The following is a 57,671-nucleotide window of genomic DNA, read 5'->3' as shown; positions in this document are numbered from 1 at the left end:
CAGCATTTCCTTCATTGAAAAGATAAACGTATTTCTTAGCATTCATACAAACATCTCCCTTATAAAGTTTTTAACATTTTTGTATATTAACAGGATTTACCTGAATAATCGGTTTATTTACTTTCTCCTATCTTTACAAAAAGTCTTGTTATGTTGGTTTTGGATACTTTTCCTATAATTTTAAATGTTTCGTTTTTAGATTTATCATAAGATTTTTCTACTACTGGAAGACTATCTACTTCATGCTCCATTATTTTTTGAGCTGCTAAATATGCAGGATCATCCTTCTGCACACATACTATATTGGGCATTCTTGTCATTATTACACCTACAGGTATTTTGTGCATATCTGTACTGCCCATAGCTATTTTTATAAAATCTTTTCTAGAAACAGCTCCTATTAAAACACCATTGTTTTCTATAAATAAAGTTCCTACATCATTTAAAAACAAGTATAGTATTGCATCATACACAGTAGTATTTTCATCTACCATTACTGGTTTTGACATTATATCTTTTACTTTTATCTCCATTATATAATCATATAATAAACTGTAAGAAGGTTTTTGAGAATATATATATCCAACCTTTGGTTTTGCCTCTAATATGCCTGTCATTGTAAGTATAGCTAAATCAGGTCTTAAAGCTGCCCTTGTGACATTCAACTTAGACGCAAGCTGTTCACTTGTTATTGGTGCATGTTCTTTTACTAATTCTATTATTTTTTCTTGCCTTGGTGATAATTTTATGATGTCCACCCTCTCTCTTCATAGTAAACCAATTAATTGTAAAAATATTTACTAAGAGGAATTTACAGTCCATAACTGTATTCTTAAAGCTATTATACCACATATATACAAATTAATAATATACTCTTCTTTGTTTTATTCAAAATTGTCAATATATTTTAAATTGTATATGAGTTGAACACAAAATATCTTTTAAATACAACTTAATAATAAAATTTATTGTTTATCATTACTTTTTTCCTCATTTTCTCCATATCCTTTTTCATCCTCATCAATGTCATCAAATTTTACAGTATACTTGTATGTGTTTTTATCTTCATCCTCGTTTTTATTAGTAAATTTATCTTTTACAGAAGATGCTGCATTAAAAACTTTATCTTTTACATCATCTACAGTGCTCTTTACTCCACTTTTTATTATTTTATCTACTACTTCTACACTTCCATCATCTTTTATTATTTCTATGCTGAGTTTTGTAAACACAGCAGTCAATATTCCTATAGCTATAAGTGGAGGCCATACAAGTGCTGTTAATGTAGCTGCAATACCTGCATTTACTGGAATATCAAGTACAGTTCTATCCTCTCTTCTTATTTTTATCCTAGTTACATTTCCCTTTCTAACCAAATCTTTTAACCAATCAAGAAATTCGTCTTTTGTAGTATACATACTATCTTTATTTGATTTTTCAGTTTCTTCTATATATATAAGTGCATCAACTACATTTCCTTCACAATTTTCTAAAGCTTCCTTTGCTTCGGCGTAAGTTACCCCAGTTCTCTCTCTTATAATATCAATTTTTTCTAATGTTATTTCACTCATAATTTTCTCTCCTTTTCAATTTTTATTTTTTTCAAAACTTTGAAGGCAATTCAAAACGTCTAAACTTTTAGGTTTTCTAAAATAGTTTTGAGAAATAATTAATGTTAAAATTTTATATAGTTCCTTTTTTACATCTTCTGATAATACAACCTTATATACATTTTCTAAAGGAATTTTAGACAAATATTTGAGGGCACTCGAAGTAGCATATTTTATAGGTATACCATTTATTTTTTCACATTCACTGCAGACACCGCCCAAATACTGAAGATTTAAATAATCAAAAGATGCAATTTTCTTCCTACATAGAGCACAATAGTCAAAATTAAGACCATATCCTGTAATCTGTAAAATTTTTAGTTCAAATGCTCTGGCTAAAGTTTCTACATCAACTCCATGACTTCTTACAAGATAAAAAGAAGTAACCAGATATCTAAATAATTCACTGCTAGTTTCACCGTCATTCATTGCTATATCCGTAAGTTCACAAAAATAAGAAGCATAAGTTAAATCATTTAAATCATTTAATAAATCTTGAAATGAATCTATTAAACTACTTTCATTTATTACATACAAGTTCTTACCTTTATAGACTACGTAATCTCCATAACAAAACTGAAGTGTAGTAGAAAATAGAGAGTTTTTACTACTTTTTGATCCTCTAGCTATAGTTGCTATTTTGCCTAATTTTTCAGTAAAAAGCCATACCAGTTTATCTGACTCTTTTATATCTTGAGTTTTAATTATGACAGCTCTAGTTTTGAATATGTTCAGAAAATCATCCCCCACTACAGTTCTAATTATATTATGTCCTTATTTTAAAATAAATTCCCATACTATTTATATCCTAATTCTTTTAACAATCTATCACTATCTCTCCATTCTTTCTTAACTTTAACCCATACCTTTAAATAGACCCTAGTATCTAAAAATTTTTCAATATCTTTCCTCGCATAAGTTGAAATTTTCTTCAACATAGCACCATTTTTACCTATAATTATACCCTTATGGGAATCTTTTTCACAGAGTAATGTAGCTTCTATATTGTAAATTTCCTTTGAGTCTTTTTTCATTGAGTCTATCTCTACTGCTATTCCATGTGGAACTTCTTTTGAAAGAAGCCTAAGTGCCTTTTCCCTAATTATCTCAGACACTATAAACTTTTCCTGTTTATCCGTAATCATATCATCCGGATAATATTTAGGTCCTTCAGGCATATACTTTACCATAAGTTCTATTAATTCTTCCACATTCTTTTTCTTCAATGCAGATATAGGTATTACCTCGGCAAAATCAAATATAGCTGAATAATTTTTTAAAGTTTCTGCCACTCTCTGTTCTGGATTTTCATCTATTTTATTTAAAACTAAAAACACAGGTACGTTACATTTTTTAAGTTCTTCTAAAATATACAAATCCCCTTTGCCTGTCTCTAATTCAGGAGTAGTTAAAAAAAGCACCAAATCTACATCTTTGATGGAATCTTCAGCAGCTTTAACCATATAGTCCCCAAGCTTATGTTTGGGCTTATGTATACCTGGTGTGTCTACAAAAACCAACTGAAAATCATCCTCTGTTAGAATAGTCTGTATACTGTTTCTAGTAGTCTGAGGTCTACAAGATACAATAGACAACTTTTCCCCCATTATATTATTCAAAAGCGTTGATTTTCCCACATTAGGTCTTCCTATTATTGTAATAAATCCTGATTTAAACATAAATTTTCTCCTTATTTTCTAAATCTTTTTTGTAAAAGTTTCTACTAAAATTTTTTCTATATTTCTATAATGCAAATTTTCATATTTCTTAAATAGTATACTTTCCATATTTCTAATGAAAATTCTAAAATTACTTGTCTACATAATTCATATTATTCCCCTAAAAAACATATAAATATAATATTTAAATTCTCATTTTAACCAAATACTCTAAAAAGAAATACAGTTATTAAAACACCAAATGCTCCTCCACAAACTACTTCTATAACTGAATGAGTATCTGAATCCACCCTGCTTTGCGCCACTATAAATGCCAAAAGATAACTTAATATTACCACGGCTAATTGCTCTGATATAAGTGCTATAGTAGTAGCTATAGAAAAAGCTATGGTACTATGACCACTTGGCATTCCTCCTTTTAATGGAGTTCCTTCGCCAAAAATTGCCTTTATAATTATTGTAGTTATAAATACAATTACGAGTATTATAAATATTACATAAGGATTTGTGCTTTTTACCTTTCTCATGACTATAAAATTAATATACTTTAGTTTATCCCAAAATATTATATATCCTACCACAACAGCATTTGCAGCAGCCATTAGTACTCCACCAGCAGCCACATTTTTAGCAATTTTAGCAAGTGGATGATAGTAGTTTATAGTAGCATCTATAGCAGATTCTACAGCTGTATTAAAAAGTTCCGTAATAATAACAATACTTATAGTTATTATTACGGCTAATATCTCCATTTTGCTTAAATCATAAATAAAGCATATAACTAATACTAAAAGAGCTGCTATCATATGTATTTTCATATTTCTCTGAGTTCTTACAGAATATATTATACCTTCAATAGCATAGTTAAAACTATCCAATAGCTTTTTAACCTTCATTTCTATTCCCCATTTTATATAATTTTAACTTATATAGATTATTACAGTTTAACTCCGCTTAAAATTTTCTCTTCCCTCTGCCTCATAATCTTTTTATCATTTTCTTCCATATGATCATATCCTAAAAGGTGAAGTACTGAATGTACTGTTAAATAACAAGCTTCCCTTAAAAATGAATGCCCAAATTCCTGAGCCTGTTCTTCTGCTTTTTCAAGAGAAAGTGCTATATCACCTAATACTAAATTTCCATCATCCATATCGCTTTCTTCAAATTCATAATTTTCATATACTTGTTTAAATACGCTGCCTTCTGGATACTCTAACATTGGAAAAGATAATACATCAGTTACCTTATCTATGTTTCTATTCTCCCTATTTATATTTTTTATCTCTTCATTATCTATAAAAATAACACTTATTTCACAAGGAATATTTACATTCTCTTCTTTTAAAGCACATTGTATTACACCTTTTATATTTTCTTCTAACTCCTGTGTTACTTCTATTTTATTTTGTCTATTATCTATAAAAATCATTTATGTTCCTCCAAATTTAGTATGCAAAAGTTCTACTTTAAGTAGAACTTTTTAATTGATTGATAGATTTTTGAGAAAATTTATCCTCAGGATATTCTATTCTATGGTGATATATTCCCTTTAACGCTTTTATAAATGCAACTTCTATTTTTCCTATATCTTTTAAAGTAAGCTCACAATTATTAAGCTGTCCTTCATCTAATCTGTCTTTAATTATGTTATCTACCATTTTCTCAATTTTATCCTCAGTTGGATCATTTATTGATCTTACAGCGGCTTCTACACCATCTGCTAACATTATTATACCTGATTCTTTAGTCTCAGGTATTGGCCCTGGGTATCTAAAATCATCCTCTTTCACGTTCTCTGGTTTTTCACTTGAATTTTTCATAGTAACATAAAAATATTTTACAAGTGATGTGCCGTGATGCTGCTGTATCGCATCTATTATTATTTTAGGAAGCTTATACTCCCCAGCCATTTCAATTCCGTCTTTAACATGAGATATTATTATTAAAGCACTTAAGCTAGGAGTTAACTTGTTATGAGGATTATCTTTTCCCAGTTGGTTTTCTTTGAAAAAATAAGGTCTTCTTATTTTACCTATATCATGATAATAAGCCGCTACTCTGGCTAAAAGTGGATTTCCACCTACTTCTTCTGCTGCTACTTCTGCTAAATTTCCAACTAGTAGACTATGATGATAACTTCCCGGTGCCTCCATGAGCAACCTCTTTAGAAGTGGATTATTAGGATTAGATAGTTCTAAAAGTTTTATAGTTGTAACTATATTAAATACTCCTTCAAAAAGAGGCAAAAAACCTATAACTAAAATTCCAGAAATTATAGTTGAAATTCCAATATATATTGCCTTTTCAACTACGTCTACCATATTATCACTAATTAAAAATCCCATTGAAAAAGTAAGTATAACATTTATAACTGTCATATATAAACATGAAAATAATATATCCATTCTCTGCTGCATCTTTTTAAGGATAATAGCTCCTACTACAGCATTTACCACAGCTAACACTGTTATATCCAGACTAAATTGTACAGCCACACTTATTAAAACACAATTAATAGTACTTATTACTAGTGAAACTTTTTTTCCAACAAGAAGTGACACTATCATAGGTACAAATGTAAGTGGTATTAAGAACGTAGAAATTATACCAATGGTTCTAGCCATCAATATAGCTAATAAACTCAATATATTAACCATTATAAGCATTTTTAAGTCATTATATATTTTAGGACAATATATGAAAAAATATGTCCATTCCAATACCAATACTAAAAGAATCAGTACACCTAATGAAATATAAATGTGCCATTGAAAATGTGAACTATTATTTAGAAGTCCTAAGTCTCTTAATACTTCTATTTGATATTTTGTTACAGGTTCGCCTTCTTTTACTATAATTTGATCCTTTTTTATTATAACTGGTGAGACTTTTTTTACAGCTTCTTTTCTAAGTTCTTCTGTTTTATCTTTATCATAAAAGAAATTTGGTGAAATTTGAGAATATCCTATTTTAGTAGCTATGTCCTTTAAATTTTTTGACAAACTATTAGAGGTACTGACTTTCAGCAATATAATTTCCTGAGCCTTTTTTATATCTTCTCTATTATCCCTTTGCGTATTGTCACTTATATTATTGTTATCATACATATCTGAGAGAGATTTTTGCAAAAAATCCTGAAGCTGTTTTAATTCATCTTTATTCAACTTTATTATATCCTGATAATCATCATCTGCTAATCCTATATTATCTGCACTTTTTAATTTTTGTATTTTATCCTTTTCTTCCAATTGTGAGCTATTTACCTGATCTATTTTAGAAAAAAAACTATTTAATTTACTGATAACTCCAGTTTTCACTTCAGGTTTTTTATTGTATTGAATTGGTACAGAATCCTCTGCCTGTCGAATGCGCGTTTCTGTGGATAATTCATCCTTAACTTCCCTTGGTGCTTTTATATCGACTTTGGCAATATCTCCTTCCTTCAAGTTATATTTTTTTGTCGTTAGTCCAGTTACAAGTAGCGAATAAATAAATATAAAACTTATCATAAAAACAATTATTTTATTAACTTTTTCTTGTAAAAAAACCTTTTTTAATGATAGTTTTTTCAATTAAGCTCACCCTTTATTCTTCATTTTATACGTAACTTCTTTATCTGATGGCTACCTACTGTAACACTCCCACGCACTCTGTGAAAGCGACTATCACCAAATCAAATGAGATATCTGCTTTTCTATCAAAGTGGGAGATAACAGTAGCTACACCCCTAGATAATTCATCTAAACTTAGTGGGAGAAACAAAAACTCTAAAGAGAAAGCGACTATCACCAAATGGAAGATTTGGGATATCTGCTTTTCCCACTAAGTAAGATTCATTGATATAATCTTTAGTTATATTTTACCCCTAATTTGTAATTGTATCTGGAATGGCTATGTTTTCTTCTGCTGTAACTTGTACTTTAACCTTGCAAGGGTCCTGACCTTCATAAGTAACTACCTTATTTACAATTTTTATAGACTTATCCAAATTGCAAGATATATTATTGTAAAGTTTTTCTCCAGTGTCTTTTACTATTTTCTGAAGATTTCCTTTTACTGTAACTTGTTTAACTTCAAAATAAGTCTCTTTTCCAAAGATGAATTTACTTTCCTCTATTTTATCATATTTATTAAATTTATTATTATCTTTTTTTAGATACTGTTTCTTTCCCATGAAATTAATATAATAATTTTCTATTTTCTTACCTGTTCTTTCATTTTTTATATTATTTACTTTTACAGTTTCAGATGCATCATAGGTAGTCGTGCATATAATATATCCTGCAGCATGAACACTGTAGGTTGATCCTTCTAATCCTTGTTCACCTTTTACAAGTAACTGTCCCTTTTTTACATCATCCCCTATTTTTACAACAACAGTTCCTTTAGTGGTATATGCCCTTACAACTTTTCCATCCCTTTTAGCTATTAAATTACAAGGAGTGTTTTCTTCAACTATATTAGGAGGTGATTTTCTCTGAACTACACTTACATTTAATTCAGAACCCTGTACCCTCACCTTCGCCCACATTATATTATCATTATCTTTTACTAAATCTTTTTCTATTTTATATACATCTATTTTATTTTTGTTAATACCTGGCTTTACTCCATAAGATTTAAGCTGCTGTCTTATTATATAAGGAGGCAATCCTTCTTCAGAATTTATTTTTACACTCCATATAAAAGTAGATAAATAATATATTGTTCCTATAAATAAAATTATTCCGGATACTAAAGTTATTTTTCTCTTAAGCTTAATTACAAAAAATATAGGGCCCCTTCTATTTATTATCTTTATTCTAGTTCCAGTTCTTCTTGCTATATTCTCTATCTTATCATAATCTCTTAAATTTATCTCCAAAGTCATAGTTGTAATACTTTTCTTTTTAATATTTTTTATGTAGATATTATTTTTCCACATAACGTTAATAAATTTTTCAGGTATAAGGGATTGTATTTCCAATAAAATTATTCCGCTTCTATAGTTTTTAAAACTAAATTTACTTGTTTCCTTCATAGACTATAGATGTAAATCTTCCTCCTATAGTTATAGTGCTTCCCCCCATAAAAAGCACTTCAAACCTACTTCCATATATGGATATCAATCCTATACCTGAATTAACTTTTATTTGACTTTCATCAAATGCTATAATACCTCTATGATTTTCAATTATTATTTCATTATCTCCTGTAATTTTGATTTGGGGCATATTTAATATTATATCTCCGGGCAAATCCAGTTTATCTGCAATATTCCGTTTTGCATTATATATCTTGTCTCCCATAGTATCACCTCTAAGAATTTATATATATTAGCTTACTCCTAATAATTTATGAGATATGTATATAATAAATTACAGAAAGTTCCTAAGTTTATTAGATATATAATTACAATCTTTGAGGCACACCGGAAGTAAAAAAAGGTTGAGATACAATCTCAACCTTTTACTCATTTAATTTAAATGTTCTTTTACTATTTGACTTACAAGTTTGCCATCTGCTCTGCCCCTAGTTTTAGGCATAACAATTGCCATAACCTTTTTCATATCTTTAATACTTTCTGCACCCACTTCATTAACTGCATTCCGAATAATTTCGGAAATTTCCTCTTTACTTAACTGCTGAGGAAGGTATTCCAACAAGATATCTATTTCAGATTTTGCTTTTTCAACTAGATCCTGCCTTTTCCCTTTTTCAAATTCAAGTATAGATTCGCGCCTCTCTTTGACTTCTTTTGCTATTATATCTATAATTTTCTCATCATCAAGTTTTTTTCCATCAGTTTTTTCTACCAACAAAACAGCCGCTTTAGCCATACTTATAGTGTTTGCTTTAAATTTGTCTCCAGATTTTAAAGCATTCTTCCAGTCTTCTTGCAATCTTTCTTTAAGAGACATTACCAGTTAATACCCTCTTTCAAAGAATTCTATTTAAATTTTCTCTTTCTTGCAGCTTCTGATTTTTTCTTTCTCTTTACACTTGGTTTTTCATAGTGTTCTCTTTTTCTAACTTCTGAAAGAACACCAGCTCTAGCACATTTTCTCTTAAATCTTCTCAATGCACTTTCTATAGTTTCATTTTCTCCAACTTTTATTTCTGACATATTATCTCCCTCCCTCCGCTAGCTCAATTCAATTTAAAAAATCAAATACAGTTAACATGGGTCAAATAGCACATAGCCATTATACAATAAACCTTTCGATACTGTCAACAATTTCATAACTCTTAAATTGTTCTAAATTTTAGCCCGGAGGCCATGCAAACGATCTACCGCCTAATAAATGAAAATGAACATGATGTACTGTCTGTCCTGCCTCTTCTCCACAGTTAGTTACAATTCTATATCCTTTTTCATCTATACCAAGTTTAGTTGCAATCTGTTTTGCAACTAAATATATATGAGCAATTATTTTAGAATCATCTTCGGTAAGATCATTTATACTTCCTATATGTTTCTTAGGTATTATAAGTACATGTACCGGTGCAGCTGGTTCTATATCTTTAAAACTTAGTACCATATCATCTTCATATATTTTTTCAGATGGAATCTCACCTTTTATTATCTTGCAAAAAATACAGTCTTCCATAAATTTCACCTCCCTTAACAGTATAATATTCAATAATTAATGATAAAATCCTGCTAAAGTCAAATAAATTTTTTTAATTTTCCTTCTATATATCCATCTTTTGTACTTTCAAGTTGTGTACATAAGATTTTTCCTTCCAAATCTAAATCTTTTTCACACTTTGTTATTACCTTTATATAATTTGGTGTATAGCCTTCATAGCATATTCCATTATTGTGAGTTTCTTGTTCATAGAGTACATCCATATTATATCCCAAAAACTCATTCATAAACTTCTTTTCTAATTTTTCATCTAGCTCCAATATCTTACTACTTCTTTCATCCTTAGTTTTACCATCTACCTGTCCAGGCATATCTGCAGCTTTAGTCCCACTTCTCCTGCTGTATTTAAATACATGCATCTTGGAAAGAGCTATTCTATTTAAAAAGTCGTAAGTTTTATTAAATTCTTCTTCTGTTTCTCCAGGGAACCCAACTATGATATCTGTAGTTATAGATGCATTTTCTATGGCACTTCTTATATCATATACTATTTTTTCATATTCTGAAGTGGTATATCTCCTGTTCATTCTCTTTAAAGTTTCATCGCACCCACTTTGAAGTGAAAGATGAAAATGAGGACATAATTTTTCTAATTTTGATATTTTCTCTATAACGCCTTCTGTAAAAAATTGAGGATCTATAGATCCAATTCTAACTCTATCGATGCCTTTTACTTTATCTATTTCCTGCAATATTCTTAAAAGATTCCAGTCTCCATCTATATCTGTACCATAAGATGCAATATGTATACCTGAAAGTATAATCTCTTTAAAATTATTATGAGATAATTTCTCTACTTCCTCAATTATTTTATCTGGAGACTTACTGCACACAGCTCCCCTGGCAAAAGGTATTGCACAATAAGAACAAAATCTATTACACCCATCTTGAATTTTTAAAAAAGCTCTCGTTCTCTTTTGGTATTCATCTATTTTTAAGTCTTCAAATGTTTTATTTTTCAATACGTCATTTACTTTGACTATTTTTTTTCCTTCATAAGAGACCCTACTTACCCAATATACTACGTCTCCTTTATTTCTAGTTCCTAGGACTACATCTACCCCTTCTATTTCCGATACTTTGTCTGGTGCAATTTGAGAATAACACCCTACTACAGCAATTACAGCATTATTATTTTTTTTCCTAGCCCTATGTATCATCTGTCTAGATTTTTTATCTCCCATATTGGTTACAGTACAAGTATTTACTACATACACATCTGCATAATCTTCAAAGTCTACAATATCATATCCCTCTTGTATAAATTTTTCAGCCATAGCTTCAGTTTCATACTGATTTACCCTACATCCTAAAGTAGACATACCTACCTTTTTATTTCTTCCATAAGCATTAAAGAATTCTTTGTTATCAAGGGTTAAATCAAATTTTTTTTCATTAATTGAATTCACCTAGTAAAGACCTCCTAAATCTCCTAATTCATACATGATAAGCGATATGCATACAAAACCTGCCGTTTCAGTTCTAAGTATTCTTGGCCCTAATGTAACTATATGAGAGTTTATATTTTTAAGTTCATCTATTTCTTGTTCTTCAAATCCACCTTCAGGTCCTATCACAATAGCTATTTTCTCTAAATTACTTTTATCTTTTATAGAATTTACTATTTTTTTTATACCTACATTACTTTCATTTTCATAGGGAACCACTATAAGATTCATACATTCCCCTTCACTTAAAAGTTCTTTGAAACTAATTGGAACATTAACCTTAGGAATTATGCTTCTCTTACACTGCTTACAAGCTTCCTTAGCAATTTTATTCCATCTATCTACCTTTTTAAATTCTCCTGAATCGTTTTTTACAACAACTCTACTTGTAACAACAGGGGTAATTTCATAAACTCCAAGTTCAACAGCCTTCTGTACTATTAAATCCATTTTACCGGACTTAGGTAACCCTTGAAAAAGATAAATTTTAATCTTACTTTCGTTATATAGAGTAAGTTCTTCTATAATATTTACCACAACTTCATCTTTATCTATTTTCTCTATAGCACCTAAAAATTCTTTTCCATTACAGTTATTTATGTTTATCTTGTCTCCACATTTAAGTCTAAGTACTTTTCGTATATGTTTTACATCTTCGCCCCTAATATAGGCTGTATTAAAATTTATATCTTCCTGAGGCACAAAAAATTTATTCATAACATACCACCTATTTCACTGATGCTACTATGCACACCCATTCTCCATCTTCATTTATTTCTTCTATTTTAAATCCTGTTTTATTTAATTTATCAACTACCTCTTCTTTTCTCTCTAATATTATACCGGAGCATATAAAAACTCCTCCTGGAAGCATAAAATTCTTAACTCCATCAGCTAAAAAAATTATAACATCTGCAATTATATTGGCAACTACGATATTCGCCTTGCCTTTAACTACATCCATAAGATCTCCGTGAAGTATGTTTACATTTTTAATATGGTTATATCCAACATTTGTTGACGCAGATTTTACAGCTACAGGATCCAAATCCACTCCTGTAACTTGTTTTGCTCCAAGTTTTGAAGAAGTTATTGCTAGTATACCTGAACCAGTTCCTATGTCAAATACAGTATATTCAGGTTTAATATATTTTTCTAATGCCTTTATGCACATTTTTGTAGTTTCATGAGTGCCAGTACCGAAAGCCATACCTGGATCAAGTTCTACTATTATATCATCTTTTTTTGCTTCATAATTCTCCCATATTGGTTTTACTACTATATTTTTTCCAACTTTATAAGGCTTATAGTACTCTTTCCACTTATTCTCCCAGTCTTCTTCATTTACTTTAGATACTGTAATTAAACCTTTTCCTTTATCTATGCCAAAACTTTCTAAGTTATTTATGCTATCTTTTATGTATTTTAAATATCCATTTAAGTTCTTATCTTGCCTATAATATCCTTTTACTACTGCTGTTCCATCTTTTATTTTGAGCAAGCTTTCATCAAAATAATCCCAATCTTCTGGATGCTTTTTTTTAAATTCTACATCCTGAGAATCTTCTATAGATACACCTTTAACTTCAGTATTGTAAAGTATTCCTGAAACCGCCTCTACTGCCTCACTGCTAGTAGTAATTGAGACTTCTATCCATTCTTTGTCCATAGGTTTCCTCCTATACAAAATTTTATCTGATGGCTACCTACTTGTAACGCTCCCACTTCTATCAAAGTGGAAGATAACAGTAGCTACGCCCCTAGATAATTCATCTAAACTTAGTGGGAGAAACAAAACTCTAAAGAGAAATCGATTCATTTTAAATCAAAGATTTAAGTTCTCTGCTTTTCCCACTAAGTAAGATTCATTGATACTATAGAGTTTCTAATTTGAAAGTTGACTTATATCACATTATATAATGACAAATTTCATCACGTTAAAGACTTTAATAAGTTTAAACTTCAATTGGAAATCCTATATAGGTTTTCTAACTTAAAAATCAACTTATACGCAGGCATATTTTTACAATAATGAAGCTCTTTTAAATATTTTGTATATAAGGCTTAGTGAAAAATTTTTGAAAAATCTAGAACTTTTCAATTGTTTGAGGCACGAGTTTTCAAAAGTTCTCAGTATTTTTCAAAATTTTTTTCTTAGCCTTATCAAAATATTTAACGAGCTGAAGGTTGTAAAAAATATCCGGAGTATAAGTTTATTTTTTGCTTAGAAGCTCTATAATTCCATGTGCTTAATTATTAATTATATTAGTGGTGATGTTTAAGTTTATCAAAGATAGATTTTTTTCCACTTTCTCCTGCAGGTACTTCTCCACTTGCTTCCATAAGCATTATAATAGCTTCTTTCTGCTTTTCATTTAAATCCTTAGGTACATCAACAATTACATTTACGTATTGATCACCTCTACCATGGCCATTAACCCTAGGGACACCCTTACCTTTAAGCCTAAACACAGTTCCTGATTGAGTTCCTGATGGTACATCATACTTTACATCCCCATCTATAGTTGCAACTTTTAAACTAGTTCCAAGGGAAGCTTTACCAAAACTTATATGTGTATCTGTATATATATCAAATCCCTTTCTCTTAAACTTAGAATGAGATGAAACCCTTATATTTACATAAAGATCTCCTGACTGTCCACCATTCTTTCCACTTTCTCCTTGTCCCCTTAATGGAATTATATTTCCATTATCTACTCCTGCTGGAACCCTCACTTTTATCTTTCTATGTTTTCTTACTGCACCTTTTCCCCTGCATTCTGGACAAGGATCTTTTATTATAGTTCCTTTTCCACCACATTTATCACAAGTACTCATACTTACAAAACTTCCAAGGGGTGTATTTCTCTGAGTTCTCATCTGCCCTGTTCCACCGCATTTATCACAAGTATGGGGCTGTGTTCCTTTTTTAGCTCCTGTTCCACCACAAGCTTCACATTTTTCGTTTCTAGCTATATTTATTTCCTTTTCTACTCCAAAAACAGCTTCTTCAAAAGCCAAATTTAGAGTATATTCAAGATCTGCTCCTTTTTGTGGCGCATTTCTTCTTCTGCTGCTAGAGCCAAATCCTCCTCCTCCACCAAAGAAAGAATCGAATATATCTCCAAAGCCTCCCATATCTGAAAAATCAAAACCTCCAAAGCCTCCAAAGCCTGCATCACCGCCGCCATTGAAGTCAGTTGTTCCAAACTGATCATACTGTGCCTTTTTCTGAGGATCTGAGAGTACTTGATAAGCTTCATTTATTTCCTTAAATTTTTCTTCAGCTTTTTTATCGTTGGGATTCCTATCTGGGTGGTATTTCAATGCTAATTTTCTAAATGATTTTTTTATATCTTCATCACTTGCACCTTTTTCAAGTCCAAGTACTTCATAATAGTCCTTCTGTGCCATTTTTTACTTTTCACCACCTAAAATATTTTCATTAAACTAAATTTTGAGTTCTAATTTGTGTAACTCCTTCTCCTTTTGGTCGAATGAGTAAGTGATTCACACCAAATCAAAGATTTGGGTTCTAATTTCCGTAACTCCTTCTCCCCTTGGTCAAATGAGTAAGTGATTCACGCCAAATCGAAGATTTGGGTTCTAAATTTGTGTAACTCCTTCTCCTTTTGGTCAAATGATTAAGTGATTCACACCAAATCAAAGATTTGGGTTCTCTACTTAAATTAAGGGAAGAGTATAAAAACTCATCCCTTAACTATTACCATTATACACACTTATTATATAATCGTGAAGAGGAAATATTATTTATCATCATCTACTTTATAATCTGCATCAACTACATTGTCATCTTTTTTTTCTGATGAGCCTTGAGAACCTGCTCCTGCTCCTGGATTTTGTCCTGCTCCCATATTGGGATCTGCTCCTGGATTTTGTCCTGCTTGAGCATTTTGACTATATATTTTAGATGTAATTCCATAGAAAGTTTGAGTTAAATCTTCAGTAGCTTTCTTTATTGCCTCTAAATCTTCTCCATCCTTTATCTTCTTTAAAGCTTCAATTTTTTCCTCTACAGTTTTCTTATCTTCAGCTGATACCTTATCTCCCAAATCCTTTAATGTCTTTTCCGTCTGATATACAGATTGATCTGCATTATTTTTTATATCTATGGATTCTTTTCTCTTTTTATCCTGTTCTTCAAACTTCTTAGCTTCATCTACTGCCTTGTTTATTTCATCATCACTTAAATTAGTTGAAGCCGTAATTGTTATATTAGCTTCTTTTCCTGTTCCTTTATCTTTAGCAGATACATTTACTATACCGTTGGCATCTATGTCAAATGTAACTTCAATTTGAGGAATTCCCCTTGGAGCTGGAGCTATTCCTGAAAGTGTAAATCTTCCAAGAGTTTTATTATCAGCAGCCATCTTTCTTTCACCTTGAACTACGTGAATTTCAACTGAAGTCTGGCCATCTGCTGCAGTTGAAAATACCTGACTCTTCTTAGTTGGTACTGTAGTATTTCTATCAATAAGTGGAGTGGCAACTCCTCCTAAAGTTTCAATTCCAAGTGTAAGAGGTGTAACATCAAGGAGTAATACATCTTTTACATCTCCAGTTAAAACTCCAGCCTGAATTGCAGCTCCTACAGCTACACATTCATCAGGGTTAACTCCCTTTGATGGATCCTTACCAGTAAAATTCTTAACTGCTTCCTGAACAGCTGGTATTCTTGTAGAACCACCAACTAATATAATCTTATTTATATCATTTATTGTAAGTCCTGCATCATTTAATGCTTTTCTCATAGGTTCAATTGTTCTTTCAACTAGATCTTGAGTCAACTCATTAAATTTTGCTCTTGTCAAATTCATATCTATATGTTTTGGACCAGTTGCATCTGCTGTAATAAATGGTAAGTTTATATTTGTTTGAGTAGATGCTGATAGTTCAATTTTTGCTTTTTCAGCTGCTTCTTTTAATCTTTGAAGTGCCATTTTATCATTTCTTAAGTCTATACCATTCTTAGCTTTGAAATCTTCTGCTATATAGTCCATAACTTTCTGGTCAAAGTCATCTCCACCTAGATGAGTATCACCATTTGTAGCTTTAACTTCAAATACTCCATCTCCAAGTTCTAGTATGGATACATCAAAAGTACCTCCACCTAAGTCATATACAAATATCTTTTGACTTGTATCAGTTTTATCAAGTCCATAAGCAAGTGATGCAGCTGTTGGTTCATTTATTATTCTACGTACATTTAATCCTGCAATCTTACCTGCATCTTTAGTTGCCTGTCTCTGACTATCGTTAAAATATGCTGGTACTGTTATAACTGCTTCAGTTACAGTTTCTCCTAAATAAGCTTCAGCATCTGCCTTTATTTTTTGAAGTATCATTGCAGATATCTCCTGTGGTGTATAATCTTTTCCATCTATATTTACTTTATGGTTTGTTCCCATTTGTCTTTTTATTGACATTATTGTCTTATCAGGATTTGTTATTGCCTGCCTTTTGGCAACTTGACCTACCAATCTTTCTCCATTTGCCTGAAATGATACTACTGATGGAGTTGTTCTTGCTCCTTCTGAATTTGCTATAACTGCAGGATCTCCACCTTCCATAACTGCAACACATGAATTAGTTGTTCCTAAATCAATACCTATTATTTTTGACATATTAACTTACCTCCTAAATTTAACTGCCTTAAAATTATCTTACATATATTTAATTCAAACAAATTTAATTTGTATGTTTTAAACTTAATTTGCTACTTTAACCATGCTGTATCTGATTATTTTGTCTTCTCTTTTATATCCTTTTTGCAATACTTCTACTATAGAATTTTTATCATATTTATCATCTTCTATATGCATAACTGCATTATGTAGATTTGGATCAAATTCTCCTTCGCAAGGAATTTCCTCTACATTTAATTTTGAAAGGGCATCATTAAATTGTTTCATTGTCATCTCTATACCTTTTTTCAAATCTTCTGCATTTCCTTCTACATTTACTGCCCTTTCCAAATTATCTAATACTGGTAAAACTTCTTTTAATATATCCTTACAAGCATCAGAATAAATATTGTCCTTCTCTTTAACAGTTCTTTTTCTAAAGTTATCATACTCTGCCATAACTCTTGCAAGTCTATCTTTAATAGAATCCAATTCATTTATGACCTTTTTATTTTCATCTTTTAATTTAGAATTTTCTTTTTTCAATTCTCCCATGAAATTTATCTCTTTATCTTCTGTTTCTTCTAATTCCTCTTCTGAATTATCCTCTGTGCTTTCATCTACACTTTCATTATCTTTATCTTTTTTTTCATTTTCTGAATCATTTTCACATTCTTCATTAAGGTCTTTTACATTATCACCTTTATCCTTTAACATTTAAATACTTCCTCCAATCTAACATTTATACCTATTTTACAAAATTTATTCTATTTTTCATCAGAATAGGCATTACTTAAAATATAATTCATTTCCTTTACTACATTTGCAAGTATCGATATGACTTTAGAATAAGGTATCCTTGTAGGTCCTATGACTCCAATTTCACCTATAGGTCTTTCATTCAAACTGTAAACAGCAGATACAACACTGCAATCTTCTGCACCTTCTGTATAATTTTCCTTACCAATTTTTACTGAAATATTTGAATTACTGTTCAGTAAGCTGCTAACTTTATCTTTATTATCCATCATAGATAAAAATTCTCTTGCCTTTTCTATATCCTTATATTCCGGATAATTAAAAATATTTGTAGCCCCCTGGGTATATATATTGGAATTATCTACACTATTTAGACTATCATACAATGCAGAAATTATATTATTGAATATGTCTTCATATCCTTGGAAATCATTTTTTAAATTATTTATAACTTCTAAATTTATCTGTTCAGCACTTAAATTCTTTAATCTGATGTTTAGCATATTACTTAATTTAACAAGAGTATCATCTGAAATAGTTTTTCCTACCTTTATCAAATTGTTCTTTATAATACCACTATCAATTATAAGTACCAATAATATATTGGTGCTTGATTCAATGTTTATTAACTGTACATGCTTTATATAACCCCTTTTAACTGAAGGTGCTCTAACTATAGAAGTAAGTTTGGTGAGCTCCGATAAAAGACAAACAGCCTGCTTTAATATTTTATCCACCTCAAATAAAGCTGCATCTATAATCTGTGATTTTATTATATACATTTCTTCTTGGCTCAAATTGGGTATCTGCATCAATTTGTCAACATACAACCTGTATCCATTATTGGAAGGTATCCTTCCTGAAGAACTGTGAAGTTGTTCTAAATAACCCATTTCCTCCAGATCCGCCATTTCATTTCTTATAGTAGCTGAACTTACACCTAAATTATATTTTTTAGCTATGGTTCTGGATCCAACAGGCTCAGCAGTATTTATATAATCATTTACTATTGCCTGAAGTATTTTTATTTTTCTTTCATCCATTTCCATAATATCACCTCTTTATTAGCACTCATTGTTGTTGAGTGCTAATTGCTATGATTAAAAAATATCACTCATAATTTTTTTTGTCAATACTATATAACTATATTTTAAAGGTAAATAATATGTTTTTTATAATTTAAAATAGAATTCATTGAGGTTTCTCAGATTTACTTAAAATATCTAGCTCACTTGAAATTATGTCAATATAAAATCACACATTACACTGTTAGATACTTCTATTCCTCTTTTGCTTAAGTACAGCATATGTCCCTCTTTTATTAAAATACCCATCTTTATGTACTTTTCAATTACATCCCCATATACAGAATAAATATTCTTGTTAAATCTCCTATAGAAATCTTCTGTAGAAATTCCATCTATTTTTCTAAGACCCATAAATACAAATTCCTCCATACTGTCACAGATAGAATTTTTATGTTTATCTAATCTTAAAAACTGGTTCAAATTTCCCTGTAAAATATATTCTTCTATATTTGGGGTATTTCTATACCTATAACCATCTACATAAGAATGGGCACCTGCCCCACAGCCTATATATTCCTCCATGTTCCAATAAATTAAATTATGTTTGCATTTTCTATCTTTCTTTGAAAAATTGGATATTTCATATTGTTCATATCCTATTTTAGACAAAAAATCAAGTGTGAAATAATACATCTGTCTTTCTTGTTCTTCTCCAGGCAAATTCAAGTTTTTTAATTGATGTGCATTGTAAAATGGAGTACCTTTTTCCACTATAAGACTATAACAAGATATATGTTCTGGATTCAACTTAACTACATTTTGCAATGATTCTTTCCAATCTTCTATTGTCTGACCTGGAAGTCCAAACATAAGATCTATGTTTATATTTGAAAATTTAAATTTTCTTGCCATGTCATATGTCTTTAAAAAATCTTCTAAAGTATGAATTCTTCCTATACATTTAAGTATAGAATTTTGCCAAGCCTGAAGACCTATACTAAGTCTATTTACTCCCAGCTTCCTTAAAACTTTGAATTTGTCTTCTGTAAATGTACCCGGATTACCTTCCACTGTAAATTCTAAATTATCCTCTGCATTTATTTTCTTTAATGCTTCATATATGTTATTCCAGGATTCTAATGATAAATAGGTGGGAGTCCCCCCACCTATAAATATAGTTCTTATTTTTCTATCTCCTATAGATTCTATATCTTTAGCTAGTGCTTTTGTATAACTTACCATAAGTTTTTCTTTCCCACTATAAGATGGGAAATCACAATAAAGGCACTTTTTTTTACAGAATGGTATGTGTATATATAGAGCCACAGCCTTTTTAACATCTACATTTTTATCTTGCATAAAACCACTTCCAAACTCCTACTTTCTTAACAAATTTCCTGTTATATGCTAATCCTCAGTTTTAAGTATTGCCATGAATGCTTCCTGAGGAATTTCTACGGAGCCAACCTGCCTCATTCTCTTCTTTCCTTCTTTTTGTTTTTCAAGAAGTTTTTTCTTTCTTGATATATCTCCTCCATAACATTTTGCAAGTACATCTTTTCTCATAGCCTTAACTGTTTCCCTTGCTATAATTTTTCCACCTACCGCTGCCTGTATTGGTATTTCAAAAAGCTGCCTTGGGATTATTTCCTTTAATCTTTCTGCTATACCTCTTCCTCTTTCATAAGCTCTCTCTTCTGGAACAATCATGGACAATGCATCTACCACTTCTCCGTTTAAAAGTATGTCAAGCTTTACTAATTCAGCAGCTTTATATCCTTTTAACTCATAGTCAAGTGAAGCATAACCCCTTGTTCTAGATTTTAATACATCAAAAAAGTCATATATTATTTCATTTAGTGGAATTTCATAATTTAAAGAAACTCTGGTAGTTTCTATATACTGCATATCTTTAAAAGTTCCCCTTCGATTTTGAGAAAGTTCCATAACTGCTCCCACATACTCAGAAGGCGTTATTATTGATGCCTTTACTATAGGTTCCTCCATATACTTTATTTCTGAAGCTTCGGGCATATTTGTTGGATTTGTAAGTTCTATTACAGTACCATCTGTTTTTCCAATCTTATATATAACAGAAGGAGCTGTAGTTATTATGTCAAGGTTAAATTCTCTTTCTACCCTCTCCTGTATAACATCCATATGCAAAAGTCCTAAAAATCCACATCTAAATCCAAACCCTAATGCTATAGAAGTTTCTGGTTCAAAGCACAATGCTGCATCATTTACCTGAAGCTTTTCCAGTGCATCTTTAAGCTCACCATACTTTGCTCCATCTACGGGATATATACCACTATATACCATCGAAACAACAGGTCTGTATCCCTTCAAGGGTTCTTTGGCTTCTCTAGAAGCTTCAGTTACTGTATCTCCCACACGTGCATCTCTTACATTTTTAATGGATGCAGTAAAGTATCCTACATCTCCTGCTTTAAGTCCGTCTCTTGGCATAAAATTAGGAACAAAAATTCCTGTTTCCGTAACTTCATACACTTTTCCTGTAACCATAAGTTTTATCTTCATTCCAGGTTTTATTACGCCTTCCATTACTCTTATATGACAAACTACTCCTCTATAGCTATCATAATTTGAATCAAATATAAGAGCTTTTAAGGGTGCATTCTCATCTCCCTCAGGAGCTGGCACTTTGCTTACTATTGCCTCTAAAACCTGTTCTATATTTAGTCCAGTTTTTGCAGAAACTGTTGGTGCATCAGATGCTTCTATTCCTATAACATCTTCTATCTCATTTTTTACCTCTTCAGGCCTTGCACTTGGCAAATCTATTTTATTTATTACAGGAACAATCTCTAAATCATGATCCAGTGCCAAATAACAATTTGCAAGGGTTTGTGCTTGTATGCCCTGAGTTGCATCCACAACTAAAATAGCCCCTTCACAGGCTGCCAAGCTTCTTGAAACCTCATAGTTAAAATCTACATGTCCTGGTGTATCTATAAGATTTAGTATATACTCTTCTCCTGAAGGCCTTTTATATATAAGTCTAACAGCCTGAGACTTTATAGTTATTCCTCTTTCTTTTTCCAAATCCATATTATCAAGTACCTGGGAGTCCATCTCCCTCTCAGTAAGAGTTCCTGTCTTTTCAATTAATCTATCTGCAAGTGTAGATTTACCATGGTCTATATGAGCAACTATAGAAAAATTTCTTATATGTTTTTGTCTTTCGCTCTGCATACTATTTTCCTCCAATACCTATGAAAAGTTAAAAGATTCAATTACTTAATTAATCTCTAGCTTTTCTGTACGAATAACTACAGTAAATTATATCATAACAAATATGCAGTGAAAAGTACATTATTTAGGAAGCTTACTTTCTAGATTTTTAAATGTCTCTGAAATTTTATTTATAATATAAGAAGTACCTGAATGTACTTTTTCTCCCACTATATTTATAACTTGTTTAGATCCGTTTTCAAAATTATAAACTATTTTATTATTTAAACATAGTGAATACTCCCCTACATCAACTGTAAAATCAAAGGGAGAAACAGTATAATTTATTTTAAAATTAGATTTATCTTTTATATATTTAGGCAATCCTGCTGTTATAGTCACAAATCCGAAAAGGACTATCATAATACAAAATATTATTACAACTCTAATACCTTTTTTACTCAAAAAAAATCACCCCACATAGAAACTAGATTTAAACCCATAAAGTTTCTATTATAAGGATGAACATTTTTACTAATTTTATACAAAAACTTTTAAATTTATCACTTATTATTAAGTACCTCTGCTATTATTCTAGCAACATATTTACCTGTGGCTTTGGATTCATCTGAAGTGTTTATATCTGCCCCAATCTCCATTAATATTGCATTGTTGCTCTTATCCTGATTAAAGTACCTTGTTCCATAATTATAGTAACAAACTCCCTTGCAAAGTCCTGGAAATAGCTTATTTGAAGTATTTATTATAGAATTTGCCATAGCCATGTTCTTATCAAAGTGAGGATTTTTTCTGGCCATAACTAACATAAATTTAGATATATTTTCTCCATTCATCCTGGCTGTAACTGATTTTTTATCATCTACAGAATCTCTGTGTAAATCTATTATAAGCTTAAAATCACCATACTTTTTTAAATACTTGTCAAGTGTTACAGCTGATCTGGAATAACTTTGGGTATAAGCTTCTGCATCATGCACTGTTTTATCATTTATTGCAGATATACCATAGTTATTTTGAAGTTCATTTACTATCACATCTCCTACTGCACATACATTTTGAGTAGTATCAAAACTATTTGCAGCACCTGGCTTATAGCTTTCCGTAGTATGGGTATGATATATTAGTACCTCAGGTTTACTCACGTCTAAAGTTTTTTTAAGTTTTGGATTATACACAGTTACATCTCTATTTTCCAAATTCAAATCATTTTGAGTATTTGATTTAGACGTACTTCCATTTTTTTTAATCTGTTTGTCATCTAACTTAAACTCATTAAAACTTATATCTTCATTTTTTGAATAACCTAGTCCTAAAAAAGCCACCTCTCTTCCTAAAAGAGATTTTGGGTTATTTATATCTAATCCTACAGTCTTCAAAATAGTGTTCCCTATAGAAAAACAATTTTCTGCCATATCATCTTCAGAAAAAGAAGTAGTCTTTACTGTTGGCATAGCATAGTTTAAGACTTCAACATAAAACATATTTCTCTTTACATTGCTGCTGTATGAATTGGCCTTTGCTATGCAGGGCAAAATGATAACTAGTATTACCGTTAACATTAAAATACACATTTCTAATTTAGGATCACCTTTAAAATTAAATCTTCTGTAATTCAATATTTGACTGCTTTAAAATTTCTTAAAGCAATTCCCCCCTCTCATGTAAATTTAATACTGTTAATTTATATGAAAAGGAAATTAAAATTATCACAAATGTAAATTAATTTAAATAAGTATTTATATCCTCTAAATCAAGAGCAGGCTGAAGTGCTATGTTTATACCACCTGCAATTATTTTCGAAATTGAATCCATTACTAAATCCACATCTTTAGGAGTCACTATAATATTTTCCCCATAAGGTTCCATTATCTCTTGTATAACTCCTTGTTTTTCATCCTTATCCACAGATTTTAACATTTTATAAAATTCGCTTCCGCATTTACTTTTATTTATAAGGTCATCCAAAAGCAAATCAATAGTATCATTAGCCATAGTAGCCGCATCTACTACCGTAGGGACTCCTATTGCTATTACAGGAACTCCTAAGGTCTTCTGACTCAATTCCATTCTTCTGTTTCCTATCCCCGAACCCGGAGATATCCCTGTATTACCTATTTGTATTGTTGAATTTACCCTATCCATTTTTCTGGATGCCAGTGCATCTATACATACTATTAAATCTGGCTTTACCTTTTCACAAACTCCCCTTATAATTTCTCCTGTCTCAATTCCCGTAATTCCTAGCACTCCAGGAGATATAACACATACTGGCCTTATACCTTCATCTATTTTGTCTGGCACAAGCTGCTTTAAATGCCTTGTTACCATTAATTTGGAAACAACTTTAGGTCCCAGTGAATCTGGAGTTATATTCCAATTTCCCAATCCTACAACTAATACCGCAGCGCTATCTTCTATTTTTATTACTCCTGATAATACTTTTCCAACTACTTTACTTACCTTATCTCTGATTTCACCATCGTAGTGGGTAAACTTAGGCATATCTATAGTTATATAAGATCCCTTTGGCTTTCCCATAACCTTCTCTCCTACGTCATCTACTATGTTCACATATGTTATTTTTATGTCATCTTCAATTTTTTCCTCTGTCTCTACACCTGGAACTTCTTCTCCTCTTTCTTTTCTACATACTTCTCTTGCCTCTACCGCTAAATCAGTTCTCACACTAAACATATTATCCGCTCCTAATTCAACTTTTATTTTTATCCGATGGCTACTATCCGTAACACTCCATCCACTTCAGGTGGGAGATATTAGAACTCTTGAATTTCAGCAATTTAGAGTTCTTATGCTGTGTATAACGGCTAGTATGCCCCTGGATAAGTTCTTCTAAAACTTAGATGGAGAGATGTATTCCTCTTAAGCAAACTCCACCTAAGTCTAAGAATCACTTGATAGGACTTTAAAATAATTGATAAGTTTATTATTAGCTGTTTTCATACTCAATATACCAACACTAATTCAATTCACAATTCACAATGCACAATTTACAATGCACAATTAATGAAGATTTTCTACTTGAAGTAGTTGAAATTTAATGCTATAATATCATTTGTTAAATAGAATGACCCATTAGCAAGTTTCCCCAACGCTGTTGAGGTCTATAAAACTAATAAGGGGGTGAAAGCATGGCAAATATAAAATCAGCAAAAAAAAGAATAAAAGTTATTGAAACAAAAACACTTAGAAATAAAATTATAAAGTCTTCATTAAAGACTACTATAAAAAAATTCTTAGCTTCTGTTGAAACTAAAAACGTAGAAGAAGCTAAAGTTAATTTTACAGCAGCTGTAAAAGCTTTAGATATGGCTGAATCAAAAGGTATAATCCACAAAAATAAAGCATCAAGAAATAAATCTAAATTAGCTTTTAAGTTAAATAAATTAACTGCATAATAAATAAACCGGTTTTAACCGGTTATTTATTATGCAATTGTATTTATTATCAAAAGTTCCATTTCAGTTTTCTCATCTATAGATAAACTCTTTATTCTTTTTTCTGTATTCAAACACAATGTCACTGCTTTTTTTAGTTGATTTATTGTAAACTTTTTACTCTGTTTTACCATAATGCTGTAACCATATTCTGATTTTATGTTTAACTCTTTCATAATTTCTTCTTTGGTTATTCTCTCTTCCAAGCACATTTTTATTTTAAAAAGAAGGTTGAATTGTCTCTCTACCATAGATAAAATATAACTTATTTTATACCCTTTATACATGAGTTCATTTAACATGTAAAGTGCGTCTTTTATCTTTTTATCAGATATTGCATTTACCAAATCAAATATATCCTCATCACCGCTTCTTAAAAACATCTTTTTCATGTCTTCTCTCTCTATATTTCTTCCATAAGTGTAACAGCACAATTTTTCTACTTCATTTTCTATTATGCTCAAATTATTTTCGTTCATAAGGCTGCAGAATATCCTTAAATCTAATTTTTTTATATCTTTTCCACGCTCATAGAAAAATTCTTGGACTTTATTTTCCAGCTGTTTTCCCTTTACTTTATCAGTTTTTACAACACAAATGTCCTTGTCAACACTATATATTTTTCTTCCTGGTTTATCTCTTTTACTTTTAAATACATAGTAAAATATTAAAATACAGTGTTTAGGTAAGTTTTTTAAGTAACTGTGTATAGTCTTAAATTCAGTGGACAATTTATTTTTATCTTCACCAAAAAAAGAAGCTCTATATACAAGCACAACTTTTTTTTCACTCATAAAGGGCAATGTCTCACAGGCATTTATTACAGGATTAAAACTCTCAATGGAACTTCCATCAAATTTCATATAATTTAAATCCATAAAATTAGGATTTATAACTTTTTTAATTAAAGCTTTTATATTTTCTTTTATAAGTAGTTCATCTATACCACAAAACAAGTAACAATTTCTCAAATCTCCCTTTTCTAAATTTTTTTCAAAGGTAAATATGTCTATCAATTTTACTCACTTCCATTTTAATCGCATATTGTAGGTATTTTAAAAATCATATTAAATATTATAACATAAGAAGTACTGCCTTCTAGTGGATTCTCATACTTTTTAGTTGAATTTTTATTTTTAGATTTAATTCTAGGAATAAATATGCACTTGTTTCTATTAAAAACTTCAGTATCATTTTTATTTCCATCATCAAATAAAATTTGGATTTCCTTATTTTTTACATGAAGTTTGGAATTTATATCATCATCTATCTTTAAATAGGAACTACTATTTATTATATAGGTAAAGTTTTTTATGGGGTTGGTTATTACTTTTCCTATATACTGATCGTCTTTTATATTTGTTATCCAACTGGAATGGAAGTCATCATAGCTGCATATCATAACTTTATCTATTCCATGTTTTATAATTGCGGCCTTTCCATTGTCATTATTTATGAAAGTTATATTCATAAATGGTGCATAAACTCCTAAAAACGCTAAAATAAGACATACTATTGGAACATATTTTAATTTTTTATGTCCCTTTTTATACATTAGGAAGCTTACAAATACTGCAATAAATGCAAGTCCGTCTATATACTTTAAATATATAATTTCAGGACATAGTTTCAAAACAGCCATGTTGGCACCATCTATGGCAGTAAAAATAACTTCCATAGCTTTACACAATAATTTAAATAAAGGTTCTACAAAGCATATACAAAGTGCAGCATTTCCTAAAACAACTATAATTGAAAAAAGGGGAAGCAAAAATAAATTTCCAAGCATAAATCCCCAGCTAAAATTTTGAATTGTAAATGCAATATAGGGTAGAGTAAATATTTGAGAACTAAAAGTTAAACTCATGCTAGAGGCCAATTTTTGTGGAAGCATAAAAAGTTTTCTATAAATTTTCCTATTGTACAGAAGTATTCCAAGAGTTGCTAAAAAAGAAAGGTCAAATCCTAAATCCACTACATAATATGGTCTTACAGCTATTAAAAGCAGAGCTGACAAGCTGAGAGAAGATATGCTGTCATATTCTTTAAACAATATTTTTGACAATTTAAATAAAAGTATCATTATAAATGATCTCATAGTTGCAGCTGCCATACCCGTAAAAAATACATAAAGTGCTGATACAATCACAGCTATTTTAAGTCCTACTATACTCTCCAATACCTGATATATTATGGCCATATGAAAACCTGATACACTTACTGCGTGAATTACTCCAAGTTTTTGAAACTTCTGCATTTCATCTTGACTAATATATGAAGTTTCACCATAGCATAATGCCATAACAAGAGCTGCTCTTTCTTCACCTATTACTTTTTTAAATTTTTCATATATATTTCTTTTAAATTTATATATGGAATATATAAAATCTTGTTTTCCAGTCTCATATTTTTCTATATAGTAAGTACCTATTATACCTTTTTGTGCATTTAATTCTCTTTTAAAATTGCCATATACCTTTATATTTTCTCCTTCCTTTAACTTATCCAATTTATTTTCCAAAATAATTTTTCTTCCTCTACAATCTCCTATAAAATAGTAGTTTTTCTTTTCCACTACCCTAATTTGAGAAGGATTTTGAAGCCGTATATTAAAATACATATTGAAACTTGCCACTCCAAAAATAAAAAAAATAGCATTTAAAATACAAAATTTAATTTTTAAGGTATAAAACATTGTTATAAAAAAAGAAGCTGCTATTGCTGCAGCTATAAAAACATTATCTAAAAATACTAAAGCAGATAAAGACCCTAACGCCAAGGAGATAGAGTAAAACACCAATGGTCTTTTCATATCTTCCTTAACCTATTGTAGTAATAATCATAACATAATAAAGTCAAAAAATCCACCTCCTGTTACTTTATATTATCCAAAAAATAACAGGTTAAACATACTCATTTTTACTAAATTTGTAGACCATACAAAATATAAACCAAATGACAGTGCCAATTAAAAATATCTTCCAGTAATTTATGTCAAATAAAATTTGAAAGTTTCCTAAAACTAATATACCAATCAACTGAACAATAACATTTATAATTACAATTGCATTTGAATATAGATTATTGAAGAATTTTTCATTTGAAAAGCTGTATACAAACAACACAGCACAGGTATTTAGTAACGAAATAGAAGTAAATAGCGGAAATTTATTTTTTTGTATATTAGCAAAGTAGAAAACTCCAAATGCTAAAACCCCCATTAAAAATCCTCCAAAAACAATAAAACTCACGTTTTCTTTAATTATATCTTTATCAATAGTATACGTATCATAGTCTCCTTCTTCTTCCTTGTACTGATACATAAGAGCTAGGGATGATAAAAACACAAGTACGCTGTTGAAGCAGAGTGACTCCACAATCATATTATTCGGAATATTAAGGTCGAATAGCAAACTTATCATCAAAAACACAAAAAAACCAGTACTACAACTTATGATATAAACAATCATTTTTTTAATCATATGCATAATTTTTCTTGAATCTTCTATGGTATCTATAATACTCATAAAATCCATGTTTTCTGTAAATATATCACATAATTTTTTTACTATGTTGCTTTTAGTATTAGTTATTCCAACATTAGACATTTTAAGTGCAGGCAAATCCGTTAGCTTCCATCCAGTTATAGCAGTTATATATCCATAACTTTTTAAAGTCTTAACTATCTTTACTTTATGCTTAGAATTTATCATAGAAAAAATACTAACTTTTCCTCCTATGCGTTCAAATTCTTCATCTTTCATATTATCTATCTCCACACCAGAAATTATTTGTGAAAGCCTAGATACAAAATTTAGCTTTTTTCCTACAGATAAAGCTGTAAGTTTGTTATCTTCTGTGATTATAATAGGTTTAATGGAAAGTGAAAGAGCCTTCTTTATAGAATTTACTGCATTTTCCTTGAGCATATTATCAAACCCAATTAACCCCACAAAAACTAAATTACTCTCAATATTTTCTTTAGGACTTGGTTCATAGTTGAAATTTCTATAGGCAAATGCTACCACATAAAGGCAATCATTAGCCATACTAATATCTGCATCTTTTATAGCTTTTATATCTTCTTCTGTTATCTCAACTTCTACACCATTTTTCATCATATGTGTACATCTATCTACAATAGAATCAGTTGCTCCCTTTACATGAGCTCTATATTTGTCATCCATTCTATTTACAGTTGTCATTATACGTCTTTCACTATCAAATAAAATTTGAAATATTCTCTTATGTCTTCTGTCTAAATCTTTCTTATCCATTCCATTTTGTTGGCAAAATTTTATAAGAGCCTGTTCTACTAAATGTTCTCTAGAATTTTCTATGTTGCCATTTATAGACTTAACATCATTGCATAGAAGACCTATATGCATCATTCTATACAAACTTTCATGTATGCCATCCTCTAAAGATTCCTCACTAATATCAATAAATCCAGTACTTCCATAAGCTTTTACAATATCCATTTTATTTTTAGAAAAAGCCCCAACTTTATCTGTACAGACAGTTGATATTTCTGAAAGTTTTTCTACGCTAGATAAATCTTTAAAATTTATATTCCTTTTTTCCAGATTTTTAAATAAAATAATTCCCATAAGTAAAATTATTACTGAGAATGTCTGAGGCAAGGAGAGTAAATATACATTTGCCACTCTCCTTAAGCTATAATAAATTTCGTGATGAAATATGTAATTAGATATTCCTCCAGCAATTAAAAGGCCAAAAATTAAAATTTTACTAAATGTATTAAAAATCTTATTGAGCCTAAAACCAAAAGATTTCCTGTCCGCTTCTTCTTTCAGTAAAAGTTTTACCATATTAGCTACTTGAGTATCCATTCCCACAGCTATAACTATCCCTGTACCATCTCCTGAAACAACGGAAGATGATTTAAATAGTATATTTTTCATATCCGAAAGTGTCAGTTCATTATCACCTATTTTAGATTCATATTTTTCCGATATAAAGCTTTCTCCTGTAACGGAGCATTCATCTATTTTTAAATCATTGCTTTCTATAATTCTCATATCAGCTGGTATTAATTGGCCCTGTTCAACTATAACTATATCTCCTACTACCAATTCTTCAAAAGGTATCCTCATAGTTCTTCCTTCTCTTATTACCCTGGCTGTTCCAAAATTTAATTTCCTCAGCTCTTTAAAATTTCTCTCTTCCTTATATTGTTCTAATGCTACAGCAAAAATATTTAAAAATATTATAACCAGAGACAAAGATGTCTGTATAAACATACCTAAACAGAAAAATATGGCAGTGCATAAAATTAAAGATATAACCCATATTTCCTTAAACTGCACCATAGTAAGATGAAACAAACTTTTACTATCCGGCATAACAATGTGATTTTTCCCATACTTTTCTCTAAGAGGGCTAATTTGATCTTCATCAAGTCCATAGTATGTGTTACTATTTAATTCCTTTACTATTTCACTCCAGGAGCGTTTGTACCACTCAATCATATATTAACACCTTCCGTTTCTAGGTCTAAAACTATTAGCAATTTATACTTAAGGCATTTTCAAAGAAATAACTAGTCAGTATGCTAGCCTATTTTCTTTCAAATGCCTAATATAATTATCATCTTTTTAATAATCGTTTAGTTATATTACATACTTTAATATTACGTCTAAAATATGGTATAATGCAAACATTATGTTAAGTTTTTTGAATATTTACTTTGAAAGAAGGAATGACGTTGGCAGTACAGATAATACTTGTAATGTTCATAGTTGGAATTACACTTGGATTTGTAGGGGCAGGTGGTTCTGGATTTATAATATCCATTTTGACTGTAATTTTTGGATTTACCATTCATGTGTCCCTTGGGACTGCTTTAGCTGCAATGATTTTTTCATCTATATCTGGAGCTTTTAGCCACTATAGAGAAGGTGACGCTGTACTAAAAGTGGGACTTGCCGTAGGAATTTTCGGAGCTATTGGCTCTTGGACTAGCTCTAATTTCTCTGCAATTATACCTGCTAGTGAATTAAAATGGATGACTTCAGGAATGTTATATTTGTCAGCCTTAATTTTATGGATTCGTATGTTTATTATAGAAAAGAGACATTCTTCTGAAGATAAAAATTCTTTACCTAATGGCATGAGTTTCTGGATACGTGCCTGTGGAATAGGACTTGTTACAGGGTCCATTTCAGGTTTGTTTGGCATAGGGTCCGCTTGTTTTATACAAATCGGATTGATGTTTATTCTACGTATGTCAGTACGTCAATCTGTAGGTACTACTATGATGGTAATTATACCTATTGCTCTAGCTGGAGGAGCAGGATATTATCACTTAGGGTATTTAGACATGCATCTCCTCATTGAAGTAGTAGTAGGTACAATAACAGGTTCCTATATAGGTGCTAAATTTACAAAAAGAGTACCTATACCAATATTAAAGGTTGCAATGCTTTTAGTTCCTATTACAGCCGCCACCTTACTCATAATTTAAATTTCTTACAAGTCATTGAAATAGAGACAAGGGGTATAATTTATCCCTTGTCTCTGTTTATTTTTTACTTGGAATGCTCCAAGCTCTCTACTATTTTCTTTGCCTGCTCCATCTTCATAGAAGGATCTTGTATGAGCATATCATAATTAAAGCCATCTTCACTCCATGATATACTTTTTATAGTATCCTCCATAGAAGTTCCCTTTTTACCTCTTATAGTAATATCTTTTTCTCCATCAAGTTTTAAATCATCTTTTTTAGAGGGTATTTTGTTATCATTAAAAATGATAGTTGTAAGAACTAAGGCTTCTGCTCCATTTTTTTCATAGGTCTGATTTATCTCTTTGTGCTTAACTGCCTTGGCATCCAAGTAGGTAATACTTTTCAATTTATATCCGGACTTTTCATTTAAAGTTAGTATAGGTTTTCCTGCTATCTTTTCTGCTTGCTTCATATCAATTTTATTTTGATTAACTTTTTCATCAATCTGTTCTATCTTAACATCAGAAGGGAGCTTTTGGGTAAATAAGCTATTATCAAACTTAGGTGAAAAATCAAGCTTTGTATACTCCATACTTGATTTGGTATTAGCATTTTCCGACGTATTTTTTACCAAAAACCAATTGTCCTTATCTATCCAAAAATTAACTTCTCCTATTAAACTCTTTTCATGTTTTGGTTTAGCAAATATGTGGTAAGTTTTAAATCCATTTACAGTCTCCTCACCTTTATAAATCAAAGTATGAGTTTTCGATATTGCATTAAGTTCCCTCATAAGTTGAGATTTATAATCAACACTGTTGTCAGTCAAATCGCCATCTGTTTTCATAGTCATTGCCTTTTTTTCTTTTTCCATGTATATGAGCATTTTGCCTCCATCACTTGTAGATACCATTTTACCTGATTCGTTGTCAACTTCTATACGTCTTCTTATTTTATTGTTTGAATTGTCTGTCCATTCCTTTATAGTACCATTCATAACCGCCTTGCCATTTTCATAATTCTCCATCTTTGCCTCTCCGTAATAGGATTTAGGCTTTTCATAGGCAGTCACAGCCTTACTTATAACATCTCCTGGTATTATAGTATCCTTTTTTAGTCCATCACATCCACTAAATATACCTACTGTTAATATTCCCATAGTCAACATTGCTATAATTTTCTTTTTCATAATAGATTTCTCCCTTCAATATCTATTTAATTTTTAATCATAGGTATAGCACATATAAAAACAGTACTGCTTTCTTCTGAAAATACTTTTACTTCACCACCATGTTTTTGTATTACAAGTTGTACAATACTTAATCCAAGCCCTACACCTTTCCACATATTTTTAGTTCTAGAGTCATCACTTTGATAAAATGGCATAAATACTTTTTCCTTTTCCTTATCTTTAATTCCACTTCCTTCATTTTTGATTAAAATAAAGAGTCTTTTTTCTTTCCAGATTTTTATCTCCTTTTTGAAATTAATTTCAAGCCAATTAGGAAGTTCCTTATCAGGTGAAAATGCTCCCATATATATGGCTCCTCCTTCTTTTGTATATCTAAGTGCATTTGCCATTAAGTTATCTATTACCCTTGTCATTTGTCTCACATCTACATTGTACTTACCATTTACTTCTATATTTAAAGTAAGTTTTATTTTCTTTTTTTCACAGGGCTTGTCATACCCTGAAAAGAGCATTTCAAATAATTCTGATCCTTCAAGTTCCACAAACTTCATTTTATAATCTGTTGTAAGAAGATTGTACATCATTAGATCGTCTATCATATTTTTCATATAATCACTTTTGTGAAGTATAATAGAAACTTTATTTTTTAAATCTTTCATATCCAGATCTTCTTCACATTCCATTGACTCTGCATAAGCTCTTATTGCAGTAAGTGGCGTTTTTAAATCATGGGATATTGCAGATATCATGTACTCCTTAGATTTTTGCTGAAGTTCTATGGTTTTTCTTTTCTCTTCAATATCATTTTTCATATTATTAAAGCGGTTTATAAGTTCTCCTATTTCATCACTACATTTGTAATCTAAATTATCTTCATCCCCAACAGCAAATTTGTTCATGCCTTCTATTAAAAGTTTGATAGGCTTATTAAATTTTTTATTTAAAAGAATTACTACTAATGCGAATACAATTAAAACCATAAATATGAAACATAAAATAACTAAAACAGTCCTATAATTTACAGCTTGAATAAAGTCATCTCTTGTCATAACTATTTTATAAAAACCAACTAATATGTTATCTTTAAATACAGGCATTTTCAAGGTATTAGCTTTAGTCCCTGTTTGTATTTTATATAGATCAGAATAAAGTTCACTTTTGTCAATATAGCCTAACATGTTATCATCTGAGGAATATATCTGCTGACCCATTGCATTGTATACTTCTATTGCGGCAGAACTCTTATCTTTATCCATTACAAATTTTTTATTTACTAAAGAGCTGCCATCGTATATATTAGGATCATCAAGTACTTTCTCGTATGCCTTAAATTTGCTCATGGTAGATATATAATTCATAACCTGTGTATTTTTATTGTAACTATTTATAATTACAAACAAGATTAAAGCTAAAATTATAGGTGTCAGCATAACTGCTAAATGAGATAATATAAGCCACTTTTTTAATTTCATATCTTTCTCCTAACCTGTACAATATCATTATACAAATACTTTTTATTTCTTTGTAAAACTTAATAATTTCTTTATAATTAAGAAAAAAGCCATATCACCCTGCAAAAATACACATTTTGATACAACTTTTTATATTTTGTTAAAAGCTGGTTAGTAACTCAATTTTACTTTAAATTTTTAACTTGTCCTATAGTTAAACCTGTTTTTTCTGCTATAATTTTTACATTCAACACATCTTTCAATTTCTTTGCTATATTTACTTTCTCTTCTAATCTACCTTCTTCTATATATTGATTTATTGTATATTCTTCCATATCTAAAGGTTTTTCATTACTTTTCCAAACATTCTCAGCCTTTGAATCAGTACTTAAATACTTTAATCCGTTCTCTGCTATCCTTATTTCCATTTTTCTCATAATACCAAATTTGCCTCTGTAATCAATTTTACCGTACTTAACTAATTCTTTCACTCTCCAGAATATATACTCATCAGAAATTTCTACCTCACTATTTCCCATTACCGATCCTACAATTCTAGCTGATTTTCTAAATTCCTTTGGGGTATATTTTAATATATCTATATCAAAATAATTTTTATCTTCACTTCTTATTTTTTTATTTTTCAAAACACGCAGCACAGAATTATCTTTTTTTAATAATTCCCATGCACTTAGTAATTCTTCATATTTATTTGAATCCAGTTTTTGCTTTACTTCAGCATATTTCTTTATATCTTCTGGATTAATTTGTCCAGCACTCCTAACAAAATACACACTATCCTTATGTTTAACAATTGTATCTGTTACATTTATTAAGTATACATTCAATTTTCTATCCTTTAAAAGTTCCAAAGCATATAACATTCCACAGATTTCTTGCCCAGAACCATACCATAAATATAAAATATCACTATTCCCCACTCTAGAAATTTCATCGTGAAATGTATTATAATTTTCTTTTAAATCCTCCACGCCATAATTAGCAAAATACTCATCTTCATCAACAGTACTCCACCAATTAATTCTCTCTTCAATGTCTACTTCATCTTTTATAGGTCCATGTGAAAGATCATCAGAAAGAACTATTACTTTTTGATTTTCTGGCAGTTCACCCATCTTAATGGCAATTTTAAATATTGCTCCTGTACATTCTGAAAAACACATATTGATTATATTATTCATACTTATCTTGCTCCTTATTTAGTTCTTCCTTTAACCTATCAATATATTCCTTAGCTTCAACTAACCCACATCCTGTAGACTCTCTATACAATCTAATTGCTTTAATTCTTTCATTCTCTAAAATAAGCTTTTTTAATTCATCCTTTAATGTGTCAAATGCTCCTATTTTTCTAGCAATCCTATTCAAAGTTGCATTCATTCTCATATTTTCACTTCGTATTTGGCTTATATCAGTAACTATCCATATTATAAATCCTGCTGCTGCAAGTATCAGAATAATCTTATAATCCATAATTTTCCTCCAAGCTTTTAACTTGTTCTATACTTAAACCTGTTTTTTCTGCTATAGTTTTATCATCTAAAACATCTTTTAATTTTTTTGCCATATCTATTCTTTCTTTCATTATACCTTGCTGTCTATATTTGTTTCTAATCTCTTCTTCCTCTTCTGATTCTTTTCTATCCTCTTCCCAAATCCTCATGGCATCTTTGTCACTATCTAAATATTTTAATCCTTCTTCAGTTATTTTTATTTTCATTCCTATAACTTCAAATTTACCATTATGTTCTATTTTCCCTGTTTTTATTAATTCTTTTATTCTCCAAAATATATACTCATCCGAAATTCTTTCTTCACTTTTGCCTAATACATCTCCTATTGTTCTTATGAGATTTCTAAATTCTTTTGGGGTATATTTTAGTATATCTATGTCAAAATAATTTTCATCTACACTTTCTAACTTTCCATCTTTAATAACACGTAATATGGAGTTATCTTTTTTTAGTAATTCCCATTTATCAAGAAGCTCTCTATATTCATTTAAATTCAACTTTCTTTTAGCTGCTGCATACTTTTCTATATTTTCTGGTATAATTTCTCCAGTAGACATTGCTTTAAATTCAATTTTTTTACGTTTAATAACTGTGTCTTTTACATTTATTAAATATATATCTAAATTTCTATCCTTTAAAATATCTAAAGCATATAACATTCCACAAAACTCTCTACTAGATCCATACCATAAATATAAAATATCACTAGCATCTACTTTAGAAATTTCACCATGAAATGTACTATAATTTTCTTTTAAATCATCTATATCATAATCAACAACTGGTTTAAATTGATTTTCTCTCATAAAAGTATTATACCAATTGATTCTTTTCTCAATATTTATTCCATCTTTTATAGATCCCTGTGAAAGATCATCAAGGAAAAATATTACCTCTTGATTACCTTGAAGTATTTTAGTACTAATAGCATGCTTAAAACTTCCTTCTGCACTTTCTGAAAAACATATGTTAATTATCTTGTTCATAGTTATCCTCCTACTGATTTTTTACTTTTAAAGCTGTAATTATATACTTATATCTCTATACAATTTTTTCTCCTATAAACTTATAGCCTACCCCCCATACAGTTTTTATAAAAGTAGGATTTTTACTACTATCTCCTATTTTTTCTCTAAGTTCTTTTATGTGTACAGTTACAGTATTGTTACCCTCAACATCCATACTTTCCCATATATGATGATATAATTCTTCTTTTGAAAACACTTTGTTTGGGTTTTGTGCCATAAGACTTAAAAGTTCAAATTCTTTTATAGTCATTTGAATTTCTTTTTCATTTACAGTAACCTTTTTTTCCTCAGGTATTATAATAAGTCTATTTTTAAATTTTAATATTCCATTTGTAGTAGATTCTCTATCTACCTTTTTATACCTTCTTAAATGCGCTTGAATTCTTGCGGAAACTTCAAGCAAACTAAAAGGTTTTGTTATATAATCATCTGCACCAAGCTTTAATCCCTTTACTTTATCCATATCTGTTTGCTTCGCACTTACTATCATCACAGGTATATCTTCATTTATCCATCTTATATTCTTACAAAGAGTAAAACCATCCATTTCGGGAAGCATTATATCTATCATTACAAGTGCAAATTCATATGTCTTAAAGTCTTCTAGCCCCTCTTTGCCACTTGATGCCCAATTAACTTCATACCCTTCCTTTTCAAGGTGCTCCTTTAATATGTTTGCAATTGCCTCATCGTCTTCAACTATCAATAGTCTTTCACCCATTAATAAAACCTCCATATCTAACTTCTAAAATTATAACATGAATTTTCCATATTTACATTGTATATATTTTTTCTTTACACTTTAAGGTTTCATCAAACAAGCATCCTGATGCAGGTTGTAAAATACAAATATATGTTTTATAACTTAAAAATCAACTTATACATAGAAATATTTTTACAATAAATAAGCACATTTAAATATTTTGTATATAAGTCTTAGTGGAAAATTTATAAAAAAACTTAGGACTTTTGAATTGTTTGAGGTACGAGTTTTCAAAAGTCCTTAGGTTTTTATAAATTTTCTGCTTAGACTTATCAAAATATTTAACCGTGCTTGTGTTTGTAAAAAATATTCGGAGCATAAGTTGATTTTTTGTTTAGAACCCCTATATAGAAAGTCTATCTTATTTCAATATAGCTTTCAAATCATCATCTACTGTTGTAGTAGGCTTTATGCTAAATTTATCAACTAAAACATTCAACACATTTGATGAGAAAAATGCCGGAATAGAAGGTCCTACATAAATATTTTTGATTCCAAGGGACAATAAAGTAAGCAATATACATACAGCTTTTTGTTCATACCATGACAGTACTAGTGTAAGAGGTAAATCATTTACTCCACATTTAAATACATTTGCAAGTGCTAAAGCAATCTGTATAGCAGAATAAGCATCATTACACTGGCCAACATCAATAATACGTGGAATACCTTGAATATCTCCTAAATCCAAATCATTAAAACGATATTTGCCACAGGCAAGAGTTAATATAAGACTATCTTTTGGCGCTTTTTTCACAAATTCAGTATAATAGTTTCTTCCAGGTTTTGCTCCATCACAGCCTCCTACCAGGAATATGTGCTTGATTCCTCCATTTTTAATTGTTTCTACTATTTTATCTGCCACACCAAGCACTGCATCATGGGCAAATCCAGTTGTGAGAACACTTCCACCATTTATACCTGTAAAATTCTTATCTTCAGTATATCCACCAAGTTCAAGTGCTTTATTTATGATTTCACTAAAATCTTTTCTTCCATTTTCATCTGCCGTAATATGTTTAAGTCCAGGGAATTTTACAACATCTGTAGTAAATATTCTATCTGAATAATTTTCCTTTGGAGGTACAAGACAATTAGTTGTAAACAATATAGGGGCAGGAATATTGTCAAACTCTTTTCTCTGGTTCTGCCATGCAGTACCAAAGTTTCCCTTTAAATGTTTATATTTTTTAAGCTCAGGATATCCATGTGCAGGTAGCATTTCTCCATGAGTGTATATATTTATCCCTTTCCCATCTGTCTGTTCAAGGAGCATCTTTAAATCATATAAGTCATGACCTGTAATAACTATAAATGGACCTTTTTCAACATTTGTAGTCACTTTTACAGGAGTTGGTTGTCCATAAGCAGATGTATTAGCTTCATCTAATAATGCCATACACTTTAAGTTGACACCGCCAAATTCCATTAAAATATTTAACCACTCTTCTACTGAATGCGTTCCCCCAACTGCTCTCATACCTTTATAGAACCAATCCATAACTTCTTCGTCTTTTTTACCAAGCTTATAGGCATGATATGCATACGCTGCCATACCACGAATTCCAAAAATAAGTGTAGATCGAAGGGATACAATATCAGTATCTCCATCCCAAAGTACATCAAAATGAAACTTGCTATCAGCTTCAAATTTTTCACTTTGTACTTCTACGGTATTTATAATTTGATCAATCCTTGATACATCAAAATTTACATTAGTAACAGTTGAAAACAAACCTTCCATCATAACTTCATCTGCAACTTTATCTCTATTTTTTCCTTCAGCAGCATAGGCAAGTTCTATAAGTTTGCATGTAAGCTTATCCTGTTTATTTGCAACATCAGGCTGCTTGCCACATGCTCCTACTTTTGTACATCCACTTCCGCAAGCAGTTTGCTCACATTGAAAACAAAACATATTATCCATATTTACACCCCATAACCTTATTATTTTTTAATTGCTTTTATGAGATGAGTATAATATAATAATGGTAATAAATCGGTATCCTCTGTTACCAAATTAAAGGTGATTATATGTTTGAAAAATATGTAGAGATATTATCAAAAATTAGCCTATTTCAAGATATTACCAAAGAAGATATTACTGTCATGCTAAATTGCATTAAACCTAAAATCAGTCAATTTAAGAAAAATGATTTGATTGCTATAAGTGGAGATAAATTTAAAAGCGTTGGAATTATAATAGCTGGGAAAGCTGTTGTAGTAAAGGAAAATGCTGCAGGAAACAGAATGTTTATGACAAATTTGAATCCAGGAGACATGTTTGGCGAAATGGCCGTTTTTTCAGGGAAATCTGTACTTCCTGCTACCGTTGAAGCTCAAGATAAGTGTACAGTTCTATTTTTACCTGGCGAAAAAATTATAGGTGAATGTAAAAACATGTGCCCATGGCATCGTACACTTATCCGTAATATGTTTAAAATTATATCCAATAGGGCGCTAGTGCTAAACAAACATGTAGAATATTTAAATATCAAAAACTTGAGAGGTAAAATAAGTACCTTTTTAATAGAACAATATAAAAAATCAGGAAAAAGTACTTTCAAACTTCCCTTAAAGCGAAATGAATTAGCTGAATTTTTAAATGTTTCAAGGCCTTCCCTTTCACGGGAAATGTGTCATATGAGAGATGAGGGACTTATTGATTTTAACAGATCATCTTTTCATATTAAGGATATTGAAGGATTGAAAAATATATCAGAGTAAACATAAAGTCTATAAGTAAAAAAGGGAGCATCCATAGATTTGTGTAAAATAGAATAGACGGGATAAAATTTATTTGGAAATTACTATAGGATTAAATTCCTGTAGTAATTTTTATTTTTTAGGAAATAACTAATAATAGTGTGATTTAGCTTTCTAATAATAGTATTGTTAGCAATAATACTATTATTATTCATCTTTATACAAAATAGTACAGGCTTTATCTTTATATATATGGCTCTATTCTATCTTTAAACATTATGGTTAATTGAGCCAGTGTATTTGCCCAGTTTGAAGAAGGTGCCGTCCATTTAAGCATTATCTGCTCGGTTGCCAGGTATAGAGCTTTTAGAAGGGAATCGTCTGTAGGAAATACCGTCCTTACCTTAGTGAATTTCCTAAGTTGTCTGTTGAAACCTTCCAGAGCATTAGTTGTATATATTATTTTTCTTATATCTTGAGGGAAATCAAAATATGTAGATAGATTTTCCCAGTTATTTTGCCATGACTGTATAACTATAGGATACTTATCTCCCCATTTATCATTCAGTGATTGTAATGCCTGACTTGCCATTGTTTCATTAACTGCCTTATATACTTCTTTTAAATCCTTCATAAAAGCCTTAACATTCTTTGAAGGTATATATTTTATAGAATTTCTTATCTGGTGTATTATACAATTCTGTATGTTAACTTCAGGAAAAACTACTTTGATTGCATCTGGAAGCCCTTTAAGTCCGTCCATACAGGCTATTAAAATATCTTTAACACCCCTGTTTTTAAGATCATTGCATACAGATAACCAGTATTTTGCTCCTTCCTGTTCGCCAACCCATATTCCAAGTATGTCTTTATGGCCTTTTACATCAAGTGCCATACAAACATAGGCAGCTTTATTTACAATTCTATGTTCATCTCTGACTTTAAAATACAAGGCATCCATATATACTATAGGATACATTGGATCAAGAGCTCTATTTTGCCATGCTAGGGCTGTATCCATAACCTTATCTGTAATTTTGGATATCATTGCAGGGGATATATCTACTCCGTAAAGTTCATCTATCTCTGATTTTATATCATCTACAGACATACCACGTGCATATAAACCTATAACTTTCTTATCAAGTTCGTTGCAAACAGTTTCATATTTCTTGACTATCTTAGGTTCGAACTCAGACTTTCTATCCCTTGGTACATCTACTTTAACCGGGCCAAAACTGGTCCTAATATTTTTAGAACTATATCCATTTCTATAGTTTTTATCTTCGTCAGACAGCCTTGTATATTTTTCTCTTCCGAGGTGTTCTTCCATTTCTGCTTCTAAAAACTGCTGTATTATGCCTCCAAATAACCTTTGCATAAGTCCATTTTTACCTACTAAGTCCTCCATACTATTACACTTCTTTAATTCCTTTTTTAAATCAATGTCTGGTACTTCCAGTATATTCATATTTAGATCTCCTCTCAAAAATTATTTATACTTATTATTACCACTATTACCAGTTCTACATACATAAAAAGAACATACCTAGATTTGATTTACACAAATCTATGTACGTTCTCGTAAAAAATCTATATTTAATTTGTATTTAAAAAAGTAACAGTAAAAACAGTTCCCTTACCTATCTTACTTTTTACATCAATCATACCACCGTTTCCATCGATTATAGATTTTGAAAGGGCAAGACCAATTCCAATGGATTCAGTGCTTTTATTCATCTTTCCCTTATAAAATCTTTCAAAAACATGTTTAAGTTCTTCTTTCGGTATTCCTTCTCCATTGTCTTTAACTATGACCCTGGTGCAAACCTGACTTACTTCAGTAAACACATTAACTTCCCCACCAGACTTCGTGTGTTCAATTGCATTCTTAATTACATTTACAATTGCTTCACTTATCCAATTATGATCATGCTTTAACATAATTTTATCCCTGCCAGGATAAAAATTGAGTTTAACATTCTTACTTTCTGCTTTTATATCTAAAAATTTTAAAGATTCCATTACAGTTTTATTTATATCTAAACTTATCATTTTAAACTTTATTGCACCTGCATCTAATTTTGCAAGTTGGAGTAAACTTTTTACAAGCCATTCGATTCTATTTAGTTGATTTTTACTATTTTCTAAAAATTCGATTCTCTTATTATCATCTATCTTTCTATTCAAAAGTATATCGTTATATATTATAAGGGATGAAATTGGAGTTTTTATTTGATGTGATATATCTGACAGAGTGTTAACTAAAAAATCTTTTTCGTGCTGCATTTGTGAAAAATTATTTTTTAAAATTACCCTCATGTTATCAAAAGCATAGGCAAGCTTTGCAAAAGTACCTTCCGCATTTTCATAAATTCTTATGTCAAAATTATAATCCAACATATTTTTTGCTGCTAGTATAAGTCTTTCAAGTTTTTTATATATTCTTATATATAAAATAGCATTTGTTAAAAACACTATTGCAAAAAAACAAACCATAGAAGTAAGTAAACTTTTAATTAAATTTCTATAATTATTTTCCAATTGAGGCATCAAATCTATATTCAATTCTGTGCTATATCCATAATCTTTCAATATTCTTCTTCCACTTTTTATATCTTCTCCACTGCTATTTTTCGTTACAATAGTTACAACTTCATTTTTCAATTCAGGATGAATTTTTACTATTTTACCAACAACAGCTGCATTATTATCTACATAACTATCCTTTATTCTTTCATAACTCTTATCAATAGTATAAGAACTTATGAGTATTGACAATAAAGCTAAAATCAATATAATACAGGAACTTTTCCTAAGTTCCGGATTTTCATAATACTCCCTCATGTTTTACTCCTTTTCAACTTCCAAATCCCACTCATATCCAAATCCTCTTTTTGTTTTTATATACTTAGGATTTGAAGAGTCATCCTCTATTTTTTCTCTTATCCTCTTTATATATACGGAAAGCGTATTTGTATCGAAGTAATCTCCACTTCCATCGCTAAGCTTATCTAGTATTTCTTCCCTATTCATAACTCTTTTGGGATTAGTCATAAAAAGTAGCAACAATTTATATTCCTGCATAGAAAGGGACATATCACATCCATTTCTATAAGCCTCCAATTTGGTTGTATTTAAAACAATTTTTTCGGATTTTAATATATCACTCTTATCCGAATTGTTTTTTTCCGTTCTTCTCAAAATTGCCTTGATTCTAGAAATGAATTCTTTTACTCTAAATGGTTTTGTTATATAATCGTCCGCACCTATATCTAGCCCTAAAACAGCATTTACTTCTTCATCGCAGGCAGTTAGAAATATTACTGGAATCTCACTTTTTTTACGTATATATTTACATACATCATATCCACTTCCATCTGGTAACATTACATCTAATATAACAATATCAAAAGTTTCACTGTCAAAAATTTTTTTAGCTTCACTAACACAGGAACACCTTTTCACTTCATACCCCTCATCTTGAAGAGTAAAATCAATTCCAAGTGCCAGTGCTTCATCATCTTCTAGAAGTAATATTTTATTCAAATTAGCACCTCCATAATATATCTTTAAAATATATTCTATACACTAACTAAGATCTTTGTCTAGCTATATACACAAATTGATAAGCACCAGATGAAATATTTTTTTATCTGGTGCTTATCAATAGTTATCCGTGTAAATTATAAATTTGCAGCCAATGGCACTGTATATTTAATTAGAGAAGCAATCTGCTATCTTTATTTTTTATTTGACTTTCTATCTTTTACAACCATAATAATTATAGCAGCGCAAATAAGTCCGATAGCAAACATAAAACCAAATCTCATATAACCACCTTCTACAAGATTAATTTATGGAATTCTCAGCGAAATTTAGCAGCATATGGCCTATATCAAACCAATTTTTAATCTAGAAACCCTATATAATATATTACACTTAATCTTCTTGTCTTATGACATCTATTATATTTTCCCTTTTAATTCTAGCTAAAGGTTTTATTACAGATATTAACCCTATAAATATTGCAGCTAATCCACTCACAAGTATCAAATTCCATGGAATATTCCACTTAAAATCAATAATTTTTCTCATAGGTGATGATACTGCATAAGATAACAGGCTGCCTACAATACCCCCATAAAATGCACCATATAGTCCATATAGCACTCCTTCTTTTAATATCATCTGCCTTATATTTTTATAAGTCATTCCAATTGCACTTAAAGATGCTATTTCTTTTTTTCTTAAAATCAGGTTGGTAGTTATAGTATTTATTATATTAACTGCACCTATTAGAGAAATTACAGCTATAAATCCATACATAAGTACCATAAGCTGCATCGTATTTCCCCTAGCAGCTTCAGCTTGTTTGGATATATCAATAGCCTTTACTCCCTCTCTATCACATATTGGTGAAATAAAACTATTAAACTTATCTGCATCTTTTTTATCTCTTAAGCGTATTTGAGATATTTTAACAGGCATCTTATTTAAATGTCTGCCAGTAATATTCTTCATTACATCTTTTGTCATTATAATATGAAAAAGTTTGATATTATCTGAATAAAATTGATATGGTGCATCATCTACTACTGCTGCTACTTTTACCTTTATCATATTGTCTTTATTAAACTCTTCGTTTTCCTTTTTGTTCTTATCAATATAATCTTCTCCCTGTACTGGTCTATACATCATATTCTTATCAATATAAATAGTATCTCCAACTTTTAAATTAGTAATTGAACCATTATAGTATTTTTTATTTACAGATAACATACTATTCTTTACTATGACAACACCATTTTCCTCAGCCATATTTGAAGTGTCCGCTTTACCAGATTTAATATAGCTTTTAATGCTTCTAATCTTGTCATCATCATAAATATCAAACAATGTTGTTATAGAACTCATCTTTTTATTTTCAAAGGTAACATCACTATAAGTCTTAGGTGCATTCTTGACTAAGTAATCATTTCTCTTTTCATTTGGAATCAACATACTGGAAGAATAAGTTCCATAGGATACGTATTGTTTATCTACAAGTTTACTTTGCTTTACTTTGTTTATAATATTTTCTTTAAGGGAGCTTGTTCCATTTTTATCAACTACACCAATTAATTCAAAATTCATTTTTACATCTTCAGACTGTGAACCTGTAAAAATTGTCATCATATTTATAAAAGATGAAAAGAATATAAAAAGTGTTATACTTATTACCATTGAAAAAACAGTAACTCTGAATTTTTTCTTATTTCTCTTTATATTTTTAAATGCCATTAAACTTTCAATGTTCAAAAATTTTTTTAAAATATTTCCCCTCTTTTTGCTTATCTTTTCCTTTGATATAGATGTCCTGCTGCTTATAGCAACTAAAGGTGATACCTTTGATGCAGCTCTTGCTGGAATAAATGCAGATAAATATATTGAAAGCACTCCAACTAATGCACTTATAATAATCACATAGTAAGGAATTACTATTTTTAAATTGTTAAACGCTGTATCTGACATTATACTAAATATCTTGCTCACTACAAACATTGCAAATATTCCAGACAAAAGCCCAAGTGGAATGCCTATTGCACTTATTATGGATGCTTCCCTCAAAACTATTTTTCTAATCTGTGCTGGTGTCGCTCCAACAGCTCTCAAAAGTCCAAATTGCTTCATTCTCTCAATTACACTTATCTGAAAAGAATTATATATGACAGCTATAGTTGCTATTATAATTATACCTATTATTACACCTGCTATACCATACAATTGTTTATTTAAATCATTACTACCTTCACCTGAATAGTCCAATAGATCTTTATTTAAAATACAGTTGTCTTTAAATTTATTACTTAATTCTGATACGGTATTTGATATTCCTGCCTTTTTGTATATGCTCACATATACTGCAGATTTTTCTATATTAAATATAGTAGAATAAGTCATACCTAAAGCTGTACCGTTGTATTGAGTTTCAGCCTGATTTTGAATAATTCCCGTTATTTTGAATTTTTTTTCTTCTCCTTGATCTGTCTTAAATTTTATAGTATCTCCTATTTTAGTGTCACCCTTCATATAACTAAACGCCCAGTTTTCAACTGCTATTTCTCCTTCTTTTTCAGGGAGCCTTCCTTTTACTGTATTATAGCTTTTAGGTAAAAATTCTAAAGCAGATTTATTGTATTTATTGATTTCAATCTTTTTTCCATCTTTTAAATTACTTTCAAACCACTTTTCTTGAATACCTACTTTTTCAATTTTAGGATTAGCTTTTAACTGGCTGTAATCATCTGCAGTCATTTTTTGAATCTTAACGTGATAACTTCCATTTTGCTTTATAGCACTTTCAACAAAAGAATTTTGCAAACTTTTAATAAATAATCCCACTGCCGTAATCAATGCCACAGAAAGTATTACTCCTAAAATAGTTAGCATTGTCCTCTTTTTGTTGTGTTTCAAATATTTATTTGTTATTTCCTTATAACTATTCATCTTATATCACCTCCCTACTTTAAATTGATTTATCCGCTTTTATTTCTCCATCAAATATAGTAATAACCCTATCTGCTTGCTCTGCTACATTTATATCATGGGTTATGATAATTAAAGTTTGATTATATTTTTTTGATGATAAGTTTAAAAGTTCTATTACTTCTTTACTATTTTTACTGTCCAAATTTCCTGTTGGTTCATCTGCAAGTATAAGAGCTGGTTTATTTATAAGAGCTCTTCCAATTGATACCCTCTGCTGCTGGCCTCCTGATAACTCGGATGGGAGATGAGTTACTCTCTCTTTTAATCCAAGCATACTTATTACTTCATTTAAGTAACCTCTATCTGCTTTTTCCCTATCCAAAAGTGATGGAAGAGATATATTTTCTTCTACATTTAAAACTGGTATGAGATTAAAAAATTGAAATACAAACCCAATATTTCTTCTCCTGAATATAGCTAATTTTTCTTCATTTAACTTATATATATCTTCATTTTCTATATACACTTTTCCAGATGTTGGCCTGTCAAGTCCTCCAAGCATATGTAGAAGTGTACTTTTTCCAGAACCAGATGACCCTATTATTGCTAAAAATTCACCTCTGTTAACGGTAAATGATACATTCTTTAGAGCTTCAACTTTATTTCCTCCCTTGCCATAAGTCTTTGATAAGCTTTCAACTTTTAATATTTCATCCATATTGTTATCCCCCTCTATATACTGATTTACTTTAAATGACTAAATACAAAATTTTTTATTGTGTTTTCTTAATCTATTATATTTTTTTAAGTAATCTACAACAATAACTATATGCTTACAATTAAAACGTTGAATCTTACATTCCTGTAAGTATGCAATTTTGCAATTTAAACTCATATAATTAAAAATTAAAACCCCAACCTAAAATTAAGTTGGGGTTTCTATTTAAAAAGGTAATAATTCTATAACTTAAACTTTCCTATTTCTTCTTTTAATTTTCCCATGCTCTCACTTGACATTGCTATTTGTTCAACTATACTGTTAGTTTTAGAATTAACATCATCTATCTTTTTAGCAACATTTGTTGTACCTTCAGCTCCCTGTGATGAAGCTTCAGCTAGCTGATCTATAGTTTTTACCATATCATTTACTGATGTTGAAAGGTGCTTTGAAGTATTACTAAAGTTACCAACAAGATTGTTTACAAAGCTGGCATCCATACTATAACTCTCTGCTGCCTTAATCATAAATTTGTAATCATTACTTATATCTTCAGATAAAAATTTTAACAACTTATTTGAACTTTTGGATAAAATATCAACTGCCCCGGTGACCTTTTCCGTCATGTTTTTTATCTCAGTAACTGTACTATTGGATTCTTCTGCAAGTTTTCTTACTTCATCAGCAACTACAGCAAAACCTTTACCAGATTCTCCTGCTCTTTCAGCTTCTATAGCTGCATTCAATGCTAGTAAATTAGTTTGTTCCGTTACCTCCATTATAGTTTCTGAAAGTATATTTATTTGCTGAACTATCTTAGAATTTTCAATGGCATCTTCAAGTTCTTTCTTAGTTTTTATAAGAATAGATTCAGTTTTTTTCTGTGATTTAGTTACATTTTGCTTAGTTTCCTGTCCTCTTTTATCTATATTATTAGCTTCTATATCACCATCTTGAGACTTGTTTGCAATGTCCTCTATAGCCTTTCCAATCTCTTCTGATGTAGCTGCCATTTCCTCTGAAGAAGCTGCTGTCTCCTGCATTCCTGCTGCAATTTCTTCCGTTGTTGCAGATACATCTTGTATATTATTTGACAATTCATTAACATTATTATTTATATCCTCATTTATTGAAATAACATTTTCAATTGCTTCATTAACTCCCTTCATTATTTCTTTTATATCAAATATAAATCTATTTAAGCTTACAGCTAATTCACCAATTTCATCCTTGGAATCAATCTTTATTTTTTGTGTTAAATCTCCGCCTCTTTCTGACAATAAGTCCAATTCCTTCTTCATAATGCTTAATGATTTTACTATCCCTTTTGTAACTGTTAGTCCAAATGTAAGTAACACTATTGATAAAATTAAAATAACAATTATGTATACATTTCTAGCTTGCACATATATATTATCACCTTGAGTACTTGCTGAATCAGCCATCTCTTTGTTAAAATCAACCAGCTTTGAAGAGGATGAAGAAAGCTCGTCAAATGCTTTTTTTGAATCACTATTCATAATTTTCATAGCATCGTCGGTCTTCAATTCCCTACTTAACTGTATAACTTGTTTATGCATATCAATATACTTATTCCACTCATTCTTAACATCTTGAATTAAATTTTTGTCTTGAGTATTATAGATGGATTTTTCATATGATTTGATTTCACTGTTTATCTGAATAATCTTGCTTTGCATTTCTTGTTCCTTTTCATTCATTGTATTAGAATCCACAGCAATTATATGTTCATACTCTAAAACTCTAAAATCAGAAGTCATGTCGCTAATGTTTTGAGAATGCTGCATTGCCGGAATCCATATTTCATCTATAATAGTAGACTTCTTATTGACTGAATCTAAAGTTATCAGCGCATATATTCCTAAAGATGTAATTGAAATAATCACAGCAACAACTAATAGTATTAACTTACTCTTTATCGTTTTTGGCATACTATTTCCTCCTAAATTTAAATTATTTACATATTTTAAATTAATTTACATCAATTTAGTTATAAGTTCTATTAACTAAATTACATTTGAGTTATATATCGTGCCCAAATTTAATTCCTTTACATAATAAAAATAATTAACAAAGCTTACTCTTTTAATCCTAAAAAATCCATTACAGTTTTGCAAATACTAAAAAAGGACTTCTATAACATAATTATTATAGAAACCCCTTCTCTTATTTTTATCCGATGACTACCTGCTCTAATACTCCCTCGCACTCTGTGAAAGCGACTATCACCAAATCAAAGATTTTGGATATCTGCTTTTCTCCAAGTGGTAGTAAAGAGCAGCTACGTCCCTGGATAACGATTTTCCCTAAAGGATAACGCCTTCTAAGTGCTGAAGCACTAAGAAGCCTGTTAATAAGCATCAGGTGGAGTCAAAACTCCATCTAATGCCAAGAACTCTGTTTATATAGCTTTTTTAAATCCTTTTCCCATTATTTCAGAAGCATCAGATATACTTATAAAAGCATTTTTATCACAAGAATTAACAATTCTTTTTAATTCAGGTAATTGAGATAAAGGAATTATACAAAAGAGTATCTTTTTTTGTTTTTCAGTATAGGCACCTTCTCCATAGAGCATTGTTACTCCACGGTTAAGGTCTTCAAGTATATGTTTAGTAACGTCTTTTTCTTTATCAGTAATAATGATTACCGATTTAGATTTATATAACCCTTGTACTACTTTATCGAGTACAGCAGATGTTAAATACATAGCTATTAAGGTATAAAGAGCATTGGGTATTCCAAATATAAAAGCACTAATGGAAACTATAATAAGATTTATATAAAAAGATATTTTTCCTATATCAAAATTAGAATGCTTTTTTCTAATGAGCATAGCTATTATGTCCAAACCACCTGTAGACCCATGATATGAAAAAACAATACCAAATCCTATTCCATTTAAAACTCCACCATAAATACAATAGAGTAAATTATCATTAATATGTAATATGTTTGATATAGGTTGTGTAAGTATTAATCCTATTGCAAATGTTAACATGCCTATCAATGAATAGATAGTAAATCGTTTATTTAATTTTATTATACTTAAAATAAATAGAGGAATATTTAATATAAGTACAACATACCCTGCTTGTATTTTAAATAAATATTGTATTATTAAAGCTATTCCAGTAACACCACCACTTAATAAGTGGGCATGAGTTAAAAACATGTTGACACTAATACATCCTAAAAAACTTCCAAAAATAATAAGCATTACATTTATAATGTCATCTTTTTTTATAAATTTCATAATAAATTTCATATTTTTATAACGACCCCCTTCCTAATTAGTATATTTATTATAATAGTTTTTTCTCACAGGTTCAATATTACAGAATTTTTACTCATACTAATACACACTTATATATTTTTTACAAGTATAAGTGTGTATATAAAATAATTCTATTCTCAAAATAATATATAAACTTATAATGATTTACAGAACATATATAAAGATTAATATAACCTATTATTTACTAATAAAATATTATTTTTTCCTTTTTATTTGTCCTTCGACAATGTTAGGCTGGGATAATATGGCTGCAATACTACAGTTTTTATCAACGAAATCATTCATCTTTTTAATTTCTTTGTCATCTGCATCTGTTTTAACTAAAATATCCACCTTGATGTTTAAACCTATCCCATTTTCAATTTCATCAAAATCACCGGTAATTTGAGCCTCACATTCTTCTAAAGTAATTCTCCTTTTCTGAGCATAACTACTTATCACCATTAACTTGCATCCAGCTAAAGCCACTAATAACATTTGACCTGGTATGGCACCTTCATCATTTCCGCCATTCTCAATTGAATGGTCCATAATGTATTCATGATTTCCTACTTTAGCACATACTTTAAATGTTCCATCCAATTTTGCATCACATTCAAGTGTTAACATTACAAACTCACTCCCTCAATAATTTATCATTCTAAGTTACTCTTTATTTGCATTTTAATGTGTTTGTATATAATATGTAACTTTCTATTGTAATGTAAATAAATCTTTATAATTTTTTTAATCTACCTTCAAGTTTATTATTTACTAAAGAATAAATTACTGGAACGACAATAAATGTTAGGAAAGTAGCTGTTAAAAGACCAAACATCATGGCAACCGACATAGGACCAAACAGTGCACTTCCTGAGAAAGCTAGTGGTATAAGTGCTGTAATAGTCGCTGCAGAACTCAATATTATAGGCCTGAATCTTTGACTTACAGCATACATACAAGCATCATCCACAGAAAGCCCATCTTCTCTTCCATTATTTATATATTCAATAAGAAGTATGGCATTTCTTATAACAACTCCAATTAAACTTATTACACCCATAAAAGCTGTAAGTGACAAATCCATTCCAAAAGCATGAAGTCCTATTGACACTCCTATAAAAGACAGCGGCAGTGCACACATTATTACAAGAGGTTGTACAAATGATTTAAATTGAACAAATAAAAGTATATATACTATTGCTAAAATAAGTACACCTGCTATACCAAGGCTTGTAAAGTACTTATTTATTTGAGCCTTTTCCCCATCATATATAACTTTTACTGAGTCTAAATTCATTCCATCTATTTTTTGCTTTAATGAATTTTCTATATCAACTGAATTATACCCACTTTTAACATCACTATAAACAGTTATAGTCCTATCCTCTTTATAGTGCTTTATCTCATCCAGCTCTGAGTTAAGCTTAATAGATGCCACCTCATATAAAGGAACTTTGTTCTTGGTAACGCTTGATTCAATATATAAGTTTTTAAGATCTCCTACAGATGAAATATTTGTTTTAACCATAATATCATATTCACTACCATTTTTCCTATAAACAGAAGCTGTATAACCTTTGAGTGCAATATTTATCTGCTGCAGAATATCTGATTTTAATACCCCAAGTTGTGATGACCTATCTTCATCTATATTTATTTCATACTGATAACTTTTTTTAGCTGCATCATCTCTTATATTTATAGTTCCCGGTATATTTTTTAATTTCTGCTGTATTTTTTCAGAAGCATTCTCAATCTGATCTAAATCATCTCCAGTAATTCTCAAGCGCACTGGTGCCCCTATAGGTACTGCTTCTTCAAGTTGTTTTACTGTAGCTGTACCTCCTGAAATTTTGCTATCCAATTGTTCTTGAATATGCTCAACCAATTCCTGTCTTGTGTTGAACTTTTTAGTCTTATCCAAATCTACTTTTACCATAATTTGAGCCTTATCATTAGAAGGATTAACTGTAGGCAATGTTACATAAAATGGAGGCATACCACCACCTATAGCTGAAGTATAACTTGTAACTTCTTTTTGTCCTTTTAATACACCTTCTATATTTTTTACAAGCTTACTGGTACTTTTTATATCATCAAATTTCTCATTTGCAACATCTATGTATACTTCATTCTTATCTACATATGGGAAAAGCTGCATTCCGAGTGTTTTAATTAAAATTAATGCTACTACAAAAACAGCTAGTGCTGCCCCAATGATACTCTTCTTGTGTTTAAGTCCATATTTTAAAAGGTTCTCAAACATCCTACGAATTGGATTTTTTCTGGCAATTTCCTTGCTTTTTCTAAAAAACAATGCAGACATAACTGGAGTTACAAACAATGCGGATAAATAAGAGCAAATTACACATATTATAACAACTTGCGGCAGGCTTTTTAAAAACTCACCTACTTCTCCTGATATAGATAATAGAGGTAAAAAAGCTCCTACAATAATTAGAGTAGACGTAAATACTGGAACAAACAGCTTCTTTATACCATTAAATGCTGCTTTATCCCTTGTCATGCCTTCATCTATTCCAACCTGTATAACATCTCCTATTACTATGGCATCATCAACAAGTATTCCAAGAGCTATAATAAGTGCTGTAGTTGACATCTGCTCAACTTTAATTCCAAGTGCATACATAATGATAAATGTCATACAGATAGATATAGGTATAACTGCTGATACTACCATTGAATTTCTAAAGCCCATACCTATAAGAACAGTTACAATTACAAGTATTATTCCATCTCTAAGATTTTTCATAAAGAAAGAAACAGAATCACTTACGTCTTTAGGTTGAAAAGTAATCTCATCTATAGTTAAATCCTTTGGCATCTGCTTTTTTATTGTATCTAATTTTTTTGTTATATCTTTTCCTATTGGAACTATATTTTTATTTTTTTGAAAATACCCTGCAAGTAATACCGCATTTTGGCCATTGTCGGTAAATTTATAACTTGAATCATCATCATAATCCATATACACTTTAGCTATATCCTTGATTCTTACGGTTTCACCAGTACTGCTTGAAACTCCTACAACTGTATTTTCTATATCATGCAGTGAACTAAACATACCCGGCGTATTTACTTTTATTTTACCTGTTGCTAAATTTAAAGCTCCCGATGGTATATCTACATTTTGTGCACTTAATACAGAACAAACATCTGCTGTAGATACTTGATACTTATTTATTTTGTTCCAATCTACCTGCACTTTCACTTGCCTGTCCTGCTTACCTTTTACATCTATTCTAGAAATACCACTAGTATCACGAAGCTGCTTCTTTATATCATCAGCATAACTTCCTAATTGTTGATAAGAATAATTATTGCCTGATACACTTATTATAATACCAGCCGTTTCTGCAAGGTTAGTATTAATCTCACTATCATTACATCCATTTGGAAGATCAGACTTCAAATCCTTTACTTTGTCTCTTAAATCTCTCCAAGCTTTATCTTGATCAGCATCATTGTTTAAATATATAATAACTATTGATGCATTGCTTTCTGAATAAGATTCTACATAATCACATCCATCAACTTCTTCAACCTTCTGTTCAACTTTTTTGGTAACTAACTTTTCTATATCACTAGATGAGGCACCTGGATAAACCGTAGTAATCATAGCTGCTGGAGATGCAACATCCGGGGTTTCCTGTTTTGAAATACCACTATAACAGTAAAAACCACCAATTATAACTATAGCCACCAGGAATAATACAATCTTTTTATTTTTTATAGCTGCCCTAATTAATCCCATATTATATTCTCCTCTTCCTTTATTTAACCGTAACTTTATATCCTGATTTTAGGCTTTTCATTCCTTGAACTACGAGTTCATCTCCACTTTTTAAACCGTCCACTGAAACTCTATCTTCATCAGTATCACCTAAAGTTATATTTTTCTTAACAGCATGTCCATTTTCAATCACATAAACATAATCTTCACCATCGTTTAAAACGGAACTAATTGGAATAGATATTGCATTCTTATCTCCCATATCTATATAAACTGCTGCTGTTTCTCCTATATAATATTTATTATTATCTATTGGTTTTAAAAGTTTAATTTCTGCACTATATGTTCCAGACTTACTGTCAGCCATTTGAACTACATTTATGATTTGCCCTTCAGCACTGTCATCCCCTATCTTAACCTTTGCATTTGTACCAACTTTTACTTTCTTTACATCATCATCTGAAAGTCCAACTGTAATGACTTCATTTTCACTTCTAAACAAAACTACCGGGTCTCCTGCCTGCTGCATTTCTCCTTCTTTGCCCAGTATATCTACCACATATCCATTTTGGTCTGCTGCCATAGATGCATCTTGAATTAAATTTTCTTTTGAATCGTAATTTGCTTTTGCTTCATTTAATTGTGCTAACAGTGACTTTTTATCCTCATCTCTGGAACCATTTTTCACTTGTTCAAGACTCTGCTGTGCACTGTTTAATGCATTTTGAGAATTGTCTAATTGTAACTTGACATCATCTAATTCTTGTTTCGAAATGGCCCCTGCATCACTTAATTTACAGTATTTATCATACAAATCTTTATAATAATTATTACTATCTTGTGAATTTTTAACTGCTATCTGTGCTTTACTTACATCTTCCTGCTGCGCACCATTTACCGACTTATTATACTGTGCAGAAGCAGCATCAACTTGAGATTTAGCAGCTTGTGCTGCAAAATTAAGATCACTTTTATCAAGATCCACCAACTTATCACCTTTTTTTACATGCTGACCTTTAGATACATATACTTTAAAAATTTTAGCTGAACTCTTAAAAGATAATTTTCTAACTTCACTACCTCCAGTTAGCCCCTGATATTGCAGTGACATAGGATAACTACCACTCTTAATTTCTAAAGTTTTTACTGGATAATTCCTCGTATACATTTTTTCCTCATCAGATTTTCCGCCAATTATAAAATATGTGCTTAATACTGCTATAGTCACAACAGCCAAGCAGATGCAGACCATTTTCCTTTTTTTACTTAATTTTTTTACTGCTGAACAAATATACTTAAATTTATATATAAATTTCCTCATGTTATACCTCCTAACACAAACAATATCAGCGATAAGACGCTTGTATTTTTATAAACATGCGTTTATTATAAAATGTGTGTTGTATAACTTCAATCATTAATCTATTGCCCTTTTGTCGGTTATTCAACATATAATAGACATGTGTTGAATAATTATCGAAATATTTTTTGTGGAGGGTTTTTATGGGGGTAAAAAAACTTGATAGACGTGTGAGAAAAACTAAAAAGGCTCTACTTCAAGCCTTGACAAAACTTATGTATAAAAAGAAAGTTAATAATATTACAGTAAAAGAACTTACGGACTTAGCAGATGTTAACAGATCAACTTTTTATCTTTATTATAAAGACATATTTGATATGGTAGATATGATAGAAACTGAATTGGTTAATGATTTTAGTGAAGCTTATGACAAATTTTCAAAGGAAGCTACAACCTATGATGACTTACTATCTTTTTTTATATATCTATTTGAGTTTGTACAATCTAATGCTGAAATGTTTAAAATATTTTTAGGATATGACGGTAACTACGCTTTTATAGAAAAGTTTAAAGATACTATAAAACACTGCCAGATTCCTCTAGACGATACATCCTCGGAAGCAGAAGCTCACTATGTTATGCCTTTCGCTATATCAGGCTGTATTGGAGTAATACAACAGTGGTTAAAAGATAACATGATTGTTTCTCCTGAAGATATGGCTGCCATTCTTGTTAAAATGCTTTAAATTAGAGATAGGAGTTTTAATTTTTAAAATAGAATAATAGTTTATTATATAAAAAAGAGACCTTTATAAATAAAACATAATTATTTATAAAAATCTCTTTTTTTGTTTTACAAGAAAAATGTTTTCTTTCAGTTATGTAGCTTAAAACATTTTTTTACTCATTTCATCTATTGCCTTACTTACTGTCTCATATACATTTGGAAAATACCCCTGAGGTAAACCCGCAGTCAGGCATGGAATAAAGTATTTTTTTCCATTAGCTTTGCAAGCTTCTTCCACATGTTTGATACAATTTTCAAGTGTCCAATCCGGAAAGTCAATCAAACCACTGTGGAGCCCTCCCATAAAGGATATTTTTCCACCATATTGCTTGATCAGTTCAGGAATGTTATTAGTGTTCATAACACCTTGCCAGATATCGATGCCCAATTCAATCATATATGGAACCAGGTTAGCAGCATAAGAATCACTGTGGTGAACAATCAATTCAACACCATTGGCTTTATAGTAACCATAGATTTTTTTATAAGCAGGGAAAAAGAACTCTTCAAACATTTTAGGAGCCACAAAAGAGTTTTTTTGGCTGCCCCAATCATCATGATGGAAAATACAATCCGGATGGATTTTTTCAACTATCACTTTTGCAGCATCCAGCTCATACTGCGTAATGGCGTCAATTAATTCATGCATAGCTTCAGGCTCTTCATATAAACCCATTAAGGCATTTTCCATACCCATAAGATGATGTGTCATTTCAAAGAC

The 57,671-nt window shown here is 30.3% G+C and carries 50 protein-coding genes (2 of these 50 cut by a window edge); 4 read left to right on the top strand and 46 right to left on the bottom strand.

Going from position 1 to position 57,671, the window contains the following annotated elements:
• The 25 genes from ppdK to gpr form a co-directional block, all read right to left on the bottom strand.
• On the bottom strand, nucleotides 1–46 hold the 5' end (the start) of the coding sequence (ppdK, locus tag DMR38_RS03890) for a pyruvate, phosphate dikinase (protein ID WP_127720080.1). Its footprint begins 2,588 nt before the window's first position; only the first 46 of its 2,634 coding nucleotides appear in the window; its start codon is at nucleotides 44–46; its stop codon lies off the left edge, out of view.
• Between the two features lie 67 nt (nucleotides 47–113).
• A complete protein-coding gene (locus DMR38_RS03885; protein ID WP_013237478.1) occupies nucleotides 114–758 on the bottom strand; it encodes a helix-turn-helix transcriptional regulator in 645 nt (214 codons plus the stop codon).
• 207 nt (nucleotides 759–965) lie between these two features.
• Nucleotides 966–1,571 (bottom strand): DUF4342 domain-containing protein, encoded by a 606-nt coding sequence (locus DMR38_RS03880; protein ID WP_127720079.1) that lies wholly within the window; start codon nucleotides 1,569–1,571, stop codon nucleotides 966–968.
• Nucleotides 1,572–1,586: 15 nt separating this feature from the next.
• Nucleotides 1,587–2,360, bottom strand: a complete 774-nt coding sequence (gene recO, locus DMR38_RS03875; RefSeq protein WP_127720078.1) for a DNA repair protein RecO — start codon at nucleotides 2,358–2,360, stop codon at nucleotides 1,587–1,589.
• A 47-nt stretch (nucleotides 2,361–2,407) separates the two neighbouring features.
• A complete protein-coding gene (gene era / locus DMR38_RS03870) occupies nucleotides 2,408–3,289 on the bottom strand; it encodes a GTPase Era (RefSeq protein WP_127720077.1) in 882 nt (293 codons plus the stop codon).
• A 197-nt stretch (nucleotides 3,290–3,486) separates the two neighbouring features.
• Nucleotides 3,487–4,185 carry a diacylglycerol kinase gene (locus DMR38_RS03865; RefSeq protein WP_127720076.1) on the bottom strand — a complete coding sequence of 233 codons (699 nt, stop codon included), beginning with the start codon at nucleotides 4,183–4,185 and terminating at the stop codon, nucleotides 3,487–3,489.
• Nucleotides 4,186–4,226: 41 nt separating this feature from the next.
• The gene (gene ybeY / locus DMR38_RS03860) at nucleotides 4,227–4,721 is read right to left on the bottom strand and encodes an rRNA maturation RNase YbeY (RefSeq protein WP_127720075.1); all 495 of its coding nucleotides are present in this window, start codon (nucleotides 4,719–4,721) and stop codon (nucleotides 4,227–4,229) included.
• A gap of 37 nt (nucleotides 4,722–4,758) precedes the next feature.
• Nucleotides 4,759–6,864, bottom strand: coding sequence for an HD family phosphohydrolase (locus DMR38_RS03855; protein WP_127720074.1), 2,106 nt, complete (start codon nucleotides 6,862–6,864; stop codon nucleotides 4,759–4,761).
• A 293-nt stretch (nucleotides 6,865–7,157) separates the two neighbouring features.
• Nucleotides 7,158–8,312, bottom strand: coding sequence for a sporulation protein YqfD (gene yqfD, locus DMR38_RS03850; protein WP_127720073.1), 1,155 nt, complete (start codon nucleotides 8,310–8,312; stop codon nucleotides 7,158–7,160).
• On the bottom strand, nucleotides 8,296–8,580 hold the full coding sequence (gene yqfC / locus DMR38_RS03845) for a sporulation protein YqfC (protein WP_127720072.1): 285 nt from the start codon (nucleotides 8,578–8,580) through the stop codon (nucleotides 8,296–8,298). Before yqfC ends, yqfD begins: the two co-directional genes overlap by 17 nt.
• Nucleotides 8,581–8,748: 168 nt before the next feature.
• Complete coding sequence (locus DMR38_RS03840; RefSeq protein WP_013237470.1) at nucleotides 8,749–9,192, bottom strand: GatB/YqeY domain-containing protein; 444 nt, start codon at nucleotides 9,190–9,192, stop codon at nucleotides 8,749–8,751.
• A gap of 29 nt (nucleotides 9,193–9,221) precedes the next feature.
• Nucleotides 9,222–9,398: a 30S ribosomal protein S21 gene (gene rpsU, locus DMR38_RS03835; protein ID WP_007061146.1), complete on the bottom strand. Its 177-nt coding sequence runs from the start codon at nucleotides 9,396–9,398 to the stop codon at nucleotides 9,222–9,224.
• A 139-nt stretch (nucleotides 9,399–9,537) separates the two neighbouring features.
• Complete coding sequence (locus tag DMR38_RS03830; RefSeq protein ID WP_127720071.1) at nucleotides 9,538–9,882, bottom strand: histidine triad nucleotide-binding protein; 345 nt, start codon at nucleotides 9,880–9,882, stop codon at nucleotides 9,538–9,540.
• Nucleotides 9,883–9,941: 59 nt separating this feature from the next.
• On the bottom strand, nucleotides 9,942–11,246 hold the full coding sequence (gene mtaB / locus DMR38_RS03825) for a tRNA (N(6)-L-threonylcarbamoyladenosine(37)-C(2))-methylthiotransferase MtaB (RefSeq protein WP_175413108.1): 1,305 nt from the start codon (nucleotides 11,244–11,246) through the stop codon (nucleotides 9,942–9,944).
• An 87-nt stretch (nucleotides 11,247–11,333) separates the two neighbouring features.
• Nucleotides 11,334–12,089 carry a 16S rRNA (uracil(1498)-N(3))-methyltransferase gene (locus DMR38_RS03820; protein WP_127720069.1) on the bottom strand — a complete coding sequence of 252 codons (756 nt, stop codon included), beginning with the start codon at nucleotides 12,087–12,089 and terminating at the stop codon, nucleotides 11,334–11,336.
• 10 nt (nucleotides 12,090–12,099) lie between these two features.
• Nucleotides 12,100–13,041 carry a 50S ribosomal protein L11 methyltransferase gene (gene prmA / locus DMR38_RS03815; RefSeq protein ID WP_127720068.1) on the bottom strand — a complete coding sequence of 314 codons (942 nt, stop codon included), beginning with the start codon at nucleotides 13,039–13,041 and terminating at the stop codon, nucleotides 12,100–12,102.
• Between the two features lie 596 nt (nucleotides 13,042–13,637).
• Nucleotides 13,638–14,786: a molecular chaperone DnaJ gene (gene dnaJ / locus DMR38_RS03810; RefSeq protein ID WP_127720067.1), complete on the bottom strand. Its 1,149-nt coding sequence runs from the start codon at nucleotides 14,784–14,786 to the stop codon at nucleotides 13,638–13,640.
• A gap of 353 nt (nucleotides 14,787–15,139) precedes the next feature.
• The gene (gene dnaK / locus DMR38_RS03805) at nucleotides 15,140–17,017 is read right to left on the bottom strand and encodes a molecular chaperone DnaK (protein ID WP_127720066.1); all 1,878 of its coding nucleotides are present in this window, start codon (nucleotides 17,015–17,017) and stop codon (nucleotides 15,140–15,142) included.
• Between the two features lie 84 nt (nucleotides 17,018–17,101).
• Entirely contained in the window at nucleotides 17,102–17,734 is a 633-nt protein-coding gene (gene grpE, locus DMR38_RS03800) for a nucleotide exchange factor GrpE (RefSeq protein ID WP_127720065.1), read from the bottom strand.
• 50 nt (nucleotides 17,735–17,784) lie between these two features.
• Nucleotides 17,785–18,825: a heat-inducible transcriptional repressor HrcA gene (hrcA, locus tag DMR38_RS03795; protein WP_127720064.1), complete on the bottom strand. Its 1,041-nt coding sequence runs from the start codon at nucleotides 18,823–18,825 to the stop codon at nucleotides 17,785–17,787.
• A 189-nt stretch (nucleotides 18,826–19,014) separates the two neighbouring features.
• Complete coding sequence (gene hemW / locus DMR38_RS03790) at nucleotides 19,015–20,163, bottom strand: radical SAM family heme chaperone HemW (RefSeq protein ID WP_127720063.1); 1,149 nt, start codon at nucleotides 20,161–20,163, stop codon at nucleotides 19,015–19,017.
• A 48-nt stretch (nucleotides 20,164–20,211) separates the two neighbouring features.
• Nucleotides 20,212–22,020: a translation elongation factor 4 gene (gene lepA, locus DMR38_RS03785; RefSeq protein ID WP_127720062.1), complete on the bottom strand. Its 1,809-nt coding sequence runs from the start codon at nucleotides 22,018–22,020 to the stop codon at nucleotides 20,212–20,214.
• Nucleotides 22,021–22,140: 120 nt separating this feature from the next.
• Nucleotides 22,141–22,464: a hypothetical protein gene (locus DMR38_RS03780; RefSeq protein WP_127720061.1), complete on the bottom strand. Its 324-nt coding sequence runs from the start codon at nucleotides 22,462–22,464 to the stop codon at nucleotides 22,141–22,143.
• A 98-nt stretch (nucleotides 22,465–22,562) separates the two neighbouring features.
• Nucleotides 22,563–23,591: a stage II sporulation protein P gene (locus tag DMR38_RS03775; protein WP_127723891.1), complete on the bottom strand. Its 1,029-nt coding sequence runs from the start codon at nucleotides 23,589–23,591 to the stop codon at nucleotides 22,563–22,565.
• 148 nt (nucleotides 23,592–23,739) lie between these two features.
• Complete coding sequence (gene gpr, locus DMR38_RS03770) at nucleotides 23,740–24,714, bottom strand: GPR endopeptidase (protein WP_127720060.1); 975 nt, start codon at nucleotides 24,712–24,714, stop codon at nucleotides 23,740–23,742.
• Between the two features lie 455 nt (nucleotides 24,715–25,169).
• On the opposite strand from gpr, the gene rpsT reads away from it, so the two are divergent.
• Nucleotides 25,170–25,436 (top strand): 30S ribosomal protein S20, encoded by a 267-nt coding sequence (gene rpsT, locus DMR38_RS03765; protein WP_013237456.1) that lies wholly within the window; start codon nucleotides 25,170–25,172, stop codon nucleotides 25,434–25,436.
• Nucleotides 25,437–25,465: 29 nt separating this feature from the next.
• On the opposite strand, the gene holA is transcribed toward rpsT, so the two are convergent.
• The 3 genes from holA to DMR38_RS03750 form a co-directional block, all read right to left on the bottom strand.
• Nucleotides 25,466–26,491, bottom strand: a complete 1,026-nt coding sequence (gene holA, locus DMR38_RS03760; protein WP_127720059.1) for a DNA polymerase III subunit delta — start codon at nucleotides 26,489–26,491, stop codon at nucleotides 25,466–25,468.
• A gap of 17 nt (nucleotides 26,492–26,508) precedes the next feature.
• Nucleotides 26,509–28,287 carry a ComEC/Rec2 family competence protein gene (locus tag DMR38_RS03755; protein ID WP_127720058.1) on the bottom strand — a complete coding sequence of 593 codons (1,779 nt, stop codon included), beginning with the start codon at nucleotides 28,285–28,287 and terminating at the stop codon, nucleotides 26,509–26,511.
• Between the two features lie 91 nt (nucleotides 28,288–28,378).
• Nucleotides 28,379–30,967, bottom strand: coding sequence for a cation-transporting P-type ATPase (locus DMR38_RS03750; protein ID WP_127720057.1), 2,589 nt, complete (start codon nucleotides 30,965–30,967; stop codon nucleotides 28,379–28,381).
• Between the two features lie 218 nt (nucleotides 30,968–31,185).
• Here DMR38_RS03750 and DMR38_RS03745 point away from each other — a divergent pair, with 218 nt between their 5' ends.
• Nucleotides 31,186–31,962, top strand: coding sequence for a sulfite exporter TauE/SafE family protein (locus DMR38_RS03745; RefSeq protein WP_243124431.1), 777 nt, complete (start codon nucleotides 31,186–31,188; stop codon nucleotides 31,960–31,962).
• A 64-nt stretch (nucleotides 31,963–32,026) separates the two neighbouring features.
• Here DMR38_RS03745 and DMR38_RS03740 read toward each other — a convergent pair whose 3' ends face one another.
• The 7 genes from DMR38_RS03740 to hcp all read right to left on the bottom strand — a co-directional run bounded on the left by DMR38_RS03740 (nucleotide 32,027) and on the right by hcp (nucleotide 39,840).
• Nucleotides 32,027–33,133 (bottom strand): hypothetical protein, encoded by a 1,107-nt coding sequence (locus DMR38_RS03740; RefSeq protein ID WP_127720055.1) that lies wholly within the window; start codon nucleotides 33,131–33,133, stop codon nucleotides 32,027–32,029.
• Between the two features lie 26 nt (nucleotides 33,134–33,159).
• Nucleotides 33,160–34,608, bottom strand: coding sequence for a HAMP domain-containing sensor histidine kinase (locus DMR38_RS03735; RefSeq protein ID WP_127720054.1), 1,449 nt, complete (start codon nucleotides 34,606–34,608; stop codon nucleotides 33,160–33,162).
• 164 nt (nucleotides 34,609–34,772) lie between these two features.
• Nucleotides 34,773–35,789 carry a DUF1835 domain-containing protein gene (locus DMR38_RS03730; protein ID WP_127720053.1) on the bottom strand — a complete coding sequence of 339 codons (1,017 nt, stop codon included), beginning with the start codon at nucleotides 35,787–35,789 and terminating at the stop codon, nucleotides 34,773–34,775.
• On the bottom strand, nucleotides 35,782–36,081 hold the full coding sequence (locus DMR38_RS03725; RefSeq protein WP_127720052.1) for a 50S ribosomal protein L7/L12: 300 nt from the start codon (nucleotides 36,079–36,081) through the stop codon (nucleotides 35,782–35,784). Before DMR38_RS03725 ends, DMR38_RS03730 begins: the two co-directional genes overlap by 8 nt.
• Nucleotides 36,071–37,108 (bottom strand): DUF1835 domain-containing protein, encoded by a 1,038-nt coding sequence (locus tag DMR38_RS03720; RefSeq protein WP_127720051.1) that lies wholly within the window; start codon nucleotides 37,106–37,108, stop codon nucleotides 36,071–36,073. Before DMR38_RS03720 ends, DMR38_RS03725 begins: the two co-directional genes overlap by 11 nt.
• Before the next feature lie 55 nt (nucleotides 37,109–37,163).
• Nucleotides 37,164–37,871 (bottom strand): response regulator transcription factor, encoded by a 708-nt coding sequence (locus tag DMR38_RS03715; RefSeq protein WP_127720050.1) that lies wholly within the window; start codon nucleotides 37,869–37,871, stop codon nucleotides 37,164–37,166.
• 403 nt (nucleotides 37,872–38,274) lie between these two features.
• On the bottom strand, nucleotides 38,275–39,840 hold the full coding sequence (hcp, locus tag DMR38_RS03710; protein ID WP_127720049.1) for a hydroxylamine reductase: 1,566 nt from the start codon (nucleotides 39,838–39,840) through the stop codon (nucleotides 38,275–38,277).
• Between the two features lie 107 nt (nucleotides 39,841–39,947).
• Between hcp and DMR38_RS03705 the strand changes: the two genes are divergently transcribed.
• Nucleotides 39,948–40,640 carry a Crp/Fnr family transcriptional regulator gene (locus DMR38_RS03705; RefSeq protein ID WP_127720048.1) on the top strand — a complete coding sequence of 231 codons (693 nt, stop codon included), beginning with the start codon at nucleotides 39,948–39,950 and terminating at the stop codon, nucleotides 40,638–40,640.
• A gap of 223 nt (nucleotides 40,641–40,863) precedes the next feature.
• Here the strand turns inward: DMR38_RS03705 and DMR38_RS03700 are convergent, their stop codons facing one another.
• From DMR38_RS03700 to DMR38_RS03655, 10 genes are all read right to left on the bottom strand, one after another.
• Nucleotides 40,864–42,090: an IS256 family transposase gene (locus DMR38_RS03700; RefSeq protein WP_127720047.1), complete on the bottom strand. Its 1,227-nt coding sequence runs from the start codon at nucleotides 42,088–42,090 to the stop codon at nucleotides 40,864–40,866.
• A 128-nt stretch (nucleotides 42,091–42,218) separates the two neighbouring features.
• Nucleotides 42,219–43,466 (bottom strand): HAMP domain-containing sensor histidine kinase, encoded by a 1,248-nt coding sequence (locus tag DMR38_RS03695; protein ID WP_127720046.1) that lies wholly within the window; start codon nucleotides 43,464–43,466, stop codon nucleotides 42,219–42,221.
• Nucleotides 43,467–43,469: 3 nt separating this feature from the next.
• Nucleotides 43,470–44,168 carry a response regulator transcription factor gene (locus DMR38_RS03690; protein ID WP_127720045.1) on the bottom strand — a complete coding sequence of 233 codons (699 nt, stop codon included), beginning with the start codon at nucleotides 44,166–44,168 and terminating at the stop codon, nucleotides 43,470–43,472.
• Between the two features lie 393 nt (nucleotides 44,169–44,561).
• Nucleotides 44,562–47,108 carry an FtsX-like permease family protein gene (locus DMR38_RS03685; protein ID WP_127720044.1) on the bottom strand — a complete coding sequence of 849 codons (2,547 nt, stop codon included), beginning with the start codon at nucleotides 47,106–47,108 and terminating at the stop codon, nucleotides 44,562–44,564.
• Between the two features lie 19 nt (nucleotides 47,109–47,127).
• Nucleotides 47,128–47,808: an ABC transporter ATP-binding protein gene (locus tag DMR38_RS03680; RefSeq protein WP_127720043.1), complete on the bottom strand. Its 681-nt coding sequence runs from the start codon at nucleotides 47,806–47,808 to the stop codon at nucleotides 47,128–47,130.
• 242 nt (nucleotides 47,809–48,050) lie between these two features.
• On the bottom strand, nucleotides 48,051–49,760 hold the full coding sequence (locus tag DMR38_RS03675) for a methyl-accepting chemotaxis protein (protein ID WP_127720042.1): 1,710 nt from the start codon (nucleotides 49,758–49,760) through the stop codon (nucleotides 48,051–48,053).
• Between the two features lie 470 nt (nucleotides 49,761–50,230).
• Nucleotides 50,231–51,097 (bottom strand): YitT family protein, encoded by an 867-nt coding sequence (locus DMR38_RS03670; protein WP_127720041.1) that lies wholly within the window; start codon nucleotides 51,095–51,097, stop codon nucleotides 50,231–50,233.
• 225 nt (nucleotides 51,098–51,322) lie between these two features.
• Nucleotides 51,323–51,736, bottom strand: a complete 414-nt coding sequence (locus tag DMR38_RS03665; protein ID WP_127720040.1) for an OsmC family protein — start codon at nucleotides 51,734–51,736, stop codon at nucleotides 51,323–51,325.
• A 106-nt stretch (nucleotides 51,737–51,842) separates the two neighbouring features.
• Nucleotides 51,843–54,884 carry an efflux RND transporter permease subunit gene (locus DMR38_RS03660; protein WP_127720039.1) on the bottom strand — a complete coding sequence of 1,014 codons (3,042 nt, stop codon included), beginning with the start codon at nucleotides 54,882–54,884 and terminating at the stop codon, nucleotides 51,843–51,845.
• A gap of 19 nt (nucleotides 54,885–54,903) precedes the next feature.
• Nucleotides 54,904–56,184, bottom strand: a complete 1,281-nt coding sequence (locus DMR38_RS03655) for an efflux RND transporter periplasmic adaptor subunit (RefSeq protein ID WP_127720038.1) — start codon at nucleotides 56,182–56,184, stop codon at nucleotides 54,904–54,906.
• 182 nt (nucleotides 56,185–56,366) lie between these two features.
• Between DMR38_RS03655 and DMR38_RS03650 the strand changes: the two genes are divergently transcribed.
• The gene (locus DMR38_RS03650) at nucleotides 56,367–56,909 is read left to right on the top strand and encodes a TetR-like C-terminal domain-containing protein (protein WP_127720037.1); all 543 of its coding nucleotides are present in this window, start codon (nucleotides 56,367–56,369) and stop codon (nucleotides 56,907–56,909) included.
• A 141-nt stretch (nucleotides 56,910–57,050) separates the two neighbouring features.
• Here the strand turns inward: DMR38_RS03650 and DMR38_RS03645 are convergent, their stop codons facing one another.
• Nucleotides 57,051–57,671, bottom strand: partial view of a uroporphyrinogen decarboxylase family protein gene (locus tag DMR38_RS03645; protein WP_127720036.1) — the 3' portion only. The gene runs 357 nt beyond the window's last position; only the last 621 of its 978 coding nucleotides appear in the window; the start codon falls outside the window, past its right edge; it ends in the stop codon at nucleotides 57,051–57,053.

The sequence above is a fragment of the Clostridium sp. AWRP genome, assembly GCF_004006395.2.
Lineage (GTDB): Bacteria > Bacillota > Clostridia > Clostridiales > Clostridiaceae > Clostridium_B.
Note: the sequence above shows the minus strand (reverse complement) of the source record. Positions and strands in the feature narration are given on the sequence as shown.

What these genes read in the sequence shown, in the direction of transcription:
- DMR38_RS03880 (WP_127720079.1), bottom strand. Translation starts at nt 1,571, where the DNA reads ATGAGTGAAATAACATTAGAAAAAATTGATATTATAAGAGAGAGAACT.
- era (WP_127720077.1), bottom strand. Translation starts at nt 3,289, where the DNA reads ATGTTTAAATCAGGATTTATTACAATAATAGGAAGACCTAATGTGGGA.
- DMR38_RS03865 (WP_127720076.1), bottom strand. Translation starts at nt 4,185, where the DNA reads ATGAAGGTTAAAAAGCTATTGGATAGTTTTAACTATGCTATTGAAGGT.
- ybeY (WP_127720075.1), bottom strand. Translation starts at nt 4,721, where the DNA reads ATGATTTTTATAGATAATAGACAAAATAAAATAGAAGTAACACAGGAG.
- yqfD (WP_127720073.1), bottom strand. Translation starts at nt 8,312, where the DNA reads ATGAAGGAAACAAGTAAATTTAGTTTTAAAAACTATAGAAGCGGAATA.
- yqfC (WP_127720072.1), bottom strand. Translation starts at nt 8,580, where the DNA reads ATGGGAGACAAGATATATAATGCAAAACGGAATATTGCAGATAAACTG.
- DMR38_RS03840 (WP_013237470.1), bottom strand. Translation starts at nt 9,192, where the DNA reads ATGTCTCTTAAAGAAAGATTGCAAGAAGACTGGAAGAATGCTTTAAAA.
- rpsU (WP_007061146.1), bottom strand. Translation starts at nt 9,398, where the DNA reads ATGTCAGAAATAAAAGTTGGAGAAAATGAAACTATAGAAAGTGCATTG.
- DMR38_RS03830 (WP_127720071.1), bottom strand. Translation starts at nt 9,882, where the DNA reads ATGGAAGACTGTATTTTTTGCAAGATAATAAAAGGTGAGATTCCATCT.
- mtaB (WP_175413108.1), bottom strand. Translation starts at nt 11,246, where the DNA reads ATGTCTACTTTAGGATGTAGGGTAAATCAGTATGAAACTGAAGCTATG.
- DMR38_RS03820 (WP_127720069.1), bottom strand. Translation starts at nt 12,089, where the DNA reads ATGAATAAATTTTTTGTGCCTCAGGAAGATATAAATTTTAATACAGCC.
- prmA (WP_127720068.1), bottom strand. Translation starts at nt 13,041, where the DNA reads ATGGACAAAGAATGGATAGAAGTCTCAATTACTACTAGCAGTGAGGCA.
- dnaJ (WP_127720067.1), bottom strand. Translation starts at nt 14,786, where the DNA reads ATGGCACAGAAGGACTATTATGAAGTACTTGGACTTGAAAAAGGTGCA.
- dnaK (WP_127720066.1), bottom strand. Translation starts at nt 17,017, where the DNA reads ATGTCAAAAATAATAGGTATTGATTTAGGAACAACTAATTCATGTGTT.
- grpE (WP_127720065.1), bottom strand. Translation starts at nt 17,734, where the DNA reads ATGTTAAAGGATAAAGGTGATAATGTAAAAGACCTTAATGAAGAATGT.
- hrcA (WP_127720064.1), bottom strand. Translation starts at nt 18,825, where the DNA reads ATGGAAATGGATGAAAGAAAAATAAAAATACTTCAGGCAATAGTAAAT.
- hemW (WP_127720063.1), bottom strand. Translation starts at nt 20,163, where the DNA reads ATGCAAGATAAAAATGTAGATGTTAAAAAGGCTGTGGCTCTATATATA.
- lepA (WP_127720062.1), bottom strand. Translation starts at nt 22,020, where the DNA reads ATGCAGAGCGAAAGACAAAAACATATAAGAAATTTTTCTATAGTTGCT.
- DMR38_RS03775 (WP_127723891.1), bottom strand. Translation starts at nt 23,591, where the DNA reads ATGTGTATTTTAATGTTAACGGTAATACTAGTTATCATTTTGCCCTGC.
- gpr (WP_127720060.1), bottom strand. Translation starts at nt 24,714, where the DNA reads ATGTTTAGTGTGAGAACTGATTTAGCGGTAGAGGCAAGAGAAGTATGT.
- rpsT (WP_013237456.1), top strand. Translation starts at nt 25,170, where the DNA reads ATGGCAAATATAAAATCAGCAAAAAAAAGAATAAAAGTTATTGAAACA.
- DMR38_RS03755 (WP_127720058.1), bottom strand. Translation starts at nt 28,287, where the DNA reads ATGAAAAGACCATTGGTGTTTTACTCTATCTCCTTGGCGTTAGGGTCT.
- DMR38_RS03750 (WP_127720057.1), bottom strand. Translation starts at nt 30,967, where the DNA reads ATGATTGAGTGGTACAAACGCTCCTGGAGTGAAATAGTAAAGGAATTA.
- DMR38_RS03740 (WP_127720055.1), bottom strand. Translation starts at nt 33,133, where the DNA reads ATGAAAAAGAAAATTATAGCAATGTTGACTATGGGAATATTAACAGTA.
- DMR38_RS03735 (WP_127720054.1), bottom strand. Translation starts at nt 34,608, where the DNA reads ATGAAATTAAAAAAGTGGCTTATATTATCTCATTTAGCAGTTATGCTG.
- DMR38_RS03730 (WP_127720053.1), bottom strand. Translation starts at nt 35,789, where the DNA reads ATGAATAATATAATCAATATGTGTTTTTCAGAATGTACAGGAGCAATA.
- DMR38_RS03725 (WP_127720052.1), bottom strand. Translation starts at nt 36,081, where the DNA reads ATGGATTATAAGATTATTCTGATACTTGCAGCAGCAGGATTTATAATA.
- DMR38_RS03720 (WP_127720051.1), bottom strand. Translation starts at nt 37,108, where the DNA reads ATGAACAAGATAATTAACATATGTTTTTCAGAAAGTGCAGAAGGAAGT.
- DMR38_RS03715 (WP_127720050.1), bottom strand. Translation starts at nt 37,871, where the DNA reads ATGGGTGAAAGACTATTGATAGTTGAAGACGATGAGGCAATTGCAAAC.
- hcp (WP_127720049.1), bottom strand. Translation starts at nt 39,840, where the DNA reads ATGGATAATATGTTTTGTTTTCAATGTGAGCAAACTGCTTGCGGAAGT.
- DMR38_RS03705 (WP_127720048.1), top strand. Translation starts at nt 39,948, where the DNA reads ATGTTTGAAAAATATGTAGAGATATTATCAAAAATTAGCCTATTTCAA.
- DMR38_RS03700 (WP_127720047.1), bottom strand. Translation starts at nt 42,090, where the DNA reads ATGAATATACTGGAAGTACCAGACATTGATTTAAAAAAGGAATTAAAG.
- DMR38_RS03695 (WP_127720046.1), bottom strand. Translation starts at nt 43,466, where the DNA reads ATGAGGGAGTATTATGAAAATCCGGAACTTAGGAAAAGTTCCTGTATT.
- DMR38_RS03685 (WP_127720044.1), bottom strand. Translation starts at nt 47,108, where the DNA reads ATGAATAGTTATAAGGAAATAACAAATAAATATTTGAAACACAACAAA.
- DMR38_RS03680 (WP_127720043.1), bottom strand. Translation starts at nt 47,808, where the DNA reads ATGGATGAAATATTAAAAGTTGAAAGCTTATCAAAGACTTATGGCAAG.
- DMR38_RS03675 (WP_127720042.1), bottom strand. Translation starts at nt 49,760, where the DNA reads ATGCCAAAAACGATAAAGAGTAAGTTAATACTATTAGTTGTTGCTGTG.
- DMR38_RS03670 (WP_127720041.1), bottom strand. Translation starts at nt 51,097, where the DNA reads ATGAAATTTATTATGAAATTTATAAAAAAAGATGACATTATAAATGTA.
- DMR38_RS03665 (WP_127720040.1), bottom strand. Translation starts at nt 51,736, where the DNA reads ATGTTAACACTTGAATGTGATGCAAAATTGGATGGAACATTTAAAGTA.
- DMR38_RS03660 (WP_127720039.1), bottom strand. Translation starts at nt 54,884, where the DNA reads ATGGGATTAATTAGGGCAGCTATAAAAAATAAAAAGATTGTATTATTC.
- DMR38_RS03655 (WP_127720038.1), bottom strand. Translation starts at nt 56,184, where the DNA reads ATGAGGAAATTTATATATAAATTTAAGTATATTTGTTCAGCAGTAAAA.
- DMR38_RS03650 (WP_127720037.1), top strand. Translation starts at nt 56,367, where the DNA reads ATGGGGGTAAAAAAACTTGATAGACGTGTGAGAAAAACTAAAAAGGCT.